Here is a 54,069-nt window from a genome sequence, read left to right on the forward strand (position 1 = left end):
CAGTCCACACCCAGCTCCACCTTCGAGACACGGGTGCCGTCGGAGACCGTCAGGCGGGCAAAGGTGTCGTACCGTCGCTCGATGTCGAGGGTCAGGCCGTCGTCGCGTAGGCGTCCACGACGGCCGTGACTGCGGTGCTGAACTCGTCGCGGCGGTTCCAGGCGGTGAACAGGTCGACGTCCTCACTGGGCCGTTCTAGCAGTCCGGCGGCTTGGACGGCGTAGCCGCCGGCCAGCGCGAAACCGTACCGGCGGGCAGCAGCGAGTCCGGTGCGGGCGAGTCGTTCGTGGAAGGGGTCCACGGTTATGCGGCGTTCGTGCCGGTGACGACCAGTTCGGGGAAGGTCTCCTCCCAGAGCCGCCGCAGTTGGGGCGGCAGCCAGAGCGTGGGCCAGAGTTGCCGGAGCAAGTCGGCGTTGAGCCAGGTGTTCAGGTCGTCGACCGTGGCGGCCTCGGCGAGCACCACCTTGTACATGCTGGCGAGGCGAGCGGGCCGGCTCAGGTCGTACTCCGCGTTGCCGGACCAGTCCATATGCCGGGGAAGGGTGACCACGCCTGCGGTCGGGCCGGTCAGCATGGCGAGGGCGTCGGCCACGATGTAGGGCTTACGGTCTCCGTAGGGGCGGTAATCCGCCGGCGGCTGCGCTGCGGTCTTGCGTCGGCTGCGGTTTGACGCCTGCCGGACCTCCGGTCGCAGGGCCTGGCGGATCGTCTCCCGGCTGTATCCGGTGACCCGCTGCAGGTCCACCGGCCGCCAGCCGGCCGCGTGGAACGCCCGCAACTGCTCGTCTCGTGAGGTCAGCGCGGCCGCCCTGGTCGCCTCGTACGCGGCGATCACCGCCCGCAGATCGTCCTCGGTGTGCTGGCCCATGTGGCAAGCCTACCAGGCTTGGCCCAGCATGCTGGGCATTCTGCCTCTCCTGACGATGACCCGCACCCGCACCCGCACCGCAGGGCAGTCGGGCGCGCTGATTCATACTCGTCGGCATGACGCTGACCGGTGGGCGGGCGCACCGCATCTACAGCGTCGTCGTGTTCATCGTGCTCGCCTCGCTGGACAACGTGGCGATCGGCCTGGTCCCGCCCCTGTACGGCAGCATCGCCGACACGTACGCCGTACCGGAAGGGGCGATCGGCGCGGTCACCGCCGCGACGTTCCTGGTCAGCGCGATCGCCGCGGTCTGCTGGGCGTACGTCGGCGACCACGGCAACCGCAAACCGCTGCTGATGGCCGGTACGGTGATCTGGGGGCTCGGCGCTGCCGGTACCGCCCTCGCCGGCAGCTACCCGGTGTTCTTCGCCGCGCAGCTGGTCGCCGCCGTCGGCCTGGGCGCGGTCGCCTCGGTCGGCTTCTCCGTGGTCAGTGACCTGATCACTCCGGCCCGGCGCGGGCTGGTGATGAGCTTCTGGGGGCTGTCGCAGGGCGTCGGCACCCTCGCCGGCACCCTGCTCGGTGGGCTGCTCGGGCACGCCGACTGGCGGCGGCCGTTCCTGGTGCTCGCCGCCGCCGGGCTGGTCGCCACCCTCGCGTACCTGTTCACCGTCGATGTCCGGCGCGGGCAGAGCCAGCCGGAGCTGGCCGGCCGGTTCGCCGCCGGCGGCGAGTACGAGCACCGGATCAGCCGGGCCGACCTGCCGATGATCGCCCGACGGCGGACCAACGTCTGGCTGGTGGCGCAGGGGCTCACCGCGCAGGTGGCGTTCGGTTCGCTGGTGTGGCTGCCGGCGCTGTTCCGGGCCCGCGCCGAGGAGCAGGGCTACACCGCCGGTACGGCGATCGTCGTCGGCAGCGTCTTCGCCACGTTGTTCCAGCTCGGCGGGGCGTTGTCGATCGTCGGTGGGCTGGTCGGCGACCGGCTGCAGCGGCGTACCCCTCGGGGTCGGGCCCTGGTCGCGGCCGTCGGCATCCTCGCGGCGGTGCCGTTCTACCTGGTGTTGTTCTTCGTCCCGATGCGCATCGACGTGCCCGACGGCGCCGGCGCGGGCGCGGTGACCGCCGCCGTGCTGCGCGGGGTGTTCACCGAGCCGACGATCGGGTTGAGTTTCCTGACCGCCCTGCTCGCCCTGGCGTTGACGTCGGCGAACTCGCCGAACTGGTTCGCGTTGATCGCCGACGTCAACCCGCCGGAGCACCGGGGCACCGTCTACAGCCTCGGCAACCTGGTCAACGGGGTCGGTCGGGCGACCGGCAACGCGCTGCTGCCGGTCGCCCTGCGGGCCATCGGTGGTGCGGTGCCGCCGCCGATGAACTACGCGGTCGGGCTCGCCGTCTTCCAGCTGTTCTTCATCCCGACCGGGATCATGTACTGCCTGGCGTCGCGGACCGCCCCGCGCGACATCGACGACGTGCACACCCTGCTCAGCGAGCGGGCTGCCGAGCCCAGACGGTGACGTCGGTGGGCAGCTGACCGTCGTCGGTCAGCGGTCCGCTGGCGTGCAGCGGCTCGACCCCCGGCGGCAGCGGCACCGGCGCGTCGCCGAAGTTCGTCAGCACGGTCACCGCGCCAACTGCGAAGGCGAGCACGTCGTCGGGGGACTCCAGCCAGCGCAGCGGGCCGCGGCCGAGACCGTGGTGGTCGCGGCGCAGCCGCAGCGCGGTGCGGTACATCTCGAACGTCGAGCCGGGCACGTCGCGTTGCCGGTCGACGGCGTACTCGGCCCAGACCGGCGGCTGCGGCAACCAGCTGGCGTCGGTCGGGCCGAAGCCGTACGACGGGCTGTCGGCCTCCCACGGGATCGGCACCCGGCAGCCGTCGCGGCCACGTTCGGTGTGGCCGGTGCGTCGCCACGTCGGGTCCTGCCGTGCCTCGTCGGGCAGCGTGGTGTGCTCCGGCAGGCCCAGCTCCTCACCCTGGTAGAGGTAGGCCGAGCCGGGCAGGGCCAGCATCAGCAGGGTCGCGGCGCGGGCCCGGCGCAGCCCCAGCGCGGTGTCCGGCTGCGGGTCGCCGGCACCGATGCCGTTCGGCCGGGGGGTGCCGACCGGCAGCGCCAGCCGGGTCGCGTGCCGCAGCACGTCGTGGTTGGACAACACCCAGGTGGTGGGCGCGCCGACCGCGTCGGCGGCGGCCAACGACCGGTCGATCACCGTACGCTGCGCGGCGGCGCTCCACGCCGCCTCCAGGTATTCGAAGTTGAACGCCTGGTGCATCTCGTCGGGGCGGACGTAGGCGGCGAGCCGTTCGGCCGGCTGCACCCACGCCTCGGCGACCAGGATCTGCTGACCGGGGTGGGCGTCGAGAACGGCCCGCCACTGCCGGTAGATCTCGTGGACGCCGTCCTGGTCCCACATCGGCGGTCGGGCCTGCGCGACGTGGTCGCCGGTGGTGGTCTCCGCCGGGTAGTGCCAGTCAGCCAGGTCGGCCTGCTTGACCAGGCCGTGCGCGACGTCGACCCGGAACCCGTCGACGCCCCTGGCCAGCCAGAACCGCAGGATGTCGACGAACTCGTCGCGGACCTGCGGGTTGTCCCAGTTCAGGTCGGGCTGGCCGGCGTCGAACAGGTGCAGGTACCACTGGCCGGGGGTGCCGTCGGGGTCGGTGGTGCGGGTCCAGGCCGGGCCGCCGAAGACCGACCGCCAACTGTTCGGCGGCTCGTCGCCGCCCGGTCCCCGGCCGTCGCGGAAGACGTACCGGTCGCGGGCCGGGCTGCCCGGCGCGGCGGCGAGCGCCTCGACGAACCAGGCGTGCGCCGACGAGGTGTGGTTGGGCACCAGGTCGACGATGACCCGGATGCCTCGCTGGTGGGCCTGCGCGATCAGCTGGTCGGCGTCGGCGAGCCGACCGAAGATCGGGTCCACGTCGCGGTAGTCGGCGACGTCGTAGCCGGCGTCGGCCTGCGGCGACGGGTAGAACGGCGACAGCCAGACGGCGTCGACACCGAGGGAGACCAGGTGGTCCAGGCGGGCGATGACGCCGGGCAGGTCACCGATGCCGTCGCCGTCGGAGTCGGCGAACGAACGCGGGTAGATCTGGTAGATGACCGCGTCCCGCCACCATTCGGTGTCGGCACCCTCGTCGCGGGTACGGGTCAGTGGCGTGTTCACCGGTGTTACTCCTCAGCTCAGCTCGGTCTGACGGTCTTCGGGGCTGCCCACCCGGTCACCAGGTCACCCGGTTTCCCGGGGCGGCGCGGTCGATTCCCGCAGGACCAGCCGGGTGGGCAGGATCACGCTGGCGTCGGCCGGTTCCCGGGCGGCGGCGCCGGTGAGCGGCCCGAGCAGCGTACGGGCGGCCAGCCGGCCCTGCTCGGCGGCGGGTTGGGCGACGGTGGTCAACCCGACGACCCGGGCCACGTCGTGGTCGTCCACGCCGATGACGCTGACGTCGGCCGGCACCCGCAGACCGGCCTGGCGCAGGGCGGCGATCGCGCCGAGCGCCATCTCGTCGCAGGCGGCGAAGATCGCGGTCGGCAGCGGGTCGCGGCGCAGCAGTTCGGCGGTGGCCCGGCCGCCGCCGCCGAGGGTGAAGTCGCTCTCCACGTCCAGCGCCGGGTCCGGGGTCAGGCCGGCGGCTTGCAGCGCCTCCTGGTAGCCGCGGCGGCGGTCCAGGTGGGTGGTGAAGGCCAGCTCGTCGGTGGAGCTGCCGGAGATGTGCGCGATCCGGCGATGTCCGAGCCCGAGCAGGTGGTTGGTGGCGGTACGGGCGGCAGCCACGTCGTCGATGCGCACGCTCGGCCAACCCGGTACGCCGGTGCCGGAGCTGACCGTCACGCCCGGCATCTTCAGCGCGCTGATGGCGGCGAAGTCGGACCGGTGCAGCGGGGTGGCGACCAGCATCAACGCGTCGACCCGTTGGTGCAGGTTGGCGGTGTGCAGCATCCGTTGCCGGGCGTTCTCCCGGCCGCCGAGGTTGTACAGCAGCAGGTCGTAGCCGGCCTGCTGCAGGGTGTCCTCGGCGGCCTCGACGACGGTGCTGAAGAACCACCGGGTGATCCGGGGGACGACGACCGCGACCGCCCGGGTCTTGCCGCCGGCCAGCCGTGACGCGCTGGGCGAGGCGATGTATCCGAGCCGCGCGGCGGCGTCGAGGACCCGCAGCCGGGTCGCCTCGGTGACCGTCGGCAGGCCCCGCAGGGCCCGCGAGACGGTCGCCGTGGAGACCCCGGCGAGCCGGGCGACGTCGTCGATTCTGGTCATGGGATCAGCACCTCGCCCTCCGCGCGTCACGCGGCCGGCGTTGCCTCGTGGTCAGCCCTTGACGCTGCCGGCGAGCAGCCCTCGGACGAAGTACCGCTGCAGGGACAGGAACACGATCAACGGAACGATGATCGACACGAACGCGCCGGAGGTCAGCCGTTGCCATTCGTCGCCCCGGGTGCCGGCGAGTTCGGCCAGCCGTACCGTCAGCGGCGCGACCCGGCTCTCCCCACCGGCGAAGATCAACGCCACCAGCAGGTCGTTCCAGACCCAGAGGAACTGGAAGATGCCGAACGCGGCCAGCGCGGGCGTGATCAGCGGCAGCACGATGGTCCGGAAGATCTTCGGGTGGGTGGCCCCGTCGACCCGGGCCGCCTCCATCAGGTCCTTCGGCAGCTGCGAGACGAAGTTGTGCAGCAGGAAGATGCCCAGCGGCAGCGCGAAGCAGGTGTGCGCGAACCACACCTGGACGTAGCGCTCGTAGCTGTCCAGCCCCCACGCCGGGGTGATGGTGATGCCGGCGATCGTGGTGCCCTGGGAGAAGAACCGCAGCAGCGGCACCAGCGCCATCTGCAACGGCACGATCTGCAACGCGAAGATGCCGATGTAGATCAGATCCCGGCCGCGGAAGTTGATCCAGGCCAGGGCGTACGCCGCCAGCGCGGCGAAGGCCAGCGGGAACAGCACCGACGGGATGGTGATGACCAGCGAGTTGATGAAGTAGCTGGACAGTTGCCCGGACGACGAGGAGCGGCCGAACAGCACGTCCTGGTAGTTCTGCAGGGTCACCTGCGGGTCGCTGAAGAAGGTCCACCAGCCGGTGGTCCGGATCTCCTCCGCCGGCCGGAACGACGAGACGAACAGCCCGAACGTCGGGATGGTCCAGATCACCGCGATGACGATCGCGGCGATCGTCGCGAAGGGGGTGTTGAGCCGTTTACGGACCCGGCCGGTGCGGGTCCGGGGCTGCTCGTCCCCGCTGGTCGCCGGGGCGGCCACGGGGGGCGTGGTGGTGGTCATTGGTCTACACCTCCCGCTGCTTGCGCAGGTTACGGATCTGGTAGATGACGATCGGGATGACCAGGACGAACAGGAAGACCGCCAGCGCCGATCCGTAGCCGTTCTGGCCGTAGCGGAACGCCTGGTTGTACATCTCGTTGGCGATCACGCCGGTGTCGTAGTTGCCGTTGGTCATGGTCCGCACGATGTCGAAGACCTTCAGCGTGGCGATCGAGATGGTCACCACCACGACGATCAGCGCCGGTCGGATGCTCGGCATGGTGACCTGCCAGAACATCTGCCAGGCGTTCACCCCGTCGAGCCGGGCGGCCTCGATGATGTCACCCGGGATGGCCTTGATCGCGGCGGAGAGCACCACCATCGCGAAGCCGGCCTGGATCCAGATCATCACCACGATGAGCAGCAGGGTGTTGAGTGGGGCGTTGAGCTGCAGCCAGCGCTGCGGCTCGAAGCCGAAGAGCGTGACCACGTAGTTGAGCAGGCCGTACTGTTCCTGCTCGCCGCCCCGGTAGGCGTAGACGAACCGCCAGATGATGCTGGCGCCGACGAACGAGATCGCCATCGGCATGAAGACCAGCGACTTGGCGAGCGACTCGAACCGGGCCTTGTCCACCAGGACCGCGTAGATCAGACCGACCGTGGTGGCCACGGTCGGCACCAGGAACACCCAGATCAAGGTGTTGGTGAGCACCTGGACGATCTCGTCCTGGGAGAACATCCACTGGTAGTTGTCCAGGCCGACCCAGTTCTCGCTGCGTCCGTCCATGAACGACAGCACGGTGGTCCGCAGGGCCGGGATGACCAGCCCGATCCCCAGCAGAAGCAGGGCCGGGAGCAGGAAGAAGAGCCCGAACAGCCCTTCGCTGCCGCGCCGGGGTTGGCGCATCGGCACCGTGCCACCGGCGCCCGCCATGGCGAGCATCCGCTGCTCGCGGCGCCGGGCCAACCGGCTGGGCACCACGTCGAGCAACAGCAGCAGACCACCGACGATCACCGCGAAGGCGATCAGGCCGTACAGCAGCATCACCAGCTTCGGGAACTGCTCCTCGAAGTCGAAGTACATCCGCCCTCCCAACGGTGCGTCGACTGATCCCCCGTGACGGTGCGGCCGGCCCACCCCGGTACCCCGGGGTGGGCCGGCCGCGTGGTGTCAGCTGGTCGGCCAGGAGCCTTCGATGTAGTCGAGGGTCGTGGGGGTGTCCTGGCCGCTGAGCCAGTCCACCATGCCGCGCCAGAACGTACCGGCGCCGACCGCGGCCGGCATCAGGTCCGACCCGTCGAAGCGGAACGTGGTGTTCTCGTCCTGCAGGATCTCCACGGAGAGCCGGTCGATCGGGTTCTCCACGTTGGCGATGTCGAGCCCGCTGTTGGCCGACACCCAGTTGCCCAGCGACGCCCGGCTGTTGGCGTACTCCGGCGAGGCCAGGTAGGTCTGCACCGCCTGGACCTCCGGCCGGTCGGCGAACGCCACGGTGAACTCGCCACCGCCGAGGACGGGCTGGCCGGCGCTCGGGTCGTTGGTCGGGAAGTAGAAGGCGAAGACGTCGCCGTCCTCGGCCACCACGGTGCCCTCCGGCCACTGGTTGGCGTAGAAGCTGGCCTGGCGGTGCAGCGCGCACTCACCGTCGAGGATCGGGGTGCCCGCCTCCTGGAACGCGGTCGCGGTGATGCTGTCGACGCCACCGAAGCCGCCGTTGACGTACTCCTCGTTCTTGAGGATCGAGCCGGCCTGCTCGAACGCCTCGGCGACCCGCGGGTCGTTGAACGGGATCTCGTGGGTGGTCCACTGGTCGTAGACCTCCGGCGTCTGGGTCCGGAGCATGATGTCCTCGATCCAGTCGGTCGCCGGCCAGCCGGTGGCGTCACCGGACTCGACCCCGACGCACCACGGCTTGGTGCCGCTGGCGGCGATCTGGTCGCTGAGCGCGATCAGATCGTCCCAGCTTTCCGGCACGGTCCAGCCGTTGTCGGCGAACATGCTCGGCGAGTACCAGACGAAGGACTTGACGTTGGAGCCGAGCGGGGCACCGTAGAAGGTGCCGTCGACGGTGCCGTACGCCAGCCAGTCCTCGCTGTAGTTGGCTTCGGCCATCGCCTTGGTCTCGTCCGAGGCGGCCTGCAGCTGGCCGGCCTCGGCGAAGCGGCCGAGCAGACCCGGCTGCGGGATGAAGGCGATGTCCGGCGGGTTGCCGCCGTCGACCCGTACCTGCAGCTGGGCCTCGAACTCGCCGCTGCCCTCGTAGCGGATGTCGATGCCGGTGCAGTCGACGAACTCGCTCCAGGACTGCTCGAGCAGGTCCGCCTCGGCGTCGCGGATCGAGGCGTAGATCGTCACCTCACCCTCGTTGCCCTGGTAGTCACTGTATGGGGCGCATTCCTCGGAATCCGGGTCCGCGCTGCTGCCACCTTCGGAAACGCACGCCGTCGAGGCGAGTGCCAGGCCGAGTGCGCCAACGAGCGCGAAGGCCTGACGTGGTCTGGTGAAGACCGCCATGGGCGTCCTCTCCCTTCCTAGCCCGGCGGGCTCCGCGATCTGCTGCGGTCCGCCCGCCGGTCGTTTGCTGTCTGGGCGTCCTCACATGTAAGCGCTTGCAATGGAAGCGCGTCCAGTCCTGGGCAGCTACGAGCCAGTAACAATTCGGAAACCTTCGCCGGCGCCCGCGGAGTGACGCACGACACGCGGCAGCGCCCTGACTGATCCATCAGCCAGGGCGCGGAGCAGGTCGGTCAGCTGTTCAGCCGCCAGATCGCCAGGTTCAGGGCCGCCGCGAAGGTGACCCAGGCCCAGTACGGCAGCAGCAACGTCGCCGCCAGCCGGGACACCCGCCAGAAGGACAGCACCGTCGCGCCGATGGCCAGCCAGAGCAGCACGATCTCGGCGAACGCCAGGCCGTACTGGCCGGCGCCGAAGAACAACGGGGTCCACGCGGCGTTGAGCACCAGCTGCGCCACCCACAGGCCGACCGCAGGGCCGATGCCGACCCGCCGCCAGACCAGGAAACCGGCCACGGCGATCAGTACGTACAACACGGTCCAGACCGGGCTGAACAGCCAGGAAGGCGGGGCCCAGGAGGGTTGCGCGAGGTCGGCGTACCGGCTGCCGGCGTCGCTGGCGGCCAGGGCACCGAACGCGGCGGCCACGGCGACGGCGACAGCGAAACCGGCCAGCCCCCACCAGGGTCGGCGAACCGCAGAGTCAGGCACAGCTACTCCAAAGGCGCAGGCGGGTACGACGATGCGAAGGTGCCGGGGCCACCGTCGCCGGTCCTGTCAGGGAGGATCGGACCAGCTCCGGTGGCCCCGGCGGATACGGGGGGTCGGGTGAATACGGGGGTGTGGTGGACCAGGGCACGTCAAGCGAACAGGCTGACGCCGCCCGGTCCGACCAGCAGCCCGACGACGATCAGGACGATGCCCCAGAGCAGTTGCCGGCGGAACAGCGCGAGAACGCCGGCGACGACCAGTACGACTGCGAGAATCCAGAGAAGTAGCTCCATGGTTGCTGAGTACCCTTGCGTCTGGCTCGGGAAACCTTCAGCGGTCCGACCGGTTAGCGACCGGCACCGCCGGGTGCAGCACGAACACGCTGTATGCCTGCTTGATGACCGGGTGGGCGACATTGCGGACCCGTACTCCGCCCGGGGTGGTGCCGCGTTCGCTGCCGAAGTGGGCGTGCCCGTGCACCGCGAGGTCGGTCGGCACCGCGTCGATCGCCTCCGCCAGTAGGTACGAGCCGAGAAACGGGTAGATCTCCAACGGCTCGCCGGCGAGGGTCTCCGGCACCGGCGCGTAGTGCGTCAGCGCCACCCGTACGTCACAGTCCAGCTCCGCCAGCGCCGACCGCAACCGGTCTGCGGACTCCGCGGTGGTGGAGACGAAGGCTTTCATCTCCGGTTCGCCGAACCGGCTGGCGCAGCGGCCGGCGAAGCCGCCGCCGAAGCCTTTGACCCCGGCCACGCCGAGTCGGCCACCGGGACGGTCCAGGACGACCCCGTCACCCTCCAGTACGGTGATCCCGGCGTCGGTGAGCACCTTCACCAGTTGTGGAACCTCGTCACAGTGGTGGTCGTGGTTGCCGAGCACCGCGACGACCGGCACCGCGAGGTTTCCGAACTCCTGCGCCACGCAGCGCGCCTCCGACTCGGTGCCGTGCCGGGTCAGATCCCCGGCGAGCAGCAGTACGTCGGCCTGGTCGGGCAGTTGTGCCAGGGCCGGTCGGAACCGGCCGACGACGTCGGTGTCCATGTGCACGTCACCCACTGCGGCGATCCGGATCATGACAGCTCCTCCGCCTCGCTCGGGGCAGAGGTCCGGGTCACCGCGATGTCGGTGGTCAGCGCCACGCCGGGGAAGCGTTGCGCCACCAGCCGGACGATCTCGTCCCGACGATGCCCGCTCTCGACCTCGCCGCGCAGCACCAACGTGTGGTCGCGGCGGGTGACCGTCACGCCCTGCTCGGCGATCCCGGTGTGCTCGCTGAGCAGCCGCTGGACCGCCGACTCGGTGTACTCGTCGAGCCGCTGTGGCTCAGGCCGGTCTGCCGCCTGCCCGTCTGTCCTGGTCATCGCCCACCTCCTGCTGGTTGTCCGGCACCACGGCCAGCCGGTCCAGCAGCACCAGGAAGGACTCGGCGTACGGCGAGTGCGCGGTTTCCTTACGTACCCGTTCCCAGTCGATCTGCTCCCGCAACGAGCGGGCCAACGGCAGCGCCCGGGTGAAATCGCAGTAGTGCTGCGAGAAACTGAGCAGTTTGTGCACCATCAGCATGGTGGCGGACAGGACCGGCAGATGGATCGCGTCGACCGGCCGGACCACGCTCTCGGCGAAGGTCGCGTCGGTGACCGGAGTCTCGATCGGCCGGTGGATGAGGTCCACCATCCGGCCGCCGTCGAAGACCTTGACCAGCCAGTCCTCCGGCGGCCGTTCGGCGGTGAACCCGGCGGCGACCAGGGCGGCCAGCGCCGCCTCCACGTCTGACTCCCGGATCAGGAAGTCCACGTCGTGGTCGCTGGAGTGTCCGCCGTGCGCATAGACGGCGAAGCTGCCACCCAGGACGAAGGGAACCTCCGACTGCTTCAGTACGGCCGCCACCCGCTTGAGGGTGTGCAGCAGACCGTCGTCTCCCTGTTGAGCCATCTGTCTCTCCGATGGGTGGTGGTGGTGACGGGTTCCACCGGTACCCGGGCCGTGACGGCTTCACACCTTCGCGTCGGCGACGGGGGTGCGGAGACTCGCTACCGTTGGAAAGGTGCTCGTCACTGAGACTCCGGCGCATCCGTCCCCGTCCACCAGCAGTTCCCCACCACCGTCGCTGACCCCACCACCACCCGTACGGCCGGACCGGACCCCACCGGGACCCGCAGGAGAGTCCACACCGGATCATGCTGTGTCGCTGGACAGCGCACCGCCGGTCTGCGCGCCGCTGGTCGGGCTTCCGACGGGGCGGATCCGCCGGATCGCCCTGGTGGGAATCGACGGCGTCGGCAAGACCACCCAGGCGCGGCTGCTCGCCGACGCGCTCACCGCCGCCGGCCTGCCCGCCCACTATCGGCGCAACGCCGGCGGTCGCCGGTGGCTGGACCGGCTGGCGGTGCGACTGGGCCGGCCGGACGCCCGGCGGCTGGTCGGACGCAACGGGCTGATGTTCTGTGAAGCGTTGCTGCGGTGGCTGGCGATCGCCCGGTCGGTCCTGCGCTCGTCCGGCGGCGTCGCCGTGATGGACCGGTACGCCGTCTGCCAGTACGTCAGCATCCGCCGCCACGGCGCCGCCGCCTCCTGGGAGCGGCTGGCCCGGCTGGCGTACCGGATCTTTCCCCGGCCGGATCTGACCTTCCTGCTCTGGCTGCCGCCGGCCGAGGCCCGGCGGCGGATCGAGGCGCGGGGCACCGACAGCGAGTCGCTGGAGCATCTGGTGCGCAGCGCGGCCGCCTACCGGTCGCTGCCCGAGTCCGCCGACTTCGTGGTGATCGACGCGCGGGGCAGCGCGGCTCAGGTCGCCGCACGGCTGCGTCAGCACCTGGTCGACCGGCTGCCGGCCGACCCGGGCGGTGTTTGCCGTACCACCCAGCGGGGCACAGTGCGGGCAGGTCGGCGGTGGCGGGGGTGGACCGTGGCGTTGCCGGGCGGTCGACTCGGGCGGTGATGAACCGCACACCCTGCTCAGCCCGTACATCCGGGCGTGGGGCGTGACGGTCTGGCAGTGACGAGAATCGCAGGGGACACGGTGACGGGAATGCCGGCGCCGCCTCCGGCGTCATGCTCTCGTGCAGGCCCGCGAAAGGCTGCGGACCTCCGGGAAACGCACCATGGGCAGACCCGTCGCGACGGCGCGACCGAGGTGCCTGGCAGGAAACGTCAATCCTGCTCACAGCAATTACTCAGGCAATCGTGTCAGCTTCGACTCACGAGACGGAATCCCTGACGCGTCTTATCTGTTGTGCAGGTGTCGGCACCGTTCGGCGGGACCCGCACATCCGGGTACGCCGCTCGGTGGCGACGTGACGGGGGAGAGGCTGATGGAGATGCGCATCGCAGGTGACAGGGCAAGTGGGGTTAACGAGGGGACCGTGAGCAACGTGGAGAAGACGATGGCTTTGCGGACCGACGAGGTAGCCGAGGAACGGGACCTCGTTGGCGTCTACCTGCATGAGATCTCCCGTACGCCGCTGCTCGACGCGGCCCGGGAAGTCGAGCTGTCCAAGGCGATCGAGGCCGGGCTGTACGCCGAGCACCTGCTCGAGGAGGGCACCCCGCGGGCCGGGGTCAGCCGCGAGGAGCTGGAGCGGCTGGTCATCGAGGGTGAACGGGCCAAGGACCTGTTCATCCGGGCCAACCTGCGGCTGGTGGTGTCGATCGCCCGCCGCTACGTCCGGTCCGGGATGCCGATGCTGGATCTGATCCAGGAGGGCAACACCGGTCTGGTCCGGGCGGTCGAGAAGTTCGACTACGAGCGCGGCTTCAAGTTCTCCACCTACGCCACCTGGTGGATCCGGCAGGCGATCAGCCGGGCCATCGCCCAGCAGGAGCGGACCGTCCGGCTGCCGGTGCACCTCGTCGAGGACGTCAACCGGATGCGCAACGTCGCCCGCCAACTCACCCGGGAGCTCGGCTCGGATCCGGAGCCCGAGCAGATCGCGGCATCGCTCGGGGTGCCGGTCGAGCGGGTGCACGAGCTGGTCCGCTGGTCGCAGGACACCGTCTCGCTGGACACCCCGGTCGGCGACGACGGCGACACCAACCTCGGTGACCTGGTGGCCGACAGCGACGCACCGTCGCCGGAGGACATCGTGCTGACCGGGCTGGAGCGCCAGCGCATCGAGGGCCTGCTGAACCACCTCGACGACCGGTCCGCCGGCATCATGCGGGCCCGCTACGGGCTGGAGGACGGCCGGGAGCACTCGCTCACCGAGGTCGCCTCGCGGTTCTCGCTGTCCCGCGAACGCATCCGCCAGCTGGAGATCCAGGCCCTCGGCCGGCTGCGTGAGCTGGCCCGGGCCGAAGGGTTGCAGGCGGCGTGAGCCCGGACGGGCCTGATCACCCCGGCTGAGGCCACCTGCACCTCTGGCCGGTGCCAGTGCCCGTGACACCGACGACGGCCCCCGGCACGACGACGGCCCGGCATCCGGTTCCGGATGCCGGGCCGTCGTGTCGGTGCCGGTCGGTCAGCGCACCCGGCCGTACCCGTACGGTGCCATCATGTCCACGCTGGCCAGTTCGACGGTACGGCCGAACGTCGGTGCGTGGATGACCTTGCCGTCGCCGACGTACAGGCCGACGTGGGCGAGGTTGTTGTAGAACACCAGGTCGCCCGGGGCCAGGTCACCGCGGTTGATCTTCGCGACCCGGTCCCACTGCATGGCGGCGTTGTGCGGCAGGCTCTTGCCGGCGGCCCGCCAGGCCGCCAGGGTCAGGCCGGAGCAGTCGTAGCCGTTCGGCCCGCTGGACGCCCACACGTACGGCTTGCCGATGGCGCCGTACGCGAACTCGACCGCGACGCCGGCGGCACCGGCGACCGACGGGATCTCGCCGGAGTACGACGAGCCGGACTCGGTTGCCGCACCGTAGGCCTCCTCCCGCTTGTCCATCAGCTTGTCGATGTCGGCTTCGATGGACTTCTTACGGTCGGCGAGCTCTTTGACCTGGGCTTCCTGCTTGGCGAGCGCTGCCTGCAGCTTCTCCTGCTCGGCCAGGTACGTCACCTGGGTACTGGTGAAGTTGCTGAGCCGCTGCTGACGGTCCCGCGCGAGGTGGTCGAGGGTGCCCAGCCGGTCCAGGAAGCCGTCCGACGAGCCGCTGTCGAGCAGTGCGCTGGCGGTGCTCAGCCCGCCCGACTTGTAGGCGGTCACCGCGATCTGTCCGACCTCGATCTCCGCCCGGGCCAGCTCGTCCTGCAGCGGGCCGAGCTTGGTGTCGAGCTCCTCGACCGCCGCCCGGGTGGCCTTGGACTCCTCGGTGAGCCGGTTGTACGACTCGACGACCTTGGCCAGTTCCTCGGATTCCTTGTTGATCTGCTGCGTGAGTTCGCTGACCGAGGGCTGGGCGGAGACGGCGACGGCCGGAACCACCAGCCCGGCGGTCACGCTGGCCAGCACGAGGGTACGCAGCAGAATCCGCGCTGTTGACAAGAACGCAGAACCCTTCTTCCCACGCCGCCTACCGGGTTAGCTGACGGATTCGGGCGGGAAGGTGTCGCCCTACCGCGTGCGGGCACGCGGATTCACCCCAGACTTGCTCGGTGGGTCCCCGGGTCACCACCACGCGATCACCGCACAACTACTTTCAGTGATTGCTGGATGGCGATTCGGCGGCACCGGGCCGGCGTCACCGGGGTCGGTGACTGGTTACCGGACCAGCGGATCTAACCTAGCCGCAACGGTTGCTCGCGGAAAGCCTCACTCGTCGTGATCCGTGGCATCGGCAATGGTGAAGTGGTGCCAGTAGTCACTGTACGTAGCGTGTGGTGGCGCTGTGTCATTCAATGGTGGGGCGAGTGGGTTCGCGCGGTGGTCACGCGGTGACCTGGCGCGAGGTTTCGATCGACTGGGTGAAATGCTCCATAAGTCGCTCTACGCTGTTGCTGGTGGGCATCCACTAGGGTAAATAAGAACAAAAGTGTCGTATCGGAGTCCAGGAAGCGTCCTGCCGTACGTCAATCAGCTAGGTGGCAGAATGCGTATCTTCCATCGAGTAGCTCGCCGTTTGCACAATGGACGCGCAAGGTCAGTGCCGTACCCGACCTTCGGAGGCAGCCGATGCGTGCCACCCGCCGGACCCCGCCACTACGCGGATCCCCGACCGTTCGCCGGGTCGCCCGGCCGGGCGACCGCAGCAGCACCACGACACCGTTGATCCCCAGGACATCCAGCAGCCGGCCCCCCGCCCGTGGCGCGGCGCCCGGCGCCAGCAGCCCGGTGACCCGACCCGCCGCCGCCGGGCCGACCTTCTACCGCCAGCCCGGCATCTGCGTCACCGCCGACTGGTTCGTCGTCGCCGGGCGTCGGTTCGCGATCCGGGACCTCACCGAACTACGCACCGCCCGTGGCGCCCGGGACCGGTTGACCGGGCGGATGGTGGCGGTGACCGTCGTCATCCTCTCGGCGATCGCGGTGACCATCGGCTTCACCCAGGGGCTCGCCGAGGTCAGCGCCGCAGCCTATTTCGCGATGCTGGTGGCGGCGTTCGTCCCGGTCGGTCTCGGCTGGCTCGGCGACAAGATGCGGCCACGGTCCTTCGAGCTCTGGGGCCGACACGAGGGCCTGCTGGTCCTGCTGTTCAGCACCGACGAGGAACGCCAGTACGGGCAGGTGAGCCGGGCGTTGATGCGGGCCCGGGAGATGTCACGGCTGGCCGGCCTGTCCGAGCCGGTGACGATCGAGCCCTGGGTGCCCGACCAGCGGTGAGCCGGCCGGCGGCCCCACCGCCGGTCCGCCCGTCGCCGGCCGCCCACCCGGGCACCGGCGCAGCGGGCTGGTCGCCGCCGATCAGCCCGCAGTGTCCTCGTCCAACTGCCGGGCGAGGTCGAGCAGCATCGCCACCGACTCGTCGGCCGGCAGCGACTCCGCGCGGAGCCGATCGAAGACATGCTGGTACGACCGGACCTCGCCGGCCCGGTCGATGACCTCTTCGACCAGCGCGCTCTCCACGTAGACCACGTCGGCGTCGGCCTGATCGGCGAAGTGCAGGATGACGAACGGGCCGAGGACCGTGTTGCTGCCCGCGGCGAAAGGCAGCACCCGGACCGAGACGTGCGGGGCCGCGCACATCTTCGCCACGTGTCGCAGTTGCTCGCGCAGAATACGTCGACCGCCGGTCACCCGACGGAGCGCGGCCTCGTCGAGGATCACCTCGATGCGGGGCGGGTCGGCGCCATCGAGCACCGCGTGCTGACGGGCCATCCGGATCTGGACCCGACCCTCGATCTCCTCGGCCGGTACGTGGTGCGGGCCGTCGGCGGGGATCACCGCCCGGGCGTACTCCTCGGTCTGCAGCAGGCCGGGAAAGCTGATCGGCTGGAAGTACTGCAGCGCCGAGGCCTCCGCCTCCAGCCCGATGTAGGCCGCGTAGGCCGCCGGCACCCGATCCTTGTATCCGCTCCACCAGGCCCGCCGCCGGGCTGCCCGGGCCAACTCGACCAGTTCCTGGACCTGCTGCTGGTCGCGGACCCCGTAGAGGTCGAGCAGGGCCTTGACGTCGTTGGTCGAGATGCTGACCGAGCCGGACTCGATCCGGATGAGCTTGGACAGCGACCAGTCCATCTGGGTGACGACGTACTCCTGGGTCAGCTCGGCCGCCTCGCGTGCCCGGCGCAGCGCCGCGCGGAGTCGGCGGCGCCCGATGGTCGGACCCTGGTGTCGGGCTGGCATGGAACGCTCCGGGGAGTGCCTAGCAGAATGCCACCTGGCTGGTTGCCATCTCTTGACGCTACACCGGCGCCGTCCGGTCTGCTATGGACGGCTGGCCCTTGCCGACTGGTGAACGACGTTCCGGACTTCGGGCGGCCCGGTCGCCCCCGGTGGAAGCAAGATCCACGGCTGATACAGTCCGCGCGAATTGCCTGAGGTCTTAGAAGGCAAATGCCCCAAAATATCCGTATAGAGGAGTCTGGGTGACTGTGATCAGCACTGCCGGTCCTGCCTGGCGCAAGAGCCGCCGCTGCGAGGCGACGACCTGTGTCGAGGTGGCGACGTTCGGCCCGGCGGTCGGGGTCCGTAACTCCACCGACCCCGACGTGCACCTGCGATTCTCGGCGTCGGCGTGGACGGCCTTCGTGGCCGGCCTCGACCAGGGCCGGGCCGGTCGTACGGCCGGATGATCACCCGGTGTCGGGCCGGCGCTCGCGTCGCGTCGCCCGGCCCGGCACCGCACCCTCGGACCCCGCGCTGGACGGCTCCGGTGGCACCCGCTCCCCGGGGCCACGACCCGGGCGGCGCTCAGCCCGTCGTCGCGGTCTGCGGCTCGGCCTTGATCGCCTGCTGCGCCCAGCGGGTCACCACCCGCTCCGCCCAGAACGACACGAACGGCACCGTACCGGCGAGCATGATCGCCACGATCCGCCCGAGTGACCAGTTCGCCCGCCGGGCCAGGTCGAAGGCGGCCACCAGGTACACCATGTAGAGGAAGCCGTGCGCCGGGCCAATCGTCTCCACGACGATGGCGTCGTGGAACAGGTACTTCATCGGCATCCCGACGACCATCAGCAGGATCAGCACCACACCGACCACGTACGCGATCAGTCGGTAGCGGATGAGTGCGCCAGACACTGTCGGTCCTTTCTCACCGGGCTGGCGCCCGGTCGTCACCTGTCGCCCCGACGGTCAGCCGGGATAGTCGCTGGCCCGGGCGTGCGGATTGGCGTTGAGCCAGGCCAGGTAGTCGTTGTAGGCGGCCAACTGCGGATCGTCCGGCTCCGTCACGGGGGTGCTGTGGGCCGACCGGATCCGTACCGGCCGCCTGATCGCCGGGGCCGGGGCCGGGGCCGCCAGGGCCGTGGGCGCTGAGGTGGGGGCCGCTGAGGTGGGGACCGACTCCGGATCCGGCCGGTCGGCCCCCGGGTCGGCCCGGCGCAGCACCTGCCGTACCTCGCGGGCCCAGATGAACACGACGAACGCCGCGAACACCGGCCACTCCACCGCGTACGCCCAGCTCAGAGTGTTGCCGGCGGCGGCCCGGCTGATCTGCCACCAGCCCAGCGCGAGGAAACCCGCCACCACGACCAGCATCGCGAGGTGGCGCAGGATCCACGCAGGGGTCCAGAGCTGCCGCATGTCCGAAAGGGTACCGGCCGGGTTTGCCCGCCGGTCTGCGGGGAATTCCCGGACGATGACGCCTCATCGACTCCCCGGAGGCCGGAGATGACCGGATCAGCGCGCTACGGCGACTACTCGCCGGCATCAGCCGGCACCCCGTTCCCACCCCGCACGGGCCACCCACCGGAGATGCCCGGCTGGGACGGCGACCAGGCCGACGACGGCCGGCTCGGCGTCGACGCCGAGTCGGAGGTCGATCCCGGCATCGACGCGGTCGAACTGACCGACGACGACCTGATCCGGGAGATGGGCAGCCTGCACCGCACCCGGCTCGACACGTTGCGGCACGGCACCGACGCGGCGCTGGCGAACCACCTGCGGCGGACCGCCGACCTGGAGACCGAGTACCTCACCCGCAACCCGGGGCGGGAGATCGATCCGGCCCGGCTACGTGACGGGCGGTGAGCCGTGCCGGCGTACGCCGAACGGGGCGTCTCCGCTCCCCCCGAGGTGGCCTACGGCACCGCGACCGACCCGGACCGCCGTACCGCCTGGCTGCCCGAACTGCTGAAACAGGCCAGCGCTCAACCGGCCGGCGACGGCCGGCTACAGGCCCGCTGGACCGCCCCGGATGCGCCGTGGTCTGCGGTACTGCGGGTCTACCCGGTGCGGGCCGGCGGGGCGATGCTGCGGCTGGAGCTGGACGCCGAGCTGCCCCACGAGGACCTCATCCGGATCGCCGACGAGACGTTGACGGGGCTGGCCCGTGCCGTCACCGACAACCTCAACGCGGGCTGATGCGGATCACCGGTGCCCGAGGCGGGGCCGAGCGAGTGGGGACCGAGCGAGTGGGGAGTGTGCGACATGGCGGTGGGTGACCGGGTACGCGGGCGAGGTGCCGCGCTGCTGCGGGCGTACGCGCCGGGCGGCGACCGTCCGCTCGGCGGCTACGCCCGGGCGTTGACCGTGTACGCGTCGGTGGTGGCCGGGGCCGGCGCCGCCGTGCTGCTCACCGGACGGCAGCTACCGTCCCGGGTCGGGCTCGGCGACGTCGTACTGATCAGCGTCGCCACCCACAAGCTGAGCCGGCTGGTCAGCAAGGACGCGGTGACCAGTCCGTTGCGGGCCCCGTTCACCCGCTACGACGGGCCGACCGGCGCGGGTGAGGTGGCCGAGGAGGTCCGCCACGACGCCAGCGGCTCCCGACACGTGTTCGGTGAGATGGTCAGCTGCCCGTTCTGTCTGGCGGTGTGGGTCGCGACCGGGTTGACCATCGGCCTGGTCTTCGCCCCACGGGCGACCCGGCTGGTGGCGACCTGCTTCACCGCGGTGGCCGGATCCGACTTCCTCCAGATGGCGTACGCGGCGGCGCGGCACGCCGACACCCACCACTGACCACCAGGTCCGTCAGTCGACGGTGACCCCCGGTTTCTCCATCCCGGACCAGCCTCGCGGTGACTCCGGCTCCCGGGTGTCGGTGCCCTCGATGATGTCGTTGGCGACCGCCGTGTCGTCGTGTTCGCCGGCGAAGTCGGGATCGTCCGGTGGTGGGCTGCCGTCCGGGCTCTGGCCCAGGGCGGGGCGTGACGTGCTCCGGTCGTCGTCGGTCATCGCGATCAGCCGCCTTCCGTCGAGGAGTGCAGGACCTCTTCCGCCTCGTCCTGGGCGTACTCGCCCTCGGGCATGGCGTTGATCCTGGTCAGCAGGTGGGCAGGTAGCTCGGCGGCGACGGCCCGGCGGGCGATCTCACCGCGGCTGACCCGTTCCTTGCCGAGATAGATGTCGTCGAGCAGCTCGTACAGCCCGACCCGGGAACTCTCATCGGTCACCCCGGCGTGCTACCCCGGGCGTCCGGCGGCAAACAGCGCCGCCGGGTGAGGGTGACTCGGCACACACCCGGACGGGAACATCCGTCCGGTGGGCGCGGTTGAGTCAGGTGTCGGCGCGTCCAGTGTCCCCGGGCCTCACCATCAACGCCGTCGCGGAATACCGTCCGGCTGGAGCCGCGTCGCGCCACTCGCCGAGAGGCGACCTGCGTGCCGACGACCCGTGGTGCCCCGAGGCAGGTCTGCCTCGGGGCACCACGGCGTTCCCGCCCCGGCTTGCCCGTTCGCCCCCGGCCGGCCCGACCTGGCACCTAGGCTCGGCCCCGGAGGTGGAATCATGATCGGCACCATCCTGTGGGCGCTCATCGCCGGCGCCGTCATCGGCGCCCTCGGCCGGCTGCTACTGCCGGGCCGGCAGAACATCTCGATCTGGTTGACCATCGGGGTCGGCATCGCCGCCGCGTTGCTCGGCGGCGTGATCGCGACCTGGCTCGGTATCGGCGAGACCGCCGGCGTCGACTGGCTGCGGCACGCGATCCAGGTGGCGCTGGCCGTCTTCTTCGTCTGGATCGCCGCCCGCGCCGCCGGGCACCGACCGACCGACGCGCCCGGCCGGGCCACCCGCTGAGGGCGGTCACCGGGATCCGGCCGGGGCGGCCGGATCCCGGTGCAGGTCACCGCGCGGCGGTGGCGACCCCGGTGCAGGTCACCGCGTGGCGGTGGCGACCCCGGTGCAGGTCACCGCGTGGCGGTGGCGAGCGCTGCCCGCCGGTCACCGACCGCGGCGGCGAGCCGCTGCAGCACCTCGGCGGTCTGCTCCCACCCCATGCAGGCGTCGGTGATCGACTGGCCGTGCACCAGCTCACCGGTCGGGTCCAGATCCTGCCGACCGGGCACCAGGAACGACTCCAGCATCACTCCGACGATGCCTCGCTGGCCGCCGCCGAGCTGGCCGGCGATGTCCTCGACCACCAGCGGCTGCCGACGGTGGTCCTTGCCGCTGTTGCCGTGGCTGGCGTCGATGACCAGCCGCTGCGGTAGGTCACTGGCCCGCAGCAGCTCCAGCGCGGCGGCGACCGACGCGGCGTCGTAGTTCGGCTCGCCGGCCCCGCCCCGCAGCACCAGGTGACAGTCGGCGTTGCCCCGGGTGTGCAGGATCGCCGGGGTCCCGGACATGTCGATCCCGGGGAAGACGTGCGGTACGGCAGCGGCCCGGATCGCGTCCACGGCCGTGGCCACGCTGCCGTCGGGACGGTTCTTCATGCCGATCGGCATCGACAGGCCGGAGGAGAGCTGCCGGTGCACCTGGCTCTCCACCGTACGGGCGCCGATGGCACCCCAGGCGACGGTGTCGGCGATGTACTGCGGCGTGATCGGGTCGAGGAACTCGCAACCCACCGGCAGACCGGTCCGCAGCACTTCCAGCAGCAGCGACCGGGCGATCCGCAGCCCCGAGTTGACGTCCCCGGAACCGTCCAGGCCAGGGTCGTTGATCAGGCCCTTCCAGCCGACGGTGGAGCGCGGCTTCTCGAAGTAGACCCGCATGACGATCAACAGGTCGTCGGCGTGCCGCTGGGCGGCGGCGGCGAGCAGCTGGGCGTACTCCAGCGCGGCGGCCGGGTCGTGCACCGAGCAGGGCCCGACCACGACCAGCAGCCGGTCGTCCTGACCGTCGAGCACTCCGGCCACGGCTTGTCGACCCGCCAGCACCCGGGCGGTGAGCTGATCGTCCAGCGGCAGTTCGTGGTGCAGCAGGGCGGGGGTGGTGAGTGGGACGACCCGGTCGATGCGCTGATCGGTGATCCGTCCGGAGGTCATCATGCGGTGCTCTTCCTTCCGCCAGCCGCCTGGGGAGCCGGCGCCCCCAGCCCGAGCCGGCTGTTCGTTGGCATGCAAAAGGGCAGGGGCCCGATGCCCTCTGCCCTTGGCCGGCTCTGGTGGGGTGACGTCAGGTCAAGGCCGCGTCACCGGCATCAGGGCCGGCCGCCTAAACCATCGATACGTGTGCACCACGACGCACACTGTACCGGATTTCGGGGCGGACGACACCACCGGACTTCGGCCGGACCTCGTTCGCCGTTAACCTTCGTCGATGTCTGCGGCCATCGTCGCGGCCTACCTTCGTCGATTGTCACCCACGTCGATGGAGGTCGAGATGGATCGTCGTACGGTACTGCGTACCGCCGTGGTCGGCGCCGGCGCCGCCGCGTTCTCCGGCAGCCTGTGGACCGGGGCGTTCGCCGCACCGGCACAGCCGGGAGCCAGCCCGTACGGTGCCCTGGGCAGCCCGGACGCCAACGGCATCGCGCTGCCGACCGGCTTCACCAGCCGGGTCGTGGCCCGCTCCCGGCAGCGGGTCGGCGCCACCTCGTACGTCTGGCACGACGCCCCGGACGGCGGTGCCTGCTTTCCCGCCGGCACCGGCTGGGTGTACGTCTCCAACTCGGAGATCTCCCGCACGGGCGGCGCCTCGGCGATCCGGTTCGACGCCGACGGCGACGTCGTCTCGGCGTACCGGATCCTGGCCGGCACCAACCGCAACTGCGCCGGTGGCGCGACCCCCTGGGGGACCTGGCTGTCCTGCGAGGAGGTCAGCCGCGGGTACGTCTACGAGACGTACCCGCTGGGCGACACCGCCGCTGTGCGGCACGACGCGATGGGCCGGTTCAACCACGAGGCCGCCGCCGTCGACCCGGTCCGTCGGGTGGTCTACCTCACCGAGGACGAGTCCAACGGTTGCTTCTACCGGTTCCGGCCGGACACCTGGGGCGACCTGTCCGCCGGCACCCTGGAGGTGCTGGTCGCCGGCACCGCCACCAGCGGCCCGGTGACCTGGGCGCGGGTGCCCGACCCGGACGGCGCGCCGACGGCCACCCGCAACCAGGTATCCGGCGCGAAGCGGTTCAACGGCGGTGAGGGCTGTCACTACGCCGACGGCACCTGCTGGTTCACCACCAAGGGCGACAACCGGGTCTGGGCGTACGATGCCGTCGCCCAGCGGATCGACCTGGCCTACGACGACTCGCTGGTGACCGGCACGCCACCGCTGACCGGCGTCGACAACATCACCGGTACGCCCGGCGGCGACCTGTACGTGGCCGAGGACGGCGGCAACATGGAGATCTGCCTGATCACGCCGGACGGCCGGGTCGCGCCGTTCGCGCGGATCAGTGGGCAGTCGGCGTCGGAGATCTGCGGGCCGGCGTTCTCCCCGGACGGCACCCGGCTGTACTTCTCGTCGCAGCGTGGCACCTCCGGGCTGTCCTCCGGCGGCATCACCTACGAGGTACGGGGCCCGTTCCGCCGCAGCACCGGACCGGTACAGGCGTAACCGGTGGGCCGACGGGGTAACTGCGGTGGCCATGAGCACTGACACCGAGGACACCTTCACCGGCCCGCCGCCGCCCGTCACGGACGGCACCGACGTCACGGCACCGCCGGTCGACCCCATGCCGGACCGGATCGAGTCCCGCGCCGGCCACCTGCTCCCCGAGGAGGAGGTCGCCGGCAGCGACGATCCGGTCGGGCAGGCCGCCGCGATCCTGCACGACTCCGACCGGCGCGAAGAACCGCCGGGCTGACCGGGCCGGGCCGGTGCGGTCGCCCAGCGTCCGGATCGGCTAACGTCGGGCGCATGTCGCCCAACGGGTACCCCTGGCCGATCGAGACCACCCGGCTGGACAACGGCCTTCGGGTCGTGGTGAGCCCCGACTCCAGCGTGCCGGTGGTCGCGGTCAATCTCTGGTACGACGTCGGCTCCCGCCACGAGCCGGCCGGCCGGACCGGTTTCGCCCATCTGTTCGAGCATCTGATGTTCGAGGGCTCGGTCAACGTCGCCAAGACCGAACACATGAAACTGGTACAGGGTGCCGGTGGTTCGCTCAACGCGACCACCAATCCCGACCGGACCAACTACTTCGAGACCGTCCCGGCCGAACACCTGGCACTCGCCCTGTGGCTGGAAGCCGACCGGATGGGCGGGCTGGTGCCGGCGCTGACCCAGGAGACCCTGGACAACCAGCGCGAGGTGGTCAAGAACGAGCGGCGGCAGCGCTACGACAACGTGCCGTACGGCGACGCCTGGCTGCGGTTGCTGCCGCTGCTCTACCCGTCGGGGCACCCGTACCATCACGCCACGATCGGCTCGATGGACGACCTGAACGCCGCCGACTTGGCGACCTTTCAGGAGTTCCACGAGATGTACTACGCCCCGAACAACGCGGTGCTGACCGTCGTCGGGGACACCGACGCCGACGAGGTGTTCAGCCTCGCCGACAAGTACTTCGGTGGCATCCCGGCCCGCGACGACATCCCACCGGCACCCGACGGGCGGACCCCGGCGCCGCTGGCCGGCCCGGTCGTCGAGACCGTCACCGCCGAGGTGCCCGGCATCCGGCAGTACGTCGCCTACCGCACCCATCCGTTCGGCACTGCCGCCTACGACGTGACCACGGTGCTGAGCACCGTGCTGGGCAGCGGCCGGGGCAGCCGGCTCTACCAGCGGCTCGCCGACGGCGCGCGGATCGCCCAGCCGGACTACCTCGGTGCGTACGGGGTCGACCTGGCCCACGCTCCCGCCCCACTGATCATCACCGCGACCGCCCAGCCGCAGGTGACCGCCGAGCGGCTCGCCGACGGGCTGATCGGGGTGCTCGACGAGGTCGCCCGCGACGGCGTCACCGACGCCGAGGTGGATCGGGCCAAGGCGCTGCTGGCGACCGCCTGGTGGCGGCAGGTCGCCACGTTCGAGGGTCGGGCCGACATCCTTGGCCGCTACGCCACCCAGTTCGGCGACCCGGCCCGGGCCGGTGAACGACTCCCCGGCTGGCTGTCGGTCAGCGCCGAGGCGGTCAACGACGAAGCCGCGCGGCTGCTGCGGCCACAGCACCGGGTTCAGCTCAGCTACCTGCCGGAGGGCGACAAGTGACCATCATCGCGCAGCGTCCCGAGCCGGGCGCCGCCCGGCCGTACCGCTTTCCGGAGGTGGTCCGCCGCGTGGCCGGCGGCGGCGAGGTCGTGGCCGCGCACCTGCCCGGCCACCGGCTTGCGGTGGCGATCCTGCTGCTCGACGCCGGTGCGGGCCGGGAGCCGGCCGGCCGGGAAGGGCTCGCCGGGGTGCTCGGCAAGGCCCTGGAGGAGGGCACCGCGAGGCGGGATTCCGGGGCGTACGCGCTGGCCCTGGAAGGGCTCGGCACCGAGCTGTTCTACTCCGCCGACTGGGACGCGTTCCGGGTCGGTGTGCAGGTGCCCGTCGACCGGCTGGGTGCCGCCGTCGAACTGCTCGCCGAAGCGGTCCGTACCCCGGCATTGGACCCGGCCGACGTCGAGCGGGTCCGCGACGACGAGGCCACCGCACTGCGGATGTACTGGGCCAACCCCGGCCCCCGGGCCGACGCCGCGCTGCGCGCCGACCTGTTCGGTGCCGACCAGCGGCACGGCCGGCCGATGGGCGGCGACCCTGCCTCGGTGGCCGCGGTGACCGTGGCCGACGTCGTCGACTTCCACCGCGCCTGGTTCACCCGGCCCGGCACCCTGCTCGTCGCCGGTGACCTGGACCTGATCGACCTGGACGCGCTCGGTGCGGCGGCCTTCGCCGGTGCCAGCGGCGCGTCGCCGGAGGTCGAGCCGGCGCTGCCGGTCGTGCTGCGAGACAGTCGGCGGATCATCCTGGTGGACCGGCCCGGCGCGGTGCAGTCCGCGGTGCGGCTCGGCCACCCGGCGCCGCACCGCGCGCATCCGGACTACGTGCCGATGAGCCTGGCCAGCACCGTCCTCGGCGGTGCCTTCACGTCGCGGCTGAACCACCTGATCCGTGAGGTGCGCGGCTACACGTACGGCATCCGGTCGGACTTCGGCATGTCCCGCCGGTTCGGTCGGTTCTCGATCAGCTCCAGCGTGCAGACCGGTGTCACCGCGCCTGCCCTGGTCGACGCGGTCGGCGAGGTCTCCCGCACCCAGGCCGACGGGGTGACCGAGGAGGAGCTGTCAGTGGCCCGGTCCTGGCGGGCCGGGCAGCTCTCCGTCGAGTTGCAGACTCCGGGGGCGATCGCCAGCGCCCTGGCGACCCTGGTGGTGCACGGGTTGCCCGACGACTATCACGCGACGCTGCGGGAGCAGTTGCTGTCGGCGACCGTCGAACAGGTCTCCGCCGCCGCCGCGACCCACCTGCATGCCCAGGGGCTGACCCTGGTGGTGGAGGGCGACGCCGCACAGACCCGTGACGAGCTGGCCGCCTCCGGCCTGGGGGAGCTGCTCGACGAATCCGTTTGAGGACGGTGACACCGTCAGGTTGATTCCTGTAACGCTGCCAGACCGGTCCTTGCCCGGTCTGCGGCGGCGGTGCTGTCGACCGCGATCCACAGCGGCAGGGCGAGGGAGAGCTCGGCGTGGGCCGATGCGGCGTCTCCGCTCTCCCGGTAGGTGGCGGCGAGTTCGGTGTGCGCGTCAGCTTGCCCGGCACGGTCGTGCAGCGTGGTGTAGAGGGCGAGTGCGCGATCGAGGTTGCTCAACGCGGCGGTGTAGTCGCCCATCAACCGTTCCAGAATGCCCAGGCTGGTCAGGGTGTTGGCTTCGCCGGCCAGGCTACCGACCCCACGGTACAAGCTCAACGCCTGTTCGAAGTGACCGCGCGCGGCCGGATGCTCGCCGATCACACGGTCGAGCATGCCGAGCTGGCTGTACGCGAACGCCATCCCCATCCGGTCGCCGGCATCGTGATAGCTGGTCAGCGCGTCGTACAGCAGTTTGCGTGCCGCGGTGTGCTCTCCTGTCGCCCGGTGCAACGCGCCGAGCTGGACCTGCGCATAGGCCTGTCCCCGGCCGTGGCCCAGAGCGGTGTGCAGGTGCAGCGCTCGAGTGAGGTGCACCCGTGCGGCGTCCCAGTCGCCGGTCAGTCGATCGATCCCACCCAGGCTCGAGTACGCCTCGGCCTGCCCGGCCTGGCTTCCGGCCTGGTCGTAGTACGTCAGTGCCGAGTTGACGTGTTTCCTAGCCTCCGCGTATGCGTTCAGCAGCTTCGCTACGGCGGCAAGTTCTGCGTGCGCATAGGCTTGGCCCAGTACGTTGCCAAGCTGTTGGTAGCCCTGCATTGCCGTCTCGAATCTGCGCTGGGCGGCGGCGTAGTCGCCGGAAATCTGGTCGAGCACGCCCAGCTCCATCGATGCGTTTGCGCTGCCGAGCGCGCTGTCGACCTGCTCGTAGTGGGCGTTCGCCTCGTTGAAGTGGCTCCGGGCGGCGGTGTGGTTGCCGGCGATCTGATCAAGCGTGCCGAGTCCAAGGTGGCAGTTGGCCTGCGCCAGGGGATCGCCGGCGGTGGTCGCGATCCGCAGCGCGCCGATCAGCAACGGCCTCGCTTGAAGGGCGTAGCCGCGCTCTCGGAAGTATCGGGACATCACCGACGGCAGCATCCACGCGTGCGGAACGACGCGATGCTCGATGGCGTGACGCGCGCAGGCCAGCAGGTTGGGCAGTTCCGCCTCGAACCACGCGCGAGCGGCGGTGTCGGTAGGTGGCTTGGTCCACTCCTCGTCGGCGGGCTCCGGGGTGCCCGGTACGCCCGGGCCGAGCAGCCTGTCGGCTGCTGCCGCCGCCTCGAGATAGCTGCGGAGCAGGCGCTCTACGCCGCTACTGTCCAGTTCGACGGCAGCTTGCCGGGCGAACTCACGTACGAGGTCGTGAAACTGGTAACGGCTGCGGGACATCTCCTGTAGCAGGTTGTGTTCGTACAGGACGTCGATCGCTCGGCTGGCGGAAGTGACGTCGAGGCCGGTGAGGGCGGCGGCCACCGCACCCGTGATGATCGGTCCCGGGTGCTGCCCTAGATGCAGGAACACCTGTCTGGCGGCTGTCGGCAGGCTGCGGACCGAAAGCTCGAGGGTGGCGGTCACGGCGTCGAGTGGTGTGTCCAACGCGGCGAGCAGGTCGTCGATCTTCTTCGATGGACGATGTGCCAGCCACGCCGCTGCGACCTCGATGGCCAACGGGAGATGCCCGCATCGGCTGACCACGGCGTCTACCATCGGCAACTGGTCCGCCGCGCGGATCGCCCCGACGGTCGAGATGAACAGCGTGGCTGCTTCCCGGGCCGGCATCGCGGCCAACGACAGTGGGCGTACGTCCGGCAGGGTGAGTCGCCGACGACTGGTGATGATCACCAGGCATCCGCCGGAGCCGGGCAGCAGCGGACGGACCTGCTCCGCGTCCGATGCGTTGTCGATGACGACCACGGCGCGTCGACGTGAGATCTGGGCTCGCCACAACGCGGATCTGGCATCTGGGCTGGGTGGGATCCGATCCAATGGTAGGCCGAGTGCGACAAGGAGCACTTCGAGTGCTTCGCCGGGTCGCATCGGAGCCTGGTCGCTGAGATAGCCGCGTAGATTCACGTACAGTTGCGCATCCGGATATTCGGTGGCGAGTAGATGTGCGACGTGCACGGCGAGGGTGGTCTTGCCGACGCCCCCCATCCCGTCGACCGCATGGATCGCAAGGGCGGATTCGGCTCTGCTGGTGGCGGCCTCGACGAGGAGCCGCACCTCCTCGTGTCGACCCGTGAAGACGCCGAGGTCGCGGGGAAGAGTATTGACGCCGGCTACGGTGGCCGGCTGTTGTTCTGTCGCGACAGGCCGGGTGTCCTGCTGCCGGTCGGTTTGCTCCCGACGTGATGTGTCCGGTCCGGCCTCCCCCCAGTCGACCAGTACGGTCGCGATGATGCTGCCGATGACGAAGGCGAGCAGCGCGCCAGCCAGAGCCCAATTCCAGGCGGCGGTGACGAGGTTTGTCGTTATTCCGACAGCCGCGCTGGTGAGCGGGATGGCGGAAACCATCGCCGCCCTGGCCAGGCGAGTCCGGCGGGGCTGGGGTGGTGTGCTGTCCATGCGGGACTCCCGAAATCATTCCGAGGTCCTGTTGGTGGTTCATTATTCCGATTTGTGGCACCCTCTGTCATCAAGTGTATCGGTGGTGCGCCACGACTGATGGGTAAATGAGTGTCGACAAAGGCGAGCGTTGATGCCCAGCCTTACCCGTCGGTGAACGATGGCCGGTCCGCTGCGGTACCGGCCATCGTCGCGTCCGCGTCGTGGTCAGCTTCGGCGCAGCAGGCGCAGCGTGCGGAGCAGGTAGACACCCGCGTACCAGGCCGACCCGAGGGCAGCCGGCAGGGCGACACCGTACGCCGCCCAGTAGTGGCCCTCGGCCGACCAGGACAGGAACGCGCTGACCGCGAGGCTGAGCCCGGCGAGGCTGCCGATCAGCATTGCCGGGGCGGTGCGCCAGAACGGTACGCGCCGCTGTGGTTCGTACTCGGCGAGTTCCCGGGCGTACTCCTCGACCGGACCGAACTCGCTGTCCGGGGTGGCGCCCTGGGCCGTGTCCAGGTGGTTGCGGGCCTGCCGGGCCAGCTCGCCGGCCCGCTGTGGGGTGAGGTCGTAGCGGCCGACCAGCAGGCCGGCCAGCCGGCGGAACCAGGCGTCGGCGTCCGTGTCGTCGGTGTCGTGCCCCGCCGTGCGCGGGGTGGGTGGGGTGTGCGCGATCGGCTGTTTGGGCTCTTTCGGGCCGCGCAGCTGCCACAGCAGCACCAGCAGTGACACCGCGGCGACAGCGAGAGCCGGAACCGGGATCACCGGCTCGCGGGGCAGTACGAAGAACGCCGTCACGGCGAGCCCGGCCAGCAGCGCGACCAGGGCGAACGACGCGGTGGCCAGCCGGGGCCGACCGGCGGCGCGCAGTGCGCCCGGTACGCCGCGGACGACGAACACCGCCAGACCGACGAAGGCCGTCCCGGTCAGCGCCGCCGGGTTGGCCGGGAAAGTGAGGGTCTGTTCCAGTATGGCGTAGAACAGCGATCCACCGAGCCCGATCAACCCCAGGCTCATCAGGCCGCCGGACAGGTAGTCGCCCGGGGTCAGGCCGTGCCGGTCCGGATTCTCGCGTAGGTGTGCCGGCTGCTCCGCCGCCGCGACCATGGCGAACTCCTCGGGGGACCCGAACGCGTCGTACGGGCTCTGCCCGGTGTACACGCAGTGCGCCTGCACGTCGGCGATGATCGGGTTCGCCAGGTGGTACCCGACGCCCTGGTCGCTCAGCGCCAGCCGGGCAGGTATCTCCCACCGTTCGAATGGTTCATCAGTTGTCTTCGTCATCGGAATCCTCCCCAGTCACTGTGTTCCTGCTTCAGGTGCCGCTGGTCGTCGTGCCACCGTCGCTGTCACTGGTCGCCGTGAGCAGCCGGTCGAACGCGTCGGTGAACTCACCCCATCGGGTACGTTCGTCCGCCAGCCGTCGTCGACCGGCCTCGGTGATCGAGTAGACCTTTCGCCCCGGGCCGCCTTCGCCTGGCAGCCAGTCGGAGCGCACCGCTTCCTCGGACTCCAGCCGGTTGAGCACCGGATAGAGCGCGCCGCCGCGGATCGGGCCGAGCCCGAACTCGGCCAGCCGCTGGGCCAGCGCGTAGCCGTGCCGGTCGCCCTCGGTGAGCGCTGCCATGATCGCCAGCCCGAGCCCGGCCCGGATCCAGTTCGCCGCCGGATCGGTCGCGCCACCCATCGCGCACCCTCTCTTCCCGGAACTAGTCAACATCCTGCTGTAGATCGCTCCTGAACTAGTTGTATCTCAGACTAGTTGGGTCGCGCAACTGTCGATTTCAGAGGTTTTGTCTGATCTGCCCAGCAGCGGGCAACCGGGTTGGCTTTCCGGTAGGGCCGGCCTATGGTTGCCGGATGGGTGGATCTGCGCAGCGCGACGGAGCCGTGACTGTCACGGCTCCTGTCGGCATGCGCGCCGCCGGCTCGACCGCCGTGGCAACCGTCGGGGGTCGGCCGGGGCTGCCGAATCCCGCCGACCGGGGTCCCCCGGCGGCCGGGTTGCACCCACCCGAACGGCCGCCAGGGGCGAAGCGCATCAGCTTCGGCCCTTTTCTTTTTGAAGGAGCACGTGATGAGCACCGAACTGCAGGGCAGGAACAGTGAGTGGATCGAGCAGGCACGGATGCAACTGGCTGATCAACTGGATCTGCACCGGGCCCAGTTGACCGAACTCACCGCCGACACCGGCGACCCGCAGGAGGCACACACCCGGGCCGCGTTGATCGTGGCCGCCCGGCGCGGCTACGACCAGGCCGTCGAGGCCCTGGGCCGGATCGCCGACGGCCGCTACGGCCGCTGTGACAAGTGCGGCGGCGAGATCCCCCGGGAGCGGTTGGAGATCCTCCCGCACGCCCGGTACTGCGTGCCCTGCACCGGCTGAGTCTGCGCCGCAAAAGCGTCGCCGTCCGACCGCTCCGCCGGTTGGACGGCGACGCTGCTGTGTGACCGATTGTCTCGACCTCCGGCATGGCAGTGACGTAACGGCTACCGCCTAGCCGAAAGTAGGCGGACAAATACATTCGAACCCCTGATGGTGTGTCGTCCGTTGTACCCGGGTGTCCGCAATGTGCCGCAGAGAGGCGAGCGCTGATGCCCCAGCTCCACACGTCGGTGATGATCCGTTATGCGACCTACACCGACACCCCGCGAGTGGCGAAGACACTGGTGGAGGCATTCCTGGACACCCCCGAGGCCACCTGGCTGATCCCCGATCCGGTCGCGCGCCGGCGGGTGTTCCAGCGGTTCTGCCCAGCGTTGATCGACTACGGACTGCGGCAGGGCAGCATCTACCTGACCGAGGACTACCAGGCGGTAGCGGTCTGGCGCCCGTGCAGCCTGATCCTGCCCAACCCGGTCGAGTACGAGCAGCTGCTCGACGACACCTGCGGTGAGTACGCCTACCGGTTCCGGCTGCTGGACAACGCGCTCGCCGAGCGGCATCCGGTGGGGGAGCACCACTACCTGGCGTACCTCGGGGTCGCGCCGGACCGGCAGGGCTACGGCCTCGGTACGGCGTTGCTGACCCATCGGCACGCGATCTTCGACACGGCCGGTAGCGCCGCCTACGTGGTGGCGAGCACCCGTGGTGCCCGTGACCTGTACGCCCGGCTCGGCTACCGGGTCACTGCGGCAGCGCCGTTCCACCTGCCCGACGGTGGTCCGCTGCTGTGGCCGATGTGGCGTCAACCGCAGCTCACCCGCCGCTACGGCTGACCCATCCGATCGGCGGTCGCCGATGGGCTGGAGGTGATGTGGGACCAACTCGGTTCCGTCGCACCCCGGCCCGTCGGTAACCTTCGCGACATGAGGATCGGGGTTGCGACATGAGGATCGGGATCGTCGGTGCCACCGGACAGGTCGGTGGCGTCATGCGACAGGTGCTGGAGCAGCGGCAGGTACCCGTCGACGAGCTGCGGCTGTTCGCCTCGGCGCGGTCGGCCGGGCGGACACTGCCGTGGCGTGGCGGCGAGGTGGTCGTCGAGGACGCGGCCAGCGCCGACTACCGCGGGCTGGACATCGCGCTCTTCTCGGCCGGCAAGGGTACGTCGAAGGAGCTGGCGCCCCGGGTCGCCGAGGCCGGCGCGGTGGTGATCGACAACTCGTCGGCCTGGCGGATGGATCCGGACGTACCGCTGGTGGTCGCCGAGGTCAACCCACAGGCGGCGGCCGACCGGCCGAAGGGCATCATCGCCAACCCGAACTGCACCACGATGGCCGCGATGCCGGTGCTGCGGCCGCTGCATGTCGAGGCCAACCTGGTCAGCCTGGTCGTGTCCACGTACCAGGCGGTCTCCGGTGCCGGCCTGGCCGGCGTGGCCGAGCTGGACGAGCAGGTCCGCAAGGTCGCCGAAGGCGCGGCCGGGCTGGCGTTCGACGGTGCCGCCGTGGAGTTCCCGGCACCCCGGTCGTTCGCCGCGCCGATCGCCTTCAACGTGCTGCCGCTCGCCGGCGCGCTGGTCGACGACGGCTCCGCCGAAACCGACGAGGAGCAGAAGCTGCGCAACGAGAGCCGCAAGATTCTCGGCATTCCGCAGTTGAAGGTCTCCGGCACCTGCGTGCGGGTGCCGGTCTTCACTGGTCACTCGTTGCAGATCAACGCCCGGTTCGCCCGGCCGATCAGCCCACGCCGGGCCGTCGAACTGCTCACCGGTGCTCCCGGCGTGGCGTTGGCCGACGTGCCGACGCCGCTGCAGGCCGCCGGTCAGGATCCGACCTACGTCGGCCGGATCCGCGTCGACGAGACCGTCGAGAACGGCCTGGCGTTGTTCTGCTCGAACGACAACCTGCGCAAGGGTGCCGCGCTCAACGCGGTGCAGATCGCCGAGCTGCTCATCGCCGGCTCCGCCTGAGCCGGCCGCCGTCACTGCTGGTACGACCCCGCGCCGCCCTGCCGCTCGACGAGCAGCAGGGCGGCGTCGTCGCTGATCTGACCGCCGGCATGCCGCTGCAGCTCAGCCACGATCCGGTCCAACGCCTCGGAACGGTCGGGCAGGTCCAGGCAGGCGGTGACCCGGGTGGAGGAGAGGAACTCGCCTCCACCGTTGCGCGCCTCGATCAGTCCGTCGGTGTAGAGCAGCAGCCGGTCGCCGGGATGCCAGACCCGGATCACCGGATCGGGGTCGGGCGCGTCGCGGCGCAGCCCCAACGGTGGGTGCCGGTCCGCCGGTTCGAGGATCTCCAGCGTGCCCTCGGCGGTCCGCAGCGCCGGAGCCGGGTGGCCGCAGTTGAGCACGGTGACGGTGTCGCCACGTAGTTGCACCAACGCGGCGGTGACGAACTGGGCCGGCTGCCCGGTGCTGACCGCGTCGCGGTGCACCGCCTGGTCCAGATCGGCGGCGACGGCGGTCAGCTCCGGTTGGACGAAGGCCGACTGGCGGAACGCGCCCATCACCGTGGTCGCCATCTGGACCGCCTGCAGCCCCTTGCCGCAGGCGTCGCCGATGATCAGGCGGACGCCGTACGGGCTGGCGACGGTGGCGTACAGGTCACCGCCGACGTTGGCCGCCTCGGATGCTGACAGATACCGGGCGACCAGTGCGACGTCGTCGAGCACCGGCGGCGGGGAACGCAGCACCGCGCGCTGCGCGACCTCGGCGATCTCGGTCATCCGGCGCAGTCGGGCCTCCCGCAGGTTCCGGGAGCGGGCCACGTAGATCGACACGATGCCGACGGCGAAGACGACGCTGCTGCGCAACAGGTGGTCCAGACTGCCGAACATGCCGCTGGGCAGCCCGGCGATCAGCGCGACCAGGCAGGCGACGACCGTGACCAGGGCGGTCCGGCGGGTCTTCTCCACGGCGGCGGCGAGCAGTGGGGCGAGGGAGAGGAACCCGAGGACGACCGCCGAGGTCTGAGTGAGCACGTCGATCACGGTGATCACGGCGATCAGGGCGAGTGCCGCCGGCATCCCGCGCCAGCGTTCGGTGCGCTGCCAGAGTGACCGGTCGGCCAACGGTGGGCGTCGCCAAACCGACAAATGGGGCATACGCCAGCTGCTCCGGCGTGCCCACACGTCCTGCTCCCTACTCGGCCTGCCCGTGCCGCACACCCCAGGTGCCGGCAGCCGTACCTGCCTGCGAGCCTAGCCGATCTGCCCGGTCCGGGCCGGCCCGCGTACGCACCCGCCCAGGGCCCGCGTACGCACCCGCCCAGGGCCCGCGCGCGTACCGCCCCGGGCTCGCCCCCAGGGGTGGTCGGACCGGGTTTTCCCGCTACCGCTGCGGGTACCCCGAGCATGGCGCCGACACCGAGAGGAGCACATGATGACGACCGTCGGAGAGTTCATGACAGCCCGGCCGTTCACCATGGACGCCAGCGACATGCTGACCGCTGCGGCGCGACAGATGCGCGACGCGGACATCGGCGACATCATCGTCACCAACGGTAGTGAGATCCAGGGGATCGTGACCGACCGGGACATCACCGTCCGGGCAGTAGCGTCCGAAATGGACCCATCGAACACCCCGCTCAACCAGATCATCACCGAGGACGTCGTGGTGGTCTCACCGTACGACGACGCGGTTGCCGCCGCCGAACTGATGCGGACCTACTCGGTACGGCGACTGCCGGTCGTCGACGACGGCCGCCTGGTGGGTGTGGTCTCCATGGGTGACCTCGCCGTCGAGTGGGAACCGGACTCGGTGCTCGCCGACATCAGCACCGACGAGCCCAACAACTGACCGCTCAGCGACGAGTGCCGGAACCCTCTGGTGGGTGTCCCCGCACGTCTGCCCGGTCTCCCCGGCGCCCGGGTCCGGCAGACGGCAGGGACACCCTCTTCCGGACGTTTCCACGGCACCCGCCGTCGACGCCCGGGCCACCGCAGCCCCGCAACCGATCGGAGTTCAGCAGATGAGTCGACCGCGAATCGTCATCGTGGGCGCCGGATTCGCCGGCTACCAGGCGGCCCGTACCCTGTCCCGGCTGGCCCGCGGCGCGGCGGAGATCGTCCTGGTCAACCCCACCGACTACTTCCTGTACGTACCGCTGCTGCCCGAGGTCGCCTCCGGGGTACTGGAACCCCGCCGGGTGACCGTGTCGCTGCCGGACACCCTGCCCGGGGTCCGGGTCGTCCTCGGCGAGGTCGACGACATCGACCTGCCGGGCCGGCGGATCTGCTACCTCGACGGGGACGGCCGCCGGGGCGACCTGCGCTACGACCGGCTGATCGTCTCCGTCGGCAGCGTCAACAAGCTGCTGCCGATCCCGGGGGCCAACGAGCACGCGAAGGGGTTCCGAACCCTGCCCGAGGCACTCTACCTGCGCGACCACCTGACCCGGCAGATCGAGCTGGCCGACCTGTCGGACGATCCGGCCGAGCGGGCCGCCCGGTGCACCTTCGTCGTGGTCGGGGCCGGCTACACCGGTACGGAGGTCGCCGCGCACTGCGTGACCGCGACCGAGCTGCTGGTGCGCCGCCATCCGAGGCTCGCCGGCCAGCAGGTGCGCTGGCTGCTGCTCGACCTCGCCGACCGGGTACTGCCGGAACTCGACCAACGGATGTCGGTCACCGCCCAGCGGGTGCTGGACAGCCGGGGCGTCGAGACGCGGTTCGGCACCTCGGTGCGGGAGGCGACCAGCGACGGGGTGCACCTGTCCGACGGCGAGTTCATCCCGACCCGGTCGCTGATCTGGTGCGTCGGGGTGCGGCCGGACCCGGTGGTGGACGCGCTCGGGCTGGACACGGTCAAGGGGCGGCTGGTGGTCGACGAGTTCCTCGCCGTACCACGGCATCCGGAGGTGTACGCCTGCGGTGACGCGGCCGCCGTACCGGACCCGAGCTCACCGGGCGAGATAACCCCGATGACCGCACAACACGCCGTACGGCAGGGTCGGCTGGCCGCGCAGAACGTGGCCGCCTCGTACGGCCATGGTTCGTTCCGCCCGTACCGGCACAAGGACCTCGGCTTCGTGGTCGACCTCGGCGGCGCTCAGGCGGCGGCGAACCCGCTGCACGTGCCGATCTCCGGTCCGTTGGCCAAGGTGGTGACCCGGGGATACCACCTGGCGTCGATTCCGGGCAACCGGGTGCGGGTGGCGGCCGACTGGATGCTGGAGACGCTGCTGTCCCGCCAGGGGGTGCAGCTGGGTCTGGTGCCGCCGTCGGCGGTGCCGCTGGACACCGCTTCCCCGGAGCTGGTTCACCCGGTCGGCCGCTGACCGCCAGCCGACAGCGTCGGGAGCCGGGTGAGGTGCCCTGACCGGCTCAGCCGAAGCGCAGGTGCGGGCGGTGACGCAGCCGTACGCCGGTGGCGAGCGCGACGAGCGCGACCAGGATCGCGGCGACGACCACACCGTGCAGCAGACCCCGGTCGAGGTATCCGCTGTCGGTGTGGTCGATCGCGTAGGTCGCGATCTCCCGGCTGAACCAGAACGGCAATGCCCGTGCGGCGGTACCGGACGGGTCCATCACCATCTGCAGGCCCACGATGGTCAGCAGGACCAGGGTGCCCTCGAGTTCGCGGGGCAGCACCGCGCTGATGGCCAGCCCGAACGGCACCGCGACCAGCACCATGATCAGCATGATCAGGGCGATCGCGCCGTGTCGGACCTGCGGCTGGTCGACCAGCACCAGCAGGAAGTACGGCACCGACAGCAGCACGCCGACCAGCCACAGCGCCGCCATCCGGCCCGACCACAGGTGCACCGGCCGGTAGCCGGTCAGCCGCAGCCGGGTCTCCAGGGCACGGTTGGCGTTGCCGGCGAACAGCGCGGCGGTGCTCAGCGCCCAGCCCAGGCCGAGACAGACGAACCGGATCGACTGTCCGGCGTGGTCGCCGCGCCGGGCCAGGTAGAAACAGAGCGGAAAGAGCAGCAGGATCACCAGTACGCCGCGCCGCCGCGACGTCTCCCGCAGCGTCATCTCGGCCACGGTCAGCGCTCTGGTCATCGCGTCGTCTCCCGGTGGGTCAGGTCGAGCACCAGGTCGACCCGGTCGAGCTGGTTCAGCAGGTGGGTGACGACCACGATCGCCCTGCCGTCGTCGCGCCAGCGCCACACCTGGTGCCAGAAGTCCAGATAGGTCCCCCGGTCGAAGCCCTGGTACGGCTCGTCGAGCAGGAGCAGGTCGGGACCGCCGAGCCCGGCCAGCACCAGGTTGAGCTTCTGCCGGGTGCCGCCGGACAGATGTCGGGCCGCGACGGCGGCGGAGGCGTCCCAGTCGAGGACCGCCGCCTGGGCCCGGCCGTCGGCGCGGGACCGGGCGCGGTCGAGGCCCCGGCCGGCGCCGACCAGCGCGAAGTGCTCGTCGGGGTGCAGGAAGTCGGCGGTGCCGCCGTCCTGGGGGCAGTAGCCGACGGTGCCATGGACGTGTACCGACCCGCGGTCCGGGCTGACCAGGCCGGCGCAGATGCGCAGCAGGGTGCTCTTGCCGCTGCCGTTGGCGCCGACCACGGCGGCGACCTCGCCGGCGCGGACGGTCAGCCGGACCCGGTCGAGGACCTGCTGCCGGCGGTACCGCTTGCTGACGTCGCGGACGTCGAGCCGGACCGGGCCGGGGCCGGTCCGACGCGGCATCTGTGCCGGGCCACCGACGCTGCGGACAACGTCACTGGCGTAGTCGGCCGGGGTGCCGAAGACCGCCAGCGGGGCTTCGCCGCTGTCGTACAGGTGCGCCGCGGCCTCCGCGACGACATGCCCGGCCACCTCGCGGTCGACGCCGTGCCGGTGCAGTTCGCCGGTGAGGGCGGCGAGCCATGACTGGTGGTTCACGAGTCGGTCACCTCCTGCAGGATCGTGTCGACGCCGGTGGCGAAGGCCCGCCAGTCGGCAGCGGCGTGGCGCAGGGTCTGCGCGCCGGCCGGGGTGAGCCGGTAGTACTTGCGGGCCGGTCCGCTGGTGCCCTCGCGCCACTGGGCGCTCACCAGGCCGGTGCGCTGCAGCCGCAGCAGGACGGGGTAGAGGGTGCCGCCCTTGATCGGGCCGATCCCGGCGGACTGCAGCGACTGGGCCAGCTCGTAGCCGTACGACTCCCGCTGGCGCAGCGCGGCCAGGACGCACAGCTCCAGTACCCCCCGTAGCCACTGGCCGCGCCGGTCCTGGTCCACCGGGAGAAGATAGCAGCGCCACCTAGATAGCGCCACAACCTATTCGTGGATCGCCCCGGCCAGCCGTTTTCGCCCGGACCCACGGGGTACCTCACCGGCAGGGCAACCGCCGGAGGGAGAGACTGATGGACATCGGCATCATCGGGGCGGGCAACGTCGGATCCGCGCTGGCGCGTCGACTGACCGAGGTAGGCCACCAGGTGACGATCTCCGCGTCCAGTCCGGATTCACCCCGGCTGGCCGACGCCACGACGGGCACCGGGGTGACCGCGGGTGAGCCGGCCCAGGCCGCCGCCGCCGAACTGGTCGTGCTGGCGGTGCCGTACGCCGAGGTCGCCGACACCCTGACCGGCTCGGTGGCGGACGCCCTCACCGGGACCACGGTGATCGACGTGACGAATCCGCTCGGGCCGGACCACATGTCGCTGCGGGTCGGGCACGACACCTCCGCCGCCGAGCAGGTCGCGGCGATGATTCCGGATGCCAACGTGGTGAAGGCGTTCAACACGGTGCTGGCCCCCAACCACGCCCGGCCGGTGCTCGGCGGCGTGCGGCAGTCGGTTCCGGTAGCCGGCGACGACCTGGTGGCGAAGAAGACGGTGCAGGAGCTCGGCACCCAGCTGGGGTTCGACACCGTCGACGCCGGCCCGCTGACCAGTGCCCGCTATCTGGAGCCGGTCGCCGCACTGCTCATCCAGCTGGCGTACGGCGGCGGAGCCGGCCCGACCGTCGGCTTCGCGATCGCCCGCGACTGAGCATCGCGGTCGTCCCCGCGACTGAGCCCCCTCCTCGAGCGCCTCGGGTCGGAAACACCACCGGCTGGCCGTATGGTGGACGGGTGTCGTGCGCGCCGTACCCGGCAGGACGGACGCATCCGTTGAAACCCGAGGAGCTGTAGTGACCGTCACTCTGACCGCCGACAGCGCCGGACAGGTCAGCGACTTCAAGGTCGCCGACCTGTCCCTGGCGACGTTCGGTCGTAAGGAGATCGAGCTCGCCGAGCACGAAATGCCCGGCCTGATGGCGCTGCGCCGCGAGTACGCCGCTCAGCAGCCGTTCAAGGGCAAGAAGATCGCCGGTTCGCTGCACATGACCGTGCAGACCGCCGTGCTGATCGAGACCCTGACCGCCCTCGGCGCCGACGTGCGCTGGGTCTCCTGCAACATCTTCTCCACCCAGGACCACGCCGCCGCGGCGGTCGTCGTCGGCCCGAACGGCACCATCGACGACCCGCAGGGTGTCGCGGTGTACGCCTGGAAGGGCGAGACGCTCGAGGAGTACTGGTGGTGCACCGAGCAGATGCTCACCTGGCCGGACGGCAGCGGTCCGGACTCGATCGTCGACGACGGCGGTGACGTGACCCTGCTCATCCACCTCGGCAAGCAGTTCGAGGCCGCCGGGGCGGTGCCGTCGACCGCCGAGACCGACTCGGTCGAGTACGGCATCATCCTGGACACGCTGCGGCGTTCGTTGGCGACGAACCCGACCAAGTACACCGAGATGGCCGAGCCGATCATCGGGGTCTCCGAGGAGACGACCACCGGTGTCAACCGTCTCTACGAACTGGCCCGTGAGGGCAACCTGCTCTTCCCGGCGATCAACGTCAACGACTCGGTGACCAAGAGCAAGTTCGACAACAAGTACGGTATCCGGCACTCGCTGGTCGACGGGATCAACCGGGCCACCGACGTGATGATCGCCGGCAAGCTCGCGGTGATCTGTGGCTACGGCGACGTCGGCAAGGGCGCGGTGGAGTCGCTGCGCGGCCAGGGTGCCCGGGTGGTGGTGACCGAGATCGACCCGATCTGCGCGCTGCAGGCGGCGATGGACGGCCTCGACGTGGTCACCCTGGACGACGTGGTCGAGCGCGGCGACATCTTCATCACCACGACGGGCAACAAGGACATCATCCTGGCCGAGCACATGGCGAGGATGAAGCACAACGCGATCGTCGGCAACGTCGGCCACTTCGACAATGAGATCGACATGGCCGGGCTGGCCAAGGTGCCGGGGATCGAGAAGGTCAACATCAAGCCGCAGGTCGACGTCTGGCGGTTCCCGGACGGCCACGCGGTGATCGTGCTCTCCGAGGGGCGGCTGCTCAACCTGGGCAACGCCACCGGTCACCCGAGCTTCGTGATGTCGACCTCCTTCTCCAACCAGGTGATCGCCCAGATCGAGCTGTTCGCCAAGATCGGTGAGTACGAGAAGAAGGTCTACGTGCTGCCGAAGCACCTGGACGAGAAGGTGGCCCGGCTGCACCTCGACGCGTTCGGCGCCAAGCTGACCGTGCTCACCAAGGCACAGGCCGACTACATCGGTGTCGACGTGGCCGGCCCGTACAAGCCGGAGCACTACCGCTACTGACCCCCCTCTCCCGACGATCTTGCGCTTATCGAGAACATTTTTCCGAATTGTTCGTCGATGAGTGCAAGATCGTCGAACGAGGGAGGGCGCGAGTAGGGGCAGGGCGGGGCGACGGGGGCTCAGTGGCTCAAGCGGCCAGTCCGAGGGCCTCGGCGGCGGCCCGGCCGTTGGCGTGGCTCGCGCCGTACGTGGTGACGAAGGCCCGCACACCGGCCGGCCGCCAGCCCGACGGCCAACCCATCTCCACCACCGAGACCGGGCAGCGGGCGGCGAGCGCCTCGATCAGCCCCGGCGCGCCGGGGACCCGGTGCAGGTGCCGACCGACCAGCACCACCGGCCGGCCGGCGGCGAGGGCCGCGATCTCGTCGGCGGTCGTTCCGGCCGCGACCACCCGTAGCTGAGTCGTGCCGTCGAGGTGCGGGCCGAGCCCCCAGGGCACCCGGCCCTCGGCGATCGTCGAACCGGCGGTGAGCTGTACCACCAGCGCCGACGCCAGCCCGTCGAGCACCCCCTCCACCCGGACCGCGCGCCGGGCGGCGGCGTACCCCAGATCGGTGGCCGCACCGGCGTCGGAGGGCGCCGGCCGCACGGCGCTGGCGAGCGCGGCGACCCGGGCGGCGGCCTGCTCCACCCGCGCGACCGGCAGGACGCCGTCGGCGACGGCGGCGGCGATGCCGGCGGCGATCCGTTCGACCAGCTGCCGGTCGACGCGCGCACCGACGCAGAGCAGGTCGGCACCGGCGGCGAGGGCGGCGACCGCCGCGGGCACGATGCCGCCGGCGGCCGAGGTGGCGCCGCGCATCTCCAGGGCGTCGGTGACGATCACCCCCTGGTACCCGTACTCCTCGCGGAGCAGGCCGGTGAGCGCGGCGCGGCTGAAGGTGGCCGGTGCCTGCCCGGTCAGCACGGGGACCCGGATGTGCGCGGTCATGATCGCGGCGACGCCAGCGGCGATCACCGCCGCGAACGGCGGCAGGTCCCGGGCCCGCAGCACCGACATCGGTACGTCGACAGTGGGCAGTTCGAGGTGCGAGTCGGTGACCGTCGCCCCGTGCCCGGGGAAGTGCTTGGCACAGCCGGCGATGCCGGCGTCGGTGAGCCCGGCGACGGCGGCGGCCGCGTGCGTGGCGACCAGCGTCGGGTCGGCGCCGAACGACCGGGTGCCGATGATCGGGTTGTCGTCGGCGGTGTTGACGTCGACGGTCGGAGCGAGGTTGAGGTTGACGCCGCAGCCGGCGAGTTCGTCGCCGATCGCCCGGTACACCTGCCGGGTCAGCGCCGGGTCGTCGACCGCGCCCAGGGCGGCGTTGCCGGGGTAGGGGCTGCCGGTCGCGTGGGCCAGCCGGGTGACGTCGCCGCCCTCCTCGTCGATGGCGACGAGGACGTCGGCGCGGGCGGCCCGCAGCGCGGCGGTGCCGGCCCGGACCTGGTCGGGGTCGGTGACGTTGCCACCGAAGAGCGTGTGCCCGGCGAGTCCGTCGCCGACCAGCTCCACCGCCCACTGTGGAACAGTGGTGCCGTCGAAGGCGGCGAGCAGGGTGCGCAGCGCCAGGCGGCGCAGTCCGGGGTCGGCTGCCACCGGTCCGCGCGCCCCTGGGTCGTTCGACATCGTGTCCCCCTCCGTGAGGTCCGCGCGGTCCGAGTGTCGCACCGGGCAGGCACTGTCGTTGTCCGCGTCTGCCGGGTCGACCGACCGCTGAGGGTGTCGACGCCGACTACGCTACGGCTACTTCCGCTAGGTTGACCAAGATAATAGTTAACTTTCCTAAAAACTAGAGGACGACACATGGGTTCTCCGCGCCTGCCCGGCACGCCCCGTCTGCTACGCGCACTCAACGACCGGGCCGCGCTGGAACTGCTCATCGCCCGGGGGCCGCTCACCCGCGCGCAGCTCGGCGAGCTGACCGGCCTGTCCAAGGTCACCGCGTCGCAACTGGTCGAACGGCTCGAGGGGCGTGGGCTGGTCACCCGGGTCGGCGAGCAGGCCGGCGGGCGAGGACCCAACGCCCAGCTGTACGCCGTACAACCGGGCAGCGCCCACGTGATCGGCGTCGACGTCGGCCCGGACCGGGTGGTCGCCGCCTGCGCCGACATCACCGGCACGGTCACCGGAACCGTCGAACACTCCACGAAGGACACCGACGACCCGGTGGGCGTGGTGCACCGTGCGGTGGTCCAGGCGGCCAGCAGCGCCGACACCCCGCTCGCCAGCGTCCGGCGGGTGGTGCTGGGCACCCCCGGCCTGGTCGACCCGGGCACCGGCGACATCACCTTCGCGTACAACCTGCCCCGCTGGCACCGCGGCCTGCTCGCCGCCCTGCGCGAGGACCTCGACACCACCGTCGTGTTCGAAAACGACGTCAACCTCGCCGCCGTCGCCGAGGCCCACGCCGGCGCCGCCCGCGACGTACCGGACTTCGTGCTGGTCTGGGCCGGCGTCGGCGTCGGCCTGGCGATCATGCTCGGCGGCCGGCTGCACCACGGCAGCACCGGTGCCGCCGGCGAGATCGGCTACCTGCCGGTGCCCGGCGCACCCATTCCCCGGGACGTGTCGCGTCGCGCGAAGCCGGCGTTCCAGCAGGTGGCCGGGGCGGACGCGGTCCGGGCGGTGGCCCGCGAGCACGGCTTCCGGGCGGCCAGCGCCGGCGAGGCGGTCCAGGCCGCGATCGCCGCCGGCACCCGGGGCGGCCCGTTCCTCGACGAGTTGGCCCGCCGGCTCGCCCTCGGCGTGGCCAGCAGCTGCGTCGTGCTCGACCCGCCGCTGGTCGTGCTCACCGGGGAGGTCGGCCGGGCCGGTGGCAGCGCCCTCGCCGAACGGGTACAGCACGAGGTCGCCGCGATCACCCTGGTCGCTCCCCGGGTGGTGGTCACCGAGGTGGTCGACGAACCGGTCCTGCAGGGCGCGCTGCGGATCGCACTGGACGCCGTCCGCGACGAGGTCTTCGCCTCCACCGTGGCCTGAGGTCGAGCGCCGCCGGGCCGAGCGCCGCCGGGCCGCAGGCGCTGCACGGAAGCCGCCGCGTCGCAGCCGAGCGGCCCGGCGGTGGCCCGCGCCACCGCCGACGCGGCCCGCTGCCGGCCCGCCGGCCGGCGTGGTTGGATGGTCCGGTGCCTACCGTTGCAGACGACCTGGTGATCGAGTTCGACTCCGTGGGCGTGACCCGCTCCGGCACGGCCCTGCTGCAGGACGTCACCCTGCAGGTACGCCCGGAGCAGCGGTGGGTGGTCCTCGGCCCGAACGGCGCCGGCAAGACCACCCTGCTCAGCCTGGCCGCCGGCCGGATGCACCCGACGACCGGCACCGTACGCGTCCTCGGCGAGCAGCTGGGCCGCACCGACCTGGCCGAGCTGCGTACCCGCATCGGACTGACCACGGCGGCGCTCGCCGAGCGGATCCCCGCGACCGAGCGGGTCCTCGACGTGGTGCTCACCGCCGCCTGGTCGGTGGTCGGCCGGTGGCGGGAGAGCTACGACGCCCTCGACGCCGACCGGGCCCGGGACCTGCTCGACCAGTTCGGCGTCGGCGGATTCGCCGCCCGCGAGTACGGCACCCTGTCCGAAGGGGAACGCAAGCGGGTGCAGATCGCCCGTGCCCTGATGACCGACCCGGAGCTGCTGCTGCTCGACGAGCCGGCCGCCGGCCTCGACCTGGGCGCCCGCGAGGACCTCGTCGGCCGCCTCGGCGGCCTCGCCCGCGACCCGCACGCCCCGGCGCTGGTGCTGGTCACCCACCACGTGGAGGAGATCCCGCCCGGCTTCACCCACGCGCTGCTGCTGCGCCAGGGCGCGGTGGTGGCCGCCGGTGAACTGGCCGCGACGCTCACCGGTGATCACCTGTCCAAGACGTTCGGCCTGCCGCTGGTCCTGGACCGGGTCGGCGCGCGCTACGCCGCCCGGGCCGCCTGAGCCGTGGAACCCGTGCCCACACCCGACGGCGGTCCCCGACCGTCTTCCGACTCCGGGTCCCGACCGGATCCCACGCGGCGACCCCGGATCGCGGTGGTGGGCAGCGCGAACATGGACCTGGTGGCCACCGCGCCGAAGCTGCCGCAACCGGGGGAGACCCTGCTCGGCAGCGACTTCGTCATGGTCCCCGGCGGCAAGGGCGCCAACCAGGCGATCGCCGCCGCGCGGGCCGGCGGCGACTGCGTCTTCCTCGGCGCGGTCGGGTCGGACGCCTTCGGGGTCACCCTCACCGGCCGACTCGCCCGCTCCGGTGTGGACACCGGGCAGCTGCGGGTGGTGTACGGCGCGTCCGGGGTCGCGGTGGTCATGGTCAACGCGGCCGGCGAGAACGCCATCGTCGTCACTCCGGGAGCCAACGCCGCGTTCCACGGGCTGACCGAGCCGGAGCTGGCGGCGGTCCGCGCGGCCGACGTCCTGGTCGCGCAGTTGGAGATCCCGCTGGAGACCGTCCTGGCCGCCACCACGGCCGCCCGGGACGCGGGCGCCCGGGTGATCCTGAACGCGGCACCGGCCCGGCCGCTGCCCGCCGACCTGCTCGACACCGTCGACCTGCTGGTGGTCAACGACGCGGAGGCCCGGGCGATCGCCGGCGCCGGGCGGGAGGACCCGGCGGCGCTGTTGACCGCGGTACGCCGTGCGGTGCTCACCCTCGGCGCGCAGGGCGCCTGGTACGTCGACCGGGACGGCACCCACGAGCACGTGCCGGCGTTCGCGGTCGAGACGGTGGACTCCACCGCTGCGGGTGACGCGTTCACCGGGGCGCTGGCCGTCGCCTGGGGCGAGGGCCGGGACCTGGTGTCGGCTGTACGGTGGGCGTCGGCGGCCGGGGCGGCCTGCGTACGGCGGTTGGGGGCCTCGGCGTCGCTGCCGCAGCGGGCCGAGATCGACGCCCTGGCCAGCGCCAGCGCCAGCTGAGCGTCCGTGCCCGGGCGCAGCGCCAGCTGAGCATCCGCGCCGTTGGTCGGCGGCGGGTGGCGCGGGTACGGGATCATCGAGTCATGCGAGTCATCCTCAACCTGCTCTGGTTGTTCTTCGGCGGCGGCATCGTGCTCGGTGTCGCGTACGGGCTGGCCGCGCTGATCTGCTTCGTGCTGGTCGTCACGATCCCGTTCGGGGTGGCCTCGCTGCGGTTGGCCTACTACTCCCTCTGGCCGTTCGGTCGGACGCTGGTGGCCAAGCCCGGTGCCGGGATCGGCTCCGGGCTGGCGAACATCCTCTGGGTGCTGCTCGCCGGCTGGTGGTTGGCGCTCACCCACATCGTCACCGGAATCACCCTCTGCCTGACGATCATCGGGATCCCGTTCGGCATCGCCAACTTCAAGCTGGTGCCGGCCGCGTTCTGGCCGCTGGGCCGCGAGGTGGTCGACGTCGAGGACCTACGTCGGCCCGGCCTGGTCAGCGCCTGACCCACCGGTCGTCGCCACGGCTGCGGGCCATCGAGAGGTCAGGTCGTGAACGCCACCAGGTAGACCGTCACCTCGTCCGGCGCGTCGAGATCGAGCAGCACCGTCCGGAACACCCCGTCCACCGGCTCGTCGCGTTGGTCGATGCCGGACACCGACACCGCGTCGTCCGGCCGCCAGGTGTCGCCGCCGGGGTGATCGGCGGTCCGTACGGCCCGCAACCCCGGCTCGGGAGCGGGGAACCGGCTGTCGTCCAGGAACCCGGGCAGCTCGTCGGCGGGGATGCGGAACATCGCCGTCAGGTGCCAGTCCAGGGCGCTGGCGAACGACGTCGACAACAGCACCGTGCCCGGCGGCAGCCGTACCTTGGCGTTGGCCTCGACCTCGGCGGCGCTCAAGGTGCGCACATCCCGGTCGGCGGCGGCCCGGTCGATAGTCCGGTCGGCGGCCCGGCCCGCGCCGGTGCCCACCACCCCGCAGCCACCGAGCGCCGCCGCCGCGACCAGCGCGACCAGCGCGCCGCCGATGCCGCGCCGGATGCTCGATCCAGTCATACCGGGCAGGGTAGGCGCAGCGGTCAACTCGACGCCGGCGGCTCCTCCTCCTCGCCGAGCCGGTCCGCGCCCCGCCGGCGCAGCATCTTCAACCCCGGGATGCCGGCGACGGCCAGCTTCAGGTCCCGGGTCACCTCCAGCAGGCTGTGGATGTCCGGCCCGACCCGGTCCAGGGTCGCCAGGATCGGCAGGACGTCGGCGGTGATGTGCCGGGTCAGCCGGGGCAGCTCGTCGACCAGCCGCACCGCCGCCTCGACCTCGTCCTCGCTGAGCTGCTCCACGAAGTGCCGGGCCATCGGCGCACCGCGCCGCAACGCCGGCTCGAACTCGCCGAGCAGTTCGGCCGACCGGTCGGCGATCTGCTCACTGCGCCCGACGACCCGGCTCGCCCCGACCGCGACCCGGTCGGCGTCGGTGAGCAGCGTCTCCGCCGCCGCCGCGACCCGGGTCGCCGCCTGCACCGCCGTCGTGGCCGCCGTCGCGATCGACTCCACCCGGCGGGTCGCCTCCTCGGTCTCCTCGACCACCCGCTCGCTGCGTTCCAGCAGCACCTCGACCCGGTCGACCACCGTGCCGACCCGCTGCACCAGTGCCTCGATCTCGTCCAGTACGGCGAACGCCCGCCCCGGCACCGCAGCGTACCCGGCGGCCAGCTGGCCGACCTGCCCCGCCACCTGGCTGGCCTGCGCCGCCACCTGACCCGCCTGGCTGGTGGCCCGGCCGGCCACGCCGGCCGCCGCATTCACGGTGCCGGTGACAGTCCCGGTGACGGCGTCGGTCACCTGCCCGACCGTGGCTCTGGTCAGTGCGTAGATACTCGCCGGGGTGGGCAGCGGGAACGGCATCCCACCATTGTGCGGCCCGCTGGCCACCGTCCGCTCGCCAGCGCAGCGGATCGGCCCGCTCGCCAGCGCAGCTGATCGTCCCGGTCGCCGCCGGTCAGAAACCGCGGCGCGCCTACCGTTGCGGCTGGCCAGCGGCGGGGGGACGGGCACGCGTTCCGGGTGCGGACCGGCGCGCGGGCACGCCCGCCCCGGGCCGGTGCGGCTGCTGGCCGGCGGTCAACTGCCGGGCGGAAGGGCCGGTGACGGCCGGGCGGGCGGGGGGCTGAGCGCCTCGGCCTCCAGCGCGGCCTCGACGGCCCGGCGCAGCGCGCGGTGGATGCGTCCGATCCGCAGCGCGTCGCGGCTGGACACCAGCAGCACCGGCGTCTGACGCACCTGTGCCCAGAGTTCGAGCTGGTGCGCGCCCCGGTCGTAGGAGTCGTCGAGCAGCCCGAGCAGCAGGTCGGCCAGGGGGACGATGATCAGTCCGACCAGGATGGAGCCGCCGACGAGCGCGACGGTGACGGTCGACGAGGCGTCGATGCTCAGCGCGGTGACCAGCCCCAGGATCGCGGTGACCACCGGGGCGACGAAGGCGATGCCGACCATGCCCCGGCCGGCGTACGCCCGCCAGTAGCGGGCACCGCGCCGCTGCCAGATGCGGTCCACGTCGGTCAGCGGGTACCGCTGCTGCTCCGCCTGGAACTCGACGGAGGTGATCCGTACGGATTTGTCGTCGTAGTAGGTGAACACCCCGGCTACCTCCTCACGCTCGTGGATCACGTTACCCACTCTCCGGTGATCGCCGTAGGCTGTCCCACAACGCGACGACGGGAGGTCTGACGTGTCGGATCCGGTGCTGGTCGAGGTCGGGGTCGAGGAGGGCATCGCCACCGTCCGGCTCGCCCGTCCACCGATGAACGCGCTGAACGCGGCCGTGCAGGAGCAGTTGCGCGACGCCGCGCGGACCGTCACCGACGACGAGCGGGTCCGGGCGGTCGTGGTGTACGGCGGCGACAAGGTCTTCGCCGCCGGTGCCGACATCAAGGAAATGGCCGACATGTCGTACGTGGCGATGTCGGCGCGGGCCGCCCAGTTGTCCAGCGCGTTCGACGCGATCGCCCGGATCCCCAAGCCGGTGGTCGCGGCGATCACCGGCTACGCCCTCGGCGGCGGGTGTGAGCTGGCGCTGGCCTGTGACTGGCGGGTGGTCGCCGACGACGCCAAGCTCGGCCAGCCGGAGATCAAGCTCGGCGTCATCCCCGGTGCCGGCGGCACCCAACGACTGGCCCGCCTGGTCGGTCCGGCCCGGGCCAAGGACATCATCCTCACCGGCCGGATGGTCGACGCCGTCGAGGCCGAGCGGATCGGGCTGGCCGACCGGGTCGTCCCGGCCGACCAGGTGTACGCCACGGCGCTCGACCTGGTCCGTCCGTTCGTCACCGGCCCGGCCCAGGCGGTGCGGGCGGCCAAACTGGCCATCGACGGTGGCCTGGAGATGGATCTCGCCTCCGGCCTGGCCTGGGAGAGCCAGCTCTTCGCCGGCCTGTTCGCCACCGAGGACCGGGCCGAGGGTATGGCCGCATTCGTCGCCAAACGCAAGCCGGACTTCACCGGCCGCTGACCCCCGGCTCGCGTCGGCCCGGCACTGCCGGCCGTATGTGACCGGGCGGTAACCTGCACGGGTCGGGCCGATCGGCCGGCCCGCGCGAGGGGAGGCATCGGCGATGGTGGAACGGATCGACGGTCACGGCGGGGCGCTCACCCTGGCTGCGGTGCGGGCGTACGGCGTACAGGAGCTGTTCACCCTCTCCGGCGGGCACCTGTTCCCGCTCTACGACGCCGCACACACCGCCGGATTCCCGATCTACGACGTCCGGCACGAGCAGACCGCCGTCTTCGCCGCCGAGGCGATCGCCAAGCTGCAGCGGCGCCCCGGGCTGGCCGCGTTGACCGCCGGGCCGGGCGTTACCAACGGCATCTCCGGGCTGACCAGCGCCTTCTTCAACGCCGCGCCGGTGCTGGTGCTCGGCGGCCGGGCCCCGGCGTTCCGCTGGGGGTCGGGCAGCCTGCAGGAGATCGACCACGTACCGCTGGTCGCCCCGGTCACCAAGCACGCCGCCACCGTCACCTCGACCGAGGAGATCCCGGCGGCGGTCGCCGCGGCCCTGACCGCCGCGCTCACCCCGCACCGGGGGCCGGCCTTCCTCGACCTCCCCCTCGAAGTGATCTTCTCGACCGCGGACCTGCCGGCCCCGGTCGCCGCGCCGGTGCCGGTGGTCGAACCGGATCCGGACGACGTCACCGCCGCCGCCCGGCTGATCGCCGCCGCGCACCGACCGGTGATCGTCGCCGGATCCGACGTGTACGCCGCCGACGCTGTCGCCGCGCTGCGGGAGGCGGCCGAGGCGCTGCAGGTGCCGGTCTTCACCAACGGCATGGGCCGGGGAGCGCTGCCCCCTGGCCACCCGCTCGCGTTCGCCAAGGCTCGGCGGGTCGCGCTCGGCGGTGCCGACGTCGTCGCGGTGATCGGTACCCCGCTGGACTTCCGGTTGGGCTTCGGCGACTTCGGCGCCGCCCAGGTCGTACACATCGTCGACGCGCCCAGCCAGCGGGCGACCCACGTACAGCCGGCGGTGTCACCCGCCGGTGACCTGCGCCTGATCCTGTCGGCGTTGGCCGACCACGGCGGCGACCGGACCGACCACTCCGGTTGGCTGACCGACCTGCGCGCCGCCGAGGACAAGGCCAAGGCCCGCGACGCCGCCGAACTCGCCGCGGACACCGACCCGATCCGTCCGGGGCGGATCTACGGCGAGCTGCGCGCGGTGCTCGAACCGGACGCCGTCACCATCGGCGACGGCGGCGACTTCGTCTCGTACGCCGGCCGCTATCTGGAGCCGTCGGTGCCGGGCAGTTGGCTCGACCCGGGCCCGTACGGCTGCCTCGGCACCGGCATGGGGTACGCCATGGGCGCCCGGCTGACCTACCCGGACCGGCAGGTCTGCGTGCTGATGGGCGACGGCGCCGCCGGCTTCTCGCTGATGGACGTCGAATCGCTGGTACGGCAGAAGCTGCCGGTGGTGATCGTCGTCGGCAACAACGGCATCTGGGGGTTGGAGAAGCACCCGATGCGGGCCATGTACGGCTACGACGTCGCCGCCGACCTGCAGCCCGGGCTGCGCTACGACGAGATCGCCAGCGCTCTCGGCGGGGCCGGGGAGACGGTGGACCGGGCCGACGGGATCGGTCCGGCGCTGCGCCGCGCGTTCGCCGCCGGAGTGCCCTATCTGGTGAATGTGCTGACCGACCCGAGTGACGCGTACCCCCGCTCGTCGAACCTCGCCTGACGGGTTGCCGACCCGTCAGGGTCGGCAAATGCGTGGCGGAATGTCAGACCCGTCGTTCAGAGTGTGCGGGGGAATCAACGACGGGAGCGGGGATGTCGCACGCGATCTGGGCGGAAGGGCTGGTCAAACGGTTCGGTCCGACGACCGCCCTGGCCGGGGTGGATCTGGCGGTACGGACCGGCACCGTGTTCGGGCTGCTCGGGCCGAACGGGGCCGGCAAGACCACTGCGGTACGGGTGCTGGCCACCCTGCTGCAGCCGGACGCCGGACAGGCCCGGGTCCAGGGTTTCGACGTGGTGCGCCAGGCGCACCAGGTCCGTCAGGTGATCGGCCTGACCGGCCAGTACGCCTCGGTCGACGAGACGCTGACCGGTGTGGAGAACCTGATCATGATCGGTCGGTTGCTCGGGCTGTCCCGGGCCGACGCCCGGTCCCGGGCCCGTGAGCTGCTGACCGAGTTCCATCTCACCGACGCCGGTTCCCGCGCGGCGAAGACGTACTCGGGCGGCATGCGCCGCCGGCTCGACCTGGCGGCCAGCCTGGTGGGCCGGCCGCAGGTGCTGTTCCTCGACGAGCCGACCACCGGTCTGGATCCGCGCAGCCGCAACGAGCTGTGGGAGCTGGTTCGTGGCCTGGTCGCCTCCGGTGTGACAGTGCTGCTCACCACCCAGTACCTGGAGGAGGCCGACCAGCTCGCCGACGAGTTGGCCGTGGTCGACCACGGACGGGTCATCGCCAGCGGCACCCCGGAGGAGCTCAAGGCCAAGACCGGGGCCCAGGTGCTGGCGGTGCGTCCGACGGACCCGACGACGTTGCCGACGGTGCTGGCCACGCTCCGGGAGCTGTCCGGCAACGAGCCGGCGCTGTCGCAGACGACGGTCACGGTCAGCACCGCCGATCCCGAGCTGCTGCCGGCCGTGGTGCGCCGACTCGACGAAGCCGGTGTCAAGGTGGGCGAGTTGGCGTTGCGCGGTTCCAGCCTCGACGAGGTGTTCCTGTCGCTGACCGGCCACCGGGCCGAGCCGGGCGGTGCCGGTCCCGAGACCACCACCGGTCAGCAGTCGACCGACCGGACCTCCCCGACGGGGTCCGAGCCACGACCCGCCGCCACGATGGAGCAGATCCGATGACCGCCGCCGCGACCACCGCCACCACCGCCACGCCGAAACCTCCCGGCGGGTCACAGTGGGTCGGCCCGGTCGCCGGGCTACGCCACACCGGCACTCTGGCCTGGCGCAGCCTGGTGCAGATCAAGCACAACCCGATGGAGTTGCTGGACCTCAGCATCCAGCCGCTGATGTTCGTCCTGCTGTTCACCTACGTGTTCGGCGGCGCGATCGCCGGTTCCCCTGGTGACTACCTGACCTTCGCCCTGCCCGGCATCATCGTGCAGAACGCCCTGTTCGCCACGATGACGACCGGGTTCGGCCTCAACACCGACCTGACCAAGGGCGTGTTCGACCGGCTGCGGTCGCTGCCGATCGCGCGGTGGGCGCCGCTGGCCGGACGGATCCTCGCCGACACCGTCAAGCAGGCCTGGTCGGTGACGCTGCTGCTGGGGGTCGGGATGATCCTCGGGTTCCGCATCGGCGGTGGGCTGCTCGGCCTGCTCGGTGCGTTCGCGCTGATCCTGGCGTTCACCCTGGCCGCCTCGTGGATCTCCGTGTTGGTCGGGGTGCTGGTCAGCGAGCCGGAGAAGGTGCAGATCTTCGGCTTCATGGTGATCTTTCCGCTCAGCTTCACCAGCAACGCCTTCGTCCCGACCGAGACGATGCCCGGCTGGCTGCAGGCATGGGTGGAGGTCAACCCGGTGACGATCCTGGCCGACGCCCTGCGGGGGCTGCTCGGCGGTGACGCCGCAGCCGGACCGGTCGGCTACTCACTGCTCTGGGCAGCCGGCATCGCCGTGGTCTTCGCACCGTTGGCGCTGGCCCGCTTCAAGCGGCGGACCTGACCCGCGTCGGCCGCCGACCCGGATCCGGTGCGCTCACTGCTCGGGGCGCCGGTCCTCCCGGTCACCGGCGTCCCGGCTGTGGGTTTCGTTCTCCTGGCGGGGCTCGTTGGGCCGCCGGGTCTGCGCCTCCCGCCGGATCTCGTCCTCGCGACGACGCAGATCCTCCTCCCATCGTTCGAACAGCTCCCGGTCCTGCTTCGACTGCTCGGCGTCGAGAGCGCGGAGGAACTCCGGGTCGTCGTCGGGGGCGAGTGGGCGGTTACGCGGCGTCGTCGGCCCCGGTCGGCCGGGGCCACCGAGCGGGGCACCGCTGCCGAAGACGGGTCGGCGGCTGAGGAACCAGGCGGCCGGCCCGAGCAGCGGCACGACGATGATGACCGGCACCCAGAGCGCTCGGGGCAGGGCGCGGACCTCACCTTTCTCGGCCGAGAGGCAGCTGATCAACGCCACTGCCATGAGCACGACGTGGAGCATGAAGAGGACGATGAACACGCGGGCCATCCCGCAATGATGCCCCGCTGCGGCGGCGCAGCCTAGTCAGCGCAGGATCAGGAGGGCACCCAGCAGGGCGTAACCGGCGGTGACCAGCCCCAGCAGAGGCACCTCGGCGCCGATCTGTCCGGCCGTGGGCCGGCGTGGGCCGCGCGCCCGGCGGTAGGCGTAGCCGATCAGCGCGGCCCAGCCGACGACCGCCGCCGGGGCGGCGAGCAGCGAGGACCCGCCTCGGTCGATCGCCAGCCGGACGGTCAGTAGCACGACCAGGGTCAGGGCCAGGGCGGAGCGTCGCCAGGCCAGTCGGGTTCGCTCCGGCTGCAGGCCGGGATCGTACGGCGGGTCACCGCCCGGTCGACCGGGAGGGCCTGGCGGTGGTCCGTCCGTCGGTCGGGTCGGCTCAGCCACGGGTGGCCTCGATCACCACGACGACGGTGAGGACGGCGGCCCCGATACCGACACAGATGGCCAGGAACGCGGGGAATCGGGAGGCCGGGAGCTCGGCGCCGAGCCGCATCGCCCGTTC

At 71.3% G+C, this 54,069-nt stretch carries 60 protein-coding genes, 1 pseudogene and 1 riboswitch (2 of these 62 only partly in view); of the genes and pseudogenes, 28 read left to right on the forward strand and 33 right to left on the reverse strand.

Annotation, left to right across the window (positions count from 1 at the left end):
* Both O7623_RS31430 and O7623_RS28510 read right to left on the reverse strand, forming a co-directional pair.
* Positions 1-301, reverse strand: a pseudogene (locus O7623_RS31430) (nucleotidyl transferase AbiEii/AbiGii toxin family protein); it reaches 352 nt to the left of the window's first position.
* Positions 302-303: 2 nt separating this feature from the next.
* The gene (locus O7623_RS28510) at positions 304-870 is read right to left on the reverse strand and encodes a hypothetical protein (RefSeq protein ID WP_282226021.1); all 567 of its coding nucleotides are present in this window, start codon (positions 868-870) and stop codon (positions 304-306) included.
* 116 nt (positions 871-986) lie between these two features.
* Between O7623_RS28510 and O7623_RS28515 the strand changes: the two genes are divergently transcribed.
* The gene (locus tag O7623_RS28515) at positions 987-2,390 is read left to right on the forward strand and encodes an MFS transporter (protein WP_282226022.1); all 1,404 of its coding nucleotides are present in this window, start codon (positions 987-989) and stop codon (positions 2,388-2,390) included.
* Here the strand turns inward: O7623_RS28515 and O7623_RS28520 are convergent.
* The 10 genes from O7623_RS28520 to O7623_RS28565 all read right to left on the reverse strand — a co-directional run bounded on the left by O7623_RS28520 (position 2,359) and on the right by O7623_RS28565 (position 11,289).
* On the reverse strand, positions 2,359-4,041 hold the full coding sequence (locus tag O7623_RS28520; RefSeq protein ID WP_282226023.1) for an alpha-amylase family glycosyl hydrolase: 1,683 nt from the start codon (positions 4,039-4,041) through the stop codon (positions 2,359-2,361). The genes O7623_RS28515 and O7623_RS28520 overlap by 32 nt on opposite strands.
* A 63-nt stretch (positions 4,042-4,104) precedes the next feature.
* Entirely contained in the window at positions 4,105-5,133 is a 1,029-nt protein-coding gene (locus tag O7623_RS28525) for a LacI family DNA-binding transcriptional regulator (RefSeq protein ID WP_282226024.1), read from the reverse strand.
* Positions 5,134-5,184: 51 nt separating this feature from the next.
* Positions 5,185-6,153: a carbohydrate ABC transporter permease gene (locus tag O7623_RS28530; protein WP_282226025.1), complete on the reverse strand. Its 969-nt coding sequence runs from the start codon at positions 6,151-6,153 to the stop codon at positions 5,185-5,187.
* Positions 6,154-6,157: 4 nt separating this feature from the next.
* Positions 6,158-7,216, reverse strand: coding sequence for a sugar ABC transporter permease (locus tag O7623_RS28535; protein ID WP_282226026.1), 1,059 nt, complete (start codon positions 7,214-7,216; stop codon positions 6,158-6,160).
* A gap of 87 nt (positions 7,217-7,303) precedes the next feature.
* Complete coding sequence (locus O7623_RS28540; RefSeq protein WP_282226027.1) at positions 7,304-8,647, reverse strand: ABC transporter substrate-binding protein; 1,344 nt, start codon at positions 8,645-8,647, stop codon at positions 7,304-7,306.
* 233 nt (positions 8,648-8,880) lie between these two features.
* Positions 8,881-9,357, reverse strand: a complete 477-nt coding sequence (locus tag O7623_RS28545; protein WP_282226028.1) for a TspO/MBR family protein — start codon at positions 9,355-9,357, stop codon at positions 8,881-8,883.
* A 149-nt stretch (positions 9,358-9,506) separates the two neighbouring features.
* A complete protein-coding gene (locus O7623_RS28550) occupies positions 9,507-9,650 on the reverse strand; it encodes a GPGG-motif small membrane protein (protein WP_199757467.1) in 144 nt (47 codons plus the stop codon).
* Positions 9,651-9,687: 37 nt separating this feature from the next.
* A complete protein-coding gene (locus O7623_RS28555) occupies positions 9,688-10,431 on the reverse strand; it encodes a metallophosphoesterase (protein WP_282226029.1) in 744 nt (247 codons plus the stop codon).
* The gene (locus tag O7623_RS28560) at positions 10,428-10,718 is read right to left on the reverse strand and encodes a hypothetical protein (RefSeq protein WP_282226030.1); all 291 of its coding nucleotides are present in this window, start codon (positions 10,716-10,718) and stop codon (positions 10,428-10,430) included. The genes O7623_RS28555 and O7623_RS28560 overlap by 4 nt, the downstream gene beginning before the upstream one ends.
* Positions 10,681-11,289 (reverse strand): nucleotidyltransferase, encoded by a 609-nt coding sequence (locus tag O7623_RS28565; RefSeq protein ID WP_282226031.1) that lies wholly within the window; start codon positions 11,287-11,289, stop codon positions 10,681-10,683. The genes O7623_RS28560 and O7623_RS28565 overlap by 38 nt, the downstream gene beginning before the upstream one ends.
* Positions 11,290-11,575: 286 nt before the next feature.
* On the opposite strand from O7623_RS28565, the gene O7623_RS28570 reads away from it, so the two are divergent.
* Positions 11,576-12,295 carry a thymidylate kinase gene (locus O7623_RS28570; protein WP_282229624.1) on the forward strand — a complete coding sequence of 240 codons (720 nt, stop codon included), beginning with the start codon at positions 11,576-11,578 and terminating at the stop codon, positions 12,293-12,295.
* Between the two features lie 379 nt (positions 12,296-12,674).
* On the forward strand, positions 12,675-13,670 hold the full coding sequence (locus O7623_RS28575; RefSeq protein WP_282229625.1) for a sigma-70 family RNA polymerase sigma factor: 996 nt from the start codon (positions 12,675-12,677) through the stop codon (positions 13,668-13,670).
* Between the two features lie 144 nt (positions 13,671-13,814).
* Here the strand turns inward: O7623_RS28575 and O7623_RS28580 are convergent, their stop codons facing one another.
* Complete coding sequence (locus tag O7623_RS28580; protein WP_282226032.1) at positions 13,815-14,777, reverse strand: NlpC/P60 family protein; 963 nt, start codon at positions 14,775-14,777, stop codon at positions 13,815-13,817.
* 10 nt (positions 14,778-14,787) lie between these two features.
* Positions 14,788-14,930: riboswitch (cyclic di-AMP (ydaO/yuaA leader) on the reverse strand.
* A 474-nt stretch (positions 14,931-15,404) separates the two neighbouring features.
* Here O7623_RS28580 and O7623_RS28585 point away from each other — a divergent pair.
* Positions 15,405-16,052, forward strand: a complete 648-nt coding sequence (locus O7623_RS28585; protein ID WP_282226033.1) for a DUF6232 family protein — start codon at positions 15,405-15,407, stop codon at positions 16,050-16,052.
* Between the two features lie 81 nt (positions 16,053-16,133).
* On the opposite strand, the gene O7623_RS28590 is transcribed toward O7623_RS28585, so the two are convergent.
* On the reverse strand, positions 16,134-17,015 hold the full coding sequence (locus O7623_RS28590; RefSeq protein ID WP_282226034.1) for a DUF5753 domain-containing protein: 882 nt from the start codon (positions 17,013-17,015) through the stop codon (positions 16,134-16,136).
* 242 nt (positions 17,016-17,257) lie between these two features.
* Between O7623_RS28590 and O7623_RS28595 the strand changes: the two genes are divergently transcribed.
* Positions 17,258-17,464, forward strand: a complete 207-nt coding sequence (locus O7623_RS28595; protein ID WP_282226035.1) for a DUF397 domain-containing protein — start codon at positions 17,258-17,260, stop codon at positions 17,462-17,464.
* A 118-nt stretch (positions 17,465-17,582) separates the two neighbouring features.
* Here the strand turns inward: O7623_RS28595 and O7623_RS28600 are convergent, their stop codons facing one another.
* Positions 17,583-17,912 carry a DUF3817 domain-containing protein gene (locus O7623_RS28600; protein ID WP_282226036.1) on the reverse strand — a complete coding sequence of 110 codons (330 nt, stop codon included), beginning with the start codon at positions 17,910-17,912 and terminating at the stop codon, positions 17,583-17,585.
* A 54-nt stretch (positions 17,913-17,966) separates the two neighbouring features.
* Positions 17,967-18,416, reverse strand: coding sequence for a hypothetical protein (locus O7623_RS28605; RefSeq protein ID WP_282226037.1), 450 nt, complete (start codon positions 18,414-18,416; stop codon positions 17,967-17,969).
* A gap of 171 nt (positions 18,417-18,587) precedes the next feature.
* Here O7623_RS28605 and O7623_RS28610 point away from each other — a divergent pair, with 171 nt between their 5' ends.
* The 3 genes from O7623_RS28610 (at position 18,588) to O7623_RS28620 (ending at position 19,793) form a co-directional block, all read left to right on the forward strand.
* Positions 18,588-18,863: a DUF6158 family protein gene (locus O7623_RS28610; RefSeq protein WP_282229626.1), complete on the forward strand. Its 276-nt coding sequence runs from the start codon at positions 18,588-18,590 to the stop codon at positions 18,861-18,863.
* A gap of 3 nt (positions 18,864-18,866) precedes the next feature.
* The gene (locus O7623_RS28615) at positions 18,867-19,196 is read left to right on the forward strand and encodes a hypothetical protein (RefSeq protein ID WP_282226038.1); all 330 of its coding nucleotides are present in this window, start codon (positions 18,867-18,869) and stop codon (positions 19,194-19,196) included.
* Between the two features lie 66 nt (positions 19,197-19,262).
* A complete protein-coding gene (locus O7623_RS28620; RefSeq protein ID WP_282226039.1) occupies positions 19,263-19,793 on the forward strand; it encodes a DUF1360 domain-containing protein in 531 nt (176 codons plus the stop codon).
* Positions 19,794-19,805: 12 nt separating this feature from the next.
* Here the strand turns inward: O7623_RS28620 and O7623_RS28625 are convergent, their stop codons facing one another.
* The gene (locus O7623_RS28625; protein ID WP_282226040.1) at positions 19,806-20,009 is read right to left on the reverse strand and encodes a hypothetical protein; all 204 of its coding nucleotides are present in this window, start codon (positions 20,007-20,009) and stop codon (positions 19,806-19,808) included.
* A gap of 5 nt (positions 20,010-20,014) precedes the next feature.
* Complete coding sequence (locus O7623_RS28630) at positions 20,015-20,227, reverse strand: hypothetical protein (RefSeq protein WP_282226041.1); 213 nt, start codon at positions 20,225-20,227, stop codon at positions 20,015-20,017.
* A 334-nt stretch (positions 20,228-20,561) separates the two neighbouring features.
* Between O7623_RS28630 and O7623_RS28635 the strand changes: the two genes are divergently transcribed.
* Positions 20,562-20,852 (forward strand): GlsB/YeaQ/YmgE family stress response membrane protein, encoded by a 291-nt coding sequence (locus tag O7623_RS28635; RefSeq protein ID WP_282226042.1) that lies wholly within the window; start codon positions 20,562-20,564, stop codon positions 20,850-20,852.
* A 110-nt stretch (positions 20,853-20,962) separates the two neighbouring features.
* Here the strand turns inward: O7623_RS28635 and O7623_RS28640 are convergent, their stop codons facing one another.
* Positions 20,963-22,045: a 3-deoxy-7-phosphoheptulonate synthase gene (locus O7623_RS28640; protein ID WP_282226043.1), complete on the reverse strand. Its 1,083-nt coding sequence runs from the start codon at positions 22,043-22,045 to the stop codon at positions 20,963-20,965.
* 334 nt (positions 22,046-22,379) lie between these two features.
* On the opposite strand from O7623_RS28640, the gene O7623_RS28645 reads away from it, so the two are divergent.
* From O7623_RS28645 to O7623_RS28660, 4 genes are read left to right on the forward strand one after another with little or no spacing between them, the layout of a single operon-like run.
* Positions 22,380-23,555: an alkaline phosphatase PhoX gene (locus tag O7623_RS28645; RefSeq protein WP_282226044.1), complete on the forward strand. Its 1,176-nt coding sequence runs from the start codon at positions 22,380-22,382 to the stop codon at positions 23,553-23,555.
* 31 nt (positions 23,556-23,586) lie between these two features.
* Complete coding sequence (locus O7623_RS28650) at positions 23,587-23,805, forward strand: hypothetical protein (RefSeq protein ID WP_282226045.1); 219 nt, start codon at positions 23,587-23,589, stop codon at positions 23,803-23,805.
* A 53-nt stretch (positions 23,806-23,858) separates the two neighbouring features.
* Entirely contained in the window at positions 23,859-25,151 is a 1,293-nt protein-coding gene (locus O7623_RS28655) for a pitrilysin family protein (RefSeq protein WP_282226046.1), read from the forward strand.
* A complete protein-coding gene (locus O7623_RS28660) occupies positions 25,148-26,494 on the forward strand; it encodes a pitrilysin family protein (protein WP_282226047.1) in 1,347 nt (448 codons plus the stop codon). The genes O7623_RS28655 and O7623_RS28660 overlap by 4 nt, the downstream gene beginning before the upstream one ends.
* 14 nt (positions 26,495-26,508) lie before the next feature.
* Here the strand turns inward: O7623_RS28660 and O7623_RS28665 are convergent, their stop codons facing one another.
* From O7623_RS28665 to O7623_RS28675, 3 genes are all read right to left on the reverse strand, one after another.
* A complete protein-coding gene (locus tag O7623_RS28665; RefSeq protein WP_282226048.1) occupies positions 26,509-29,100 on the reverse strand; it encodes a tetratricopeptide repeat protein in 2,592 nt (863 codons plus the stop codon).
* Between the two features lie 207 nt (positions 29,101-29,307).
* On the reverse strand, positions 29,308-30,366 hold the full coding sequence (locus tag O7623_RS28670; protein ID WP_282226049.1) for a hypothetical protein: 1,059 nt from the start codon (positions 30,364-30,366) through the stop codon (positions 29,308-29,310).
* A gap of 31 nt (positions 30,367-30,397) precedes the next feature.
* Complete coding sequence (locus O7623_RS28675) at positions 30,398-30,769, reverse strand: PadR family transcriptional regulator (protein WP_282226050.1); 372 nt, start codon at positions 30,767-30,769, stop codon at positions 30,398-30,400.
* 390 nt (positions 30,770-31,159) lie between these two features.
* Between O7623_RS28675 and O7623_RS28680 the strand changes: the two genes are divergently transcribed.
* The 3 genes from O7623_RS28680 (at position 31,160) to O7623_RS28690 (ending at position 33,437) form a co-directional block, all read left to right on the forward strand.
* Positions 31,160-31,468 (forward strand): TraR/DksA C4-type zinc finger protein, encoded by a 309-nt coding sequence (locus tag O7623_RS28680; protein WP_282226051.1) that lies wholly within the window; start codon positions 31,160-31,162, stop codon positions 31,466-31,468.
* A 209-nt stretch (positions 31,469-31,677) separates the two neighbouring features.
* Complete coding sequence (locus O7623_RS28685; protein ID WP_282226052.1) at positions 31,678-32,301, forward strand: GNAT family N-acetyltransferase; 624 nt, start codon at positions 31,678-31,680, stop codon at positions 32,299-32,301.
* Between the two features lie 110 nt (positions 32,302-32,411).
* Positions 32,412-33,437 (forward strand): aspartate-semialdehyde dehydrogenase, encoded by a 1,026-nt coding sequence (locus O7623_RS28690; protein WP_282226053.1) that lies wholly within the window; start codon positions 32,412-32,414, stop codon positions 33,435-33,437.
* An 11-nt stretch (positions 33,438-33,448) separates the two neighbouring features.
* On the opposite strand, the gene O7623_RS28695 is transcribed toward O7623_RS28690, so the two are convergent.
* Positions 33,449-34,573: a PP2C family protein-serine/threonine phosphatase gene (locus tag O7623_RS28695; protein ID WP_282226054.1), complete on the reverse strand. Its 1,125-nt coding sequence runs from the start codon at positions 34,571-34,573 to the stop codon at positions 33,449-33,451.
* Positions 34,574-34,850: 277 nt separating this feature from the next.
* Between O7623_RS28695 and O7623_RS28700 the strand changes: the two genes are divergently transcribed.
* On the forward strand, positions 34,851-35,267 hold the full coding sequence (locus O7623_RS28700) for a CBS domain-containing protein (protein WP_282226055.1): 417 nt from the start codon (positions 34,851-34,853) through the stop codon (positions 35,265-35,267).
* A gap of 172 nt (positions 35,268-35,439) precedes the next feature.
* A complete protein-coding gene (locus O7623_RS28705) occupies positions 35,440-36,747 on the forward strand; it encodes an NAD(P)/FAD-dependent oxidoreductase (RefSeq protein WP_282226056.1) in 1,308 nt (435 codons plus the stop codon).
* A 46-nt stretch (positions 36,748-36,793) separates the two neighbouring features.
* Here O7623_RS28705 and O7623_RS28710 read toward each other — a convergent pair whose 3' ends face one another.
* The 3 genes from O7623_RS28710 to O7623_RS28720 are packed head-to-tail and all read right to left on the reverse strand — an operon-like array spanning position 36,794 to position 38,633.
* Entirely contained in the window at positions 36,794-37,477 is a 684-nt protein-coding gene (locus tag O7623_RS28710; protein ID WP_282226057.1) for an ABC transporter permease, read from the reverse strand.
* Positions 37,474-38,298 (reverse strand): ATP-binding cassette domain-containing protein, encoded by an 825-nt coding sequence (locus O7623_RS28715; protein WP_282226058.1) that lies wholly within the window; start codon positions 38,296-38,298, stop codon positions 37,474-37,476. Before O7623_RS28715 ends, O7623_RS28710 begins: the two co-directional genes overlap by 4 nt.
* Positions 38,295-38,633 carry a PadR family transcriptional regulator gene (locus O7623_RS28720; protein ID WP_282226059.1) on the reverse strand — a complete coding sequence of 113 codons (339 nt, stop codon included), beginning with the start codon at positions 38,631-38,633 and terminating at the stop codon, positions 38,295-38,297. The genes O7623_RS28715 and O7623_RS28720 overlap by 4 nt, the downstream gene beginning before the upstream one ends.
* 41 nt (positions 38,634-38,674) lie before the next feature.
* On the opposite strand from O7623_RS28720, the gene O7623_RS28725 reads away from it, so the two are divergent.
* Both O7623_RS28725 and ahcY read left to right on the forward strand, forming a co-directional pair.
* Positions 38,675-39,388: an NAD(P)-binding domain-containing protein gene (locus O7623_RS28725; protein WP_282229627.1), complete on the forward strand. Its 714-nt coding sequence runs from the start codon at positions 38,675-38,677 to the stop codon at positions 39,386-39,388.
* 142 nt (positions 39,389-39,530) lie between these two features.
* Positions 39,531-41,000: an adenosylhomocysteinase gene (gene ahcY, locus O7623_RS28730; protein WP_282226060.1), complete on the forward strand. Its 1,470-nt coding sequence runs from the start codon at positions 39,531-39,533 to the stop codon at positions 40,998-41,000.
* Positions 41,001-41,127: 127 nt separating this feature from the next.
* On the opposite strand, the gene O7623_RS28735 is transcribed toward ahcY, so the two are convergent.
* A complete protein-coding gene (locus O7623_RS28735) occupies positions 41,128-42,579 on the reverse strand; it encodes a glycoside hydrolase family 3 N-terminal domain-containing protein (RefSeq protein ID WP_282229628.1) in 1,452 nt (483 codons plus the stop codon).
* A 207-nt stretch (positions 42,580-42,786) separates the two neighbouring features.
* On the opposite strand from O7623_RS28735, the gene O7623_RS28740 reads away from it, so the two are divergent.
* The 4 genes from O7623_RS28740 to O7623_RS28755 all read left to right on the forward strand — a co-directional run bounded on the left by O7623_RS28740 (position 42,787) and on the right by O7623_RS28755 (position 46,372).
* Positions 42,787-43,962: an ROK family transcriptional regulator gene (locus tag O7623_RS28740; protein ID WP_282226061.1), complete on the forward strand. Its 1,176-nt coding sequence runs from the start codon at positions 42,787-42,789 to the stop codon at positions 43,960-43,962.
* Positions 43,963-44,072: 110 nt separating this feature from the next.
* Complete coding sequence (locus O7623_RS28745; RefSeq protein WP_282229629.1) at positions 44,073-44,906, forward strand: ABC transporter ATP-binding protein; 834 nt, start codon at positions 44,073-44,075, stop codon at positions 44,904-44,906.
* Between the two features lie 87 nt (positions 44,907-44,993).
* Complete coding sequence (locus tag O7623_RS28750; protein ID WP_282229630.1) at positions 44,994-45,881, forward strand: ribokinase; 888 nt, start codon at positions 44,994-44,996, stop codon at positions 45,879-45,881.
* A gap of 83 nt (positions 45,882-45,964) precedes the next feature.
* Complete coding sequence (locus O7623_RS28755; RefSeq protein ID WP_282226062.1) at positions 45,965-46,372, forward strand: YccF domain-containing protein; 408 nt, start codon at positions 45,965-45,967, stop codon at positions 46,370-46,372.
* Between the two features lie 38 nt (positions 46,373-46,410).
* On the opposite strand, the gene O7623_RS28760 is transcribed toward O7623_RS28755, so the two are convergent.
* The 3 genes from O7623_RS28760 to O7623_RS28770 form a co-directional block, all read right to left on the reverse strand.
* Positions 46,411-46,923 (reverse strand): hypothetical protein, encoded by a 513-nt coding sequence (locus tag O7623_RS28760; protein ID WP_282226063.1) that lies wholly within the window; start codon positions 46,921-46,923, stop codon positions 46,411-46,413.
* A 23-nt stretch (positions 46,924-46,946) separates the two neighbouring features.
* Positions 46,947-47,768 (reverse strand): hypothetical protein, encoded by an 822-nt coding sequence (locus O7623_RS28765; RefSeq protein WP_282226064.1) that lies wholly within the window; start codon positions 47,766-47,768, stop codon positions 46,947-46,949.
* Positions 47,769-47,984: 216 nt separating this feature from the next.
* Positions 47,985-48,530, reverse strand: a complete 546-nt coding sequence (locus O7623_RS28770) for a DUF6232 family protein (RefSeq protein ID WP_282226065.1) — start codon at positions 48,528-48,530, stop codon at positions 47,985-47,987.
* A 61-nt stretch (positions 48,531-48,591) separates the two neighbouring features.
* On the opposite strand from O7623_RS28770, the gene O7623_RS28775 reads away from it, so the two are divergent.
* The 4 genes from O7623_RS28775 to O7623_RS28790 all read left to right on the forward strand — a co-directional run bounded on the left by O7623_RS28775 (position 48,592) and on the right by O7623_RS28790 (position 53,051).
* Positions 48,592-49,371, forward strand: coding sequence for an enoyl-CoA hydratase-related protein (locus O7623_RS28775; RefSeq protein ID WP_282226066.1), 780 nt, complete (start codon positions 48,592-48,594; stop codon positions 49,369-49,371).
* 103 nt (positions 49,372-49,474) lie between these two features.
* Positions 49,475-51,097: an acetolactate synthase gene (locus O7623_RS28780; protein ID WP_282226067.1), complete on the forward strand. Its 1,623-nt coding sequence runs from the start codon at positions 49,475-49,477 to the stop codon at positions 51,095-51,097.
* A 92-nt stretch (positions 51,098-51,189) separates the two neighbouring features.
* Positions 51,190-52,227, forward strand: coding sequence for an ATP-binding cassette domain-containing protein (locus O7623_RS28785; RefSeq protein ID WP_282226068.1), 1,038 nt, complete (start codon positions 51,190-51,192; stop codon positions 52,225-52,227).
* Entirely contained in the window at positions 52,224-53,051 is an 828-nt protein-coding gene (locus O7623_RS28790; protein WP_282226069.1) for an ABC transporter permease, read from the forward strand. The genes O7623_RS28785 and O7623_RS28790 overlap by 4 nt, the downstream gene beginning before the upstream one ends.
* 33 nt (positions 53,052-53,084) lie before the next feature.
* Here O7623_RS28790 and O7623_RS28795 read toward each other — a convergent pair whose 3' ends face one another.
* The 3 genes in view from O7623_RS28795 to O7623_RS28805 are tightly spaced (at most 36 nt apart) and all read right to left on the reverse strand, a layout consistent with a single transcriptional unit that may run on beyond the window.
* Positions 53,085-53,552: a PLD nuclease N-terminal domain-containing protein gene (locus O7623_RS28795; RefSeq protein ID WP_282226070.1), complete on the reverse strand. Its 468-nt coding sequence runs from the start codon at positions 53,550-53,552 to the stop codon at positions 53,085-53,087.
* Between the two features lie 36 nt (positions 53,553-53,588).
* Positions 53,589-53,951 (reverse strand): DUF202 domain-containing protein, encoded by a 363-nt coding sequence (locus O7623_RS28800; protein ID WP_282226071.1) that lies wholly within the window; start codon positions 53,949-53,951, stop codon positions 53,589-53,591.
* On the reverse strand, positions 53,944-54,069 hold the end of the coding sequence (locus tag O7623_RS28805) for a DUF202 domain-containing protein (protein WP_282226072.1). 264 nt of this gene lie beyond the right edge of the window; the window shows 126 of its 390 coding nt (coding positions 265-390); its start codon lies beyond the right edge, outside the window; its stop codon occupies positions 53,944-53,946. The genes O7623_RS28800 and O7623_RS28805 overlap by 8 nt, the downstream gene beginning before the upstream one ends.

Origin of the sequence: Solwaraspora sp. WMMD791 (assembly GCF_029581195.1) — a bacterium.
Taxonomy (GTDB): domain Bacteria; phylum Actinomycetota; class Actinomycetes; order Mycobacteriales; family Micromonosporaceae; genus Micromonospora_E.

What these genes read in the sequence shown, in the direction of transcription:
- O7623_RS28510 (WP_282226021.1), bottom strand. Translation starts at nt 870, where the DNA reads ATGGGCCAGCACACCGAGGACGATCTGCGGGCGGTGATCGCCGCGTAC.
- O7623_RS28515 (WP_282226022.1), top strand. Translation starts at nt 987, where the DNA reads ATGACGCTGACCGGTGGGCGGGCGCACCGCATCTACAGCGTCGTCGTG.
- O7623_RS28525 (WP_282226024.1), bottom strand. Translation starts at nt 5,133, where the DNA reads ATGACCAGAATCGACGACGTCGCCCGGCTCGCCGGGGTCTCCACGGCG.
- O7623_RS28530 (WP_282226025.1), bottom strand. Translation starts at nt 6,153, where the DNA reads ATGACCACCACCACGCCCCCCGTGGCCGCCCCGGCGACCAGCGGGGAC.
- O7623_RS28535 (WP_282226026.1), bottom strand. Translation starts at nt 7,216, where the DNA reads ATGTACTTCGACTTCGAGGAGCAGTTCCCGAAGCTGGTGATGCTGCTG.
- O7623_RS28540 (WP_282226027.1), bottom strand. Translation starts at nt 8,647, where the DNA reads ATGGCGGTCTTCACCAGACCACGTCAGGCCTTCGCGCTCGTTGGCGCA.
- O7623_RS28550 (WP_199757467.1), bottom strand. Translation starts at nt 9,650, where the DNA reads ATGGAGCTACTTCTCTGGATTCTCGCAGTCGTACTGGTCGTCGCCGGC.
- O7623_RS28555 (WP_282226029.1), bottom strand. Translation starts at nt 10,431, where the DNA reads ATGATCCGGATCGCCGCAGTGGGTGACGTGCACATGGACACCGACGTC.
- O7623_RS28560 (WP_282226030.1), bottom strand. Translation starts at nt 10,718, where the DNA reads ATGACCAGGACAGACGGGCAGGCGGCAGACCGGCCTGAGCCACAGCGG.
- O7623_RS28565 (WP_282226031.1), bottom strand. Translation starts at nt 11,289, where the DNA reads ATGGCTCAACAGGGAGACGACGGTCTGCTGCACACCCTCAAGCGGGTG.
- O7623_RS28575 (WP_282229625.1), top strand. Translation starts at nt 12,675, where the DNA reads ATGCGCATCGCAGGTGACAGGGCAAGTGGGGTTAACGAGGGGACCGTG.
- O7623_RS28585 (WP_282226033.1), top strand. Translation starts at nt 15,405, where the DNA reads ATGCGTGCCACCCGCCGGACCCCGCCACTACGCGGATCCCCGACCGTT.
- O7623_RS28590 (WP_282226034.1), bottom strand. Translation starts at nt 17,015, where the DNA reads ATGCCAGCCCGACACCAGGGTCCGACCATCGGGCGCCGCCGACTCCGC.
- O7623_RS28605 (WP_282226037.1), bottom strand. Translation starts at nt 18,416, where the DNA reads ATGCGGCAGCTCTGGACCCCTGCGTGGATCCTGCGCCACCTCGCGATG.
- O7623_RS28610 (WP_282229626.1), top strand. Translation starts at nt 18,588, where the DNA reads ATGCCCGGCTGGGACGGCGACCAGGCCGACGACGGCCGGCTCGGCGTC.
- O7623_RS28620 (WP_282226039.1), top strand. Translation starts at nt 19,263, where the DNA reads ATGGCGGTGGGTGACCGGGTACGCGGGCGAGGTGCCGCGCTGCTGCGG.
- O7623_RS28625 (WP_282226040.1), bottom strand. Translation starts at nt 20,009, where the DNA reads ATGACCGACGACGACCGGAGCACGTCACGCCCCGCCCTGGGCCAGAGC.
- O7623_RS28635 (WP_282226042.1), top strand. Translation starts at nt 20,562, where the DNA reads ATGATCGGCACCATCCTGTGGGCGCTCATCGCCGGCGCCGTCATCGGC.
- O7623_RS28640 (WP_282226043.1), bottom strand. Translation starts at nt 22,045, where the DNA reads ATGATGACCTCCGGACGGATCACCGATCAGCGCATCGACCGGGTCGTC.
- O7623_RS28645 (WP_282226044.1), top strand. Translation starts at nt 22,380, where the DNA reads ATGGATCGTCGTACGGTACTGCGTACCGCCGTGGTCGGCGCCGGCGCC.
- O7623_RS28650 (WP_282226045.1), top strand. Translation starts at nt 23,587, where the DNA reads ATGAGCACTGACACCGAGGACACCTTCACCGGCCCGCCGCCGCCCGTC.
- O7623_RS28655 (WP_282226046.1), top strand. Translation starts at nt 23,859, where the DNA reads ATGTCGCCCAACGGGTACCCCTGGCCGATCGAGACCACCCGGCTGGAC.
- O7623_RS28665 (WP_282226048.1), bottom strand. Translation starts at nt 29,100, where the DNA reads ATGGACAGCACACCACCCCAGCCCCGCCGGACTCGCCTGGCCAGGGCG.
- O7623_RS28670 (WP_282226049.1), bottom strand. Translation starts at nt 30,366, where the DNA reads ATGACGAAGACAACTGATGAACCATTCGAACGGTGGGAGATACCTGCC.
- O7623_RS28675 (WP_282226050.1), bottom strand. Translation starts at nt 30,769, where the DNA reads ATGGGTGGCGCGACCGATCCGGCGGCGAACTGGATCCGGGCCGGGCTC.
- O7623_RS28680 (WP_282226051.1), top strand. Translation starts at nt 31,160, where the DNA reads ATGAGCACCGAACTGCAGGGCAGGAACAGTGAGTGGATCGAGCAGGCA.
- O7623_RS28685 (WP_282226052.1), top strand. Translation starts at nt 31,678, where the DNA reads ATGCCCCAGCTCCACACGTCGGTGATGATCCGTTATGCGACCTACACC.
- O7623_RS28690 (WP_282226053.1), top strand. Translation starts at nt 32,412, where the DNA reads ATGAGGATCGGGATCGTCGGTGCCACCGGACAGGTCGGTGGCGTCATG.
- O7623_RS28695 (WP_282226054.1), bottom strand. Translation starts at nt 34,573, where the DNA reads ATGCCCCATTTGTCGGTTTGGCGACGCCCACCGTTGGCCGACCGGTCA.
- O7623_RS28700 (WP_282226055.1), top strand. Translation starts at nt 34,851, where the DNA reads ATGACGACCGTCGGAGAGTTCATGACAGCCCGGCCGTTCACCATGGAC.
- O7623_RS28705 (WP_282226056.1), top strand. Translation starts at nt 35,440, where the DNA reads ATGAGTCGACCGCGAATCGTCATCGTGGGCGCCGGATTCGCCGGCTAC.
- O7623_RS28710 (WP_282226057.1), bottom strand. Translation starts at nt 37,477, where the DNA reads ATGACCAGAGCGCTGACCGTGGCCGAGATGACGCTGCGGGAGACGTCG.
- O7623_RS28740 (WP_282226061.1), top strand. Translation starts at nt 42,787, where the DNA reads ATGGGTTCTCCGCGCCTGCCCGGCACGCCCCGTCTGCTACGCGCACTC.
- O7623_RS28755 (WP_282226062.1), top strand. Translation starts at nt 45,965, where the DNA reads ATGCGAGTCATCCTCAACCTGCTCTGGTTGTTCTTCGGCGGCGGCATC.
- O7623_RS28760 (WP_282226063.1), bottom strand. Translation starts at nt 46,923, where the DNA reads ATGACTGGATCGAGCATCCGGCGCGGCATCGGCGGCGCGCTGGTCGCG.
- O7623_RS28765 (WP_282226064.1), bottom strand. Translation starts at nt 47,768, where the DNA reads ATGCCGTTCCCGCTGCCCACCCCGGCGAGTATCTACGCACTGACCAGA.
- O7623_RS28780 (WP_282226067.1), top strand. Translation starts at nt 49,475, where the DNA reads ATGGTGGAACGGATCGACGGTCACGGCGGGGCGCTCACCCTGGCTGCG.
- O7623_RS28785 (WP_282226068.1), top strand. Translation starts at nt 51,190, where the DNA reads ATGTCGCACGCGATCTGGGCGGAAGGGCTGGTCAAACGGTTCGGTCCG.
- O7623_RS28790 (WP_282226069.1), top strand. Translation starts at nt 52,224, where the DNA reads ATGACCGCCGCCGCGACCACCGCCACCACCGCCACGCCGAAACCTCCC.
- O7623_RS28795 (WP_282226070.1), bottom strand. Translation starts at nt 53,552, where the DNA reads ATGGCCCGCGTGTTCATCGTCCTCTTCATGCTCCACGTCGTGCTCATG.